At 73.3% G+C, this 55,565-nt stretch carries 51 protein-coding genes and 1 pseudogene (2 of these 52 only partly in view); 24 read left to right on the forward strand and 28 right to left on the reverse strand.

Annotation, left to right across the window (positions count from 1 at the left end; genetic code table 11):
- On the forward strand, positions 1–307 hold the end of the coding sequence (gene sigJ, locus ACGH7X_RS35830) for an RNA polymerase sigma factor SigJ (protein WP_399897578.1). Its footprint begins 614 nt before the window's first position; only the last 307 of its 921 coding nucleotides appear in the window; the start codon falls outside the window, past its left edge; its stop codon occupies positions 305–307.
- 56 nt (positions 308–363) lie between these two features.
- A complete protein-coding gene (locus ACGH7X_RS35835; RefSeq protein ID WP_399893661.1) occupies positions 364–1,215 on the forward strand; it encodes a pentapeptide repeat-containing protein in 852 nt (283 codons plus the stop codon).
- Here the strand turns inward: ACGH7X_RS35835 and ACGH7X_RS35840 are convergent.
- Positions 1,177–2,736 (reverse strand): cytochrome P450, encoded by a 1,560-nt coding sequence (locus ACGH7X_RS35840; protein WP_399893663.1) that lies wholly within the window; start codon positions 2,734–2,736, stop codon positions 1,177–1,179. The two genes, ACGH7X_RS35835 and ACGH7X_RS35840, sit on opposite strands and share 39 nt — an antisense overlap.
- A 122-nt stretch (positions 2,737–2,858) precedes the next feature.
- On the opposite strand from ACGH7X_RS35840, the gene ACGH7X_RS35845 reads away from it, so the two are divergent.
- Both ACGH7X_RS35845 and ACGH7X_RS35850 read left to right on the forward strand, forming a co-directional pair.
- Entirely contained in the window at positions 2,859–3,467 is a 609-nt protein-coding gene (locus ACGH7X_RS35845; protein ID WP_399893666.1) for a TetR/AcrR family transcriptional regulator, read from the forward strand.
- Between the two features lie 107 nt (positions 3,468–3,574).
- Entirely contained in the window at positions 3,575–4,300 is a 726-nt protein-coding gene (locus tag ACGH7X_RS35850; protein ID WP_399893668.1) for a DUF2470 domain-containing protein, read from the forward strand.
- Here the strand turns inward: ACGH7X_RS35850 and ACGH7X_RS35855 are convergent.
- From ACGH7X_RS35855 to ACGH7X_RS35870, 4 genes are all read right to left on the reverse strand, one after another.
- Positions 4,268–5,488 (reverse strand): lactonase family protein, encoded by a 1,221-nt coding sequence (locus tag ACGH7X_RS35855; protein WP_399893671.1) that lies wholly within the window; start codon positions 5,486–5,488, stop codon positions 4,268–4,270. The genes ACGH7X_RS35850 and ACGH7X_RS35855 overlap by 33 nt on opposite strands.
- 208 nt (positions 5,489–5,696) lie before the next feature.
- Positions 5,697–6,758, reverse strand: a complete 1,062-nt coding sequence (locus ACGH7X_RS35860; protein WP_399893674.1) for a hypothetical protein — start codon at positions 6,756–6,758, stop codon at positions 5,697–5,699.
- 32 nt (positions 6,759–6,790) lie between these two features.
- Positions 6,791–8,047 carry an aromatic acid exporter family protein gene (locus ACGH7X_RS35865; protein WP_399893677.1) on the reverse strand — a complete coding sequence of 419 codons (1,257 nt, stop codon included), beginning with the start codon at positions 8,045–8,047 and terminating at the stop codon, positions 6,791–6,793.
- A 105-nt stretch (positions 8,048–8,152) separates the two neighbouring features.
- A complete protein-coding gene (locus tag ACGH7X_RS35870; protein WP_399893680.1) occupies positions 8,153–8,647 on the reverse strand; it encodes an FBP domain-containing protein in 495 nt (164 codons plus the stop codon).
- A gap of 226 nt (positions 8,648–8,873) precedes the next feature.
- Between ACGH7X_RS35870 and ACGH7X_RS35875 the strand changes: the two genes are divergently transcribed.
- Together ACGH7X_RS35875 and ACGH7X_RS35880 are read left to right on the forward strand one after the other, a co-directional pair.
- Positions 8,874–10,163 carry an ROK family protein gene (locus tag ACGH7X_RS35875; RefSeq protein ID WP_399893683.1) on the forward strand — a complete coding sequence of 430 codons (1,290 nt, stop codon included), beginning with the start codon at positions 8,874–8,876 and terminating at the stop codon, positions 10,161–10,163.
- Positions 10,164–10,235: 72 nt separating this feature from the next.
- Positions 10,236–10,577, forward strand: coding sequence for a hypothetical protein (locus ACGH7X_RS35880; RefSeq protein ID WP_399893685.1), 342 nt, complete (start codon positions 10,236–10,238; stop codon positions 10,575–10,577).
- Between the two features lie 43 nt (positions 10,578–10,620).
- Here the strand turns inward: ACGH7X_RS35880 and ACGH7X_RS35885 are convergent, their stop codons facing one another.
- The 4 genes from ACGH7X_RS35885 to ACGH7X_RS35900 all read right to left on the reverse strand — a co-directional run bounded on the left by ACGH7X_RS35885 (position 10,621) and on the right by ACGH7X_RS35900 (position 14,943).
- Complete coding sequence (locus ACGH7X_RS35885; protein ID WP_399893688.1) at positions 10,621–11,652, reverse strand: SDR family oxidoreductase; 1,032 nt, start codon at positions 11,650–11,652, stop codon at positions 10,621–10,623.
- A gap of 296 nt (positions 11,653–11,948) precedes the next feature.
- Positions 11,949–13,148, reverse strand: a complete 1,200-nt coding sequence (locus ACGH7X_RS35890; RefSeq protein ID WP_399893690.1) for an aromatic acid exporter family protein — start codon at positions 13,146–13,148, stop codon at positions 11,949–11,951.
- Positions 13,149–13,209: 61 nt separating this feature from the next.
- Positions 13,210–13,866 (reverse strand): HAD family hydrolase, encoded by a 657-nt coding sequence (locus ACGH7X_RS35895; protein WP_399893693.1) that lies wholly within the window; start codon positions 13,864–13,866, stop codon positions 13,210–13,212.
- A gap of 45 nt (positions 13,867–13,911) precedes the next feature.
- Positions 13,912–14,943: a PHP domain-containing protein gene (locus ACGH7X_RS35900; protein ID WP_399893696.1), complete on the reverse strand. Its 1,032-nt coding sequence runs from the start codon at positions 14,941–14,943 to the stop codon at positions 13,912–13,914.
- A gap of 118 nt (positions 14,944–15,061) precedes the next feature.
- Here ACGH7X_RS35900 and ACGH7X_RS35905 point away from each other — a divergent pair, with 118 nt between their 5' ends.
- Positions 15,062–15,298 (forward strand): hypothetical protein, encoded by a 237-nt coding sequence (locus ACGH7X_RS35905; RefSeq protein ID WP_399893699.1) that lies wholly within the window; start codon positions 15,062–15,064, stop codon positions 15,296–15,298.
- A gap of 51 nt (positions 15,299–15,349) precedes the next feature.
- On the opposite strand, the gene ACGH7X_RS35910 is transcribed toward ACGH7X_RS35905, so the two are convergent.
- On the reverse strand, positions 15,350–16,600 hold the full coding sequence (locus tag ACGH7X_RS35910; RefSeq protein WP_399893701.1) for a ricin-type beta-trefoil lectin domain protein: 1,251 nt from the start codon (positions 16,598–16,600) through the stop codon (positions 15,350–15,352).
- Positions 16,601–16,727: 127 nt separating this feature from the next.
- Positions 16,728–17,276, reverse strand: a complete 549-nt coding sequence (locus ACGH7X_RS35915; RefSeq protein ID WP_399893704.1) for a VanZ family protein — start codon at positions 17,274–17,276, stop codon at positions 16,728–16,730.
- 181 nt (positions 17,277–17,457) lie between these two features.
- On the opposite strand from ACGH7X_RS35915, the pseudogene ACGH7X_RS35920 reads away from it, so the two are divergent.
- Positions 17,458–18,138: pseudogene (locus ACGH7X_RS35920) on the forward strand (NADH-quinone oxidoreductase subunit D); the annotation flags it as partial.
- A 27-nt stretch (positions 18,139–18,165) separates the two neighbouring features.
- Here ACGH7X_RS35920 and ACGH7X_RS35925 read toward each other — a convergent pair.
- Both ACGH7X_RS35925 and otr(A) read right to left on the reverse strand, forming a co-directional pair.
- A complete protein-coding gene (locus tag ACGH7X_RS35925) occupies positions 18,166–18,849 on the reverse strand; it encodes a DUF4230 domain-containing protein (protein WP_399893707.1) in 684 nt (227 codons plus the stop codon).
- 109 nt (positions 18,850–18,958) lie between these two features.
- Entirely contained in the window at positions 18,959–20,827 is a 1,869-nt protein-coding gene (otr(A), locus tag ACGH7X_RS35930) for a tetracycline resistance ribosomal protection protein Otr(A) (RefSeq protein ID WP_399893710.1), read from the reverse strand.
- Between the two features lie 210 nt (positions 20,828–21,037).
- Between otr(A) and ACGH7X_RS35935 the strand changes: the two genes are divergently transcribed.
- A complete protein-coding gene (locus tag ACGH7X_RS35935) occupies positions 21,038–21,991 on the forward strand; it encodes a ribose-phosphate diphosphokinase (protein ID WP_399893712.1) in 954 nt (317 codons plus the stop codon).
- Here ACGH7X_RS35935 and ACGH7X_RS35940 read toward each other — a convergent pair.
- Both ACGH7X_RS35940 and ACGH7X_RS35945 read right to left on the reverse strand, forming a co-directional pair.
- Positions 21,957–22,343 (reverse strand): anti-sigma factor antagonist, encoded by a 387-nt coding sequence (locus tag ACGH7X_RS35940; protein ID WP_399893715.1) that lies wholly within the window; start codon positions 22,341–22,343, stop codon positions 21,957–21,959. The two genes, ACGH7X_RS35935 and ACGH7X_RS35940, sit on opposite strands and share 35 nt — an antisense overlap.
- Positions 22,344–22,496: 153 nt before the next feature.
- Positions 22,497–23,438, reverse strand: a complete 942-nt coding sequence (locus ACGH7X_RS35945; protein WP_399893718.1) for an NADP-dependent oxidoreductase — start codon at positions 23,436–23,438, stop codon at positions 22,497–22,499.
- A gap of 394 nt (positions 23,439–23,832) precedes the next feature.
- Here ACGH7X_RS35945 and ACGH7X_RS35950 point away from each other — a divergent pair, with 394 nt between their 5' ends.
- From ACGH7X_RS35950 to ACGH7X_RS35970, 5 genes are read left to right on the forward strand one after another with little or no spacing between them, the layout of a single operon-like run.
- Positions 23,833–25,650, forward strand: coding sequence for an ATP-binding protein (locus ACGH7X_RS35950; RefSeq protein ID WP_399893720.1), 1,818 nt, complete (start codon positions 23,833–23,835; stop codon positions 25,648–25,650).
- Positions 25,651–25,655: 5 nt separating this feature from the next.
- Complete coding sequence (locus ACGH7X_RS35955) at positions 25,656–26,066, forward strand: roadblock/LC7 domain-containing protein (protein ID WP_019327713.1); 411 nt, start codon at positions 25,656–25,658, stop codon at positions 26,064–26,066.
- The gene (locus ACGH7X_RS35960; RefSeq protein ID WP_399893723.1) at positions 26,063–26,434 is read left to right on the forward strand and encodes a DUF742 domain-containing protein; all 372 of its coding nucleotides are present in this window, start codon (positions 26,063–26,065) and stop codon (positions 26,432–26,434) included. Before ACGH7X_RS35955 ends, ACGH7X_RS35960 begins: the two co-directional genes overlap by 4 nt.
- On the forward strand, positions 26,415–27,020 hold the full coding sequence (locus ACGH7X_RS35965; RefSeq protein ID WP_399893726.1) for a GTP-binding protein: 606 nt from the start codon (positions 26,415–26,417) through the stop codon (positions 27,018–27,020). The genes ACGH7X_RS35960 and ACGH7X_RS35965 overlap by 20 nt, the downstream gene beginning before the upstream one ends.
- Positions 27,017–28,264: a cytochrome P450 gene (locus ACGH7X_RS35970; protein WP_399893729.1), complete on the forward strand. Its 1,248-nt coding sequence runs from the start codon at positions 27,017–27,019 to the stop codon at positions 28,262–28,264. The genes ACGH7X_RS35965 and ACGH7X_RS35970 overlap by 4 nt, the downstream gene beginning before the upstream one ends.
- Positions 28,265–28,354: 90 nt before the next feature.
- Here ACGH7X_RS35970 and ACGH7X_RS35975 read toward each other — a convergent pair whose 3' ends face one another.
- Entirely contained in the window at positions 28,355–29,386 is a 1,032-nt protein-coding gene (locus ACGH7X_RS35975) for a 7-epi-alpha-eudesmol synthase (RefSeq protein WP_399893732.1), read from the reverse strand.
- 276 nt (positions 29,387–29,662) lie between these two features.
- On the opposite strand from ACGH7X_RS35975, the gene ACGH7X_RS35980 reads away from it, so the two are divergent.
- Complete coding sequence (locus ACGH7X_RS35980; protein ID WP_399893734.1) at positions 29,663–30,058, forward strand: VOC family protein; 396 nt, start codon at positions 29,663–29,665, stop codon at positions 30,056–30,058.
- Between the two features lie 50 nt (positions 30,059–30,108).
- On the opposite strand, the gene ACGH7X_RS35985 is transcribed toward ACGH7X_RS35980, so the two are convergent.
- Both ACGH7X_RS35985 and ACGH7X_RS35990 read right to left on the reverse strand, forming a co-directional pair.
- Entirely contained in the window at positions 30,109–30,414 is a 306-nt protein-coding gene (locus ACGH7X_RS35985; protein ID WP_399893737.1) for a DUF4235 domain-containing protein, read from the reverse strand.
- A gap of 111 nt (positions 30,415–30,525) precedes the next feature.
- The gene (locus tag ACGH7X_RS35990) at positions 30,526–31,551 is read right to left on the reverse strand and encodes a glutathione S-transferase family protein (protein WP_399893740.1); all 1,026 of its coding nucleotides are present in this window, start codon (positions 31,549–31,551) and stop codon (positions 30,526–30,528) included.
- 201 nt (positions 31,552–31,752) lie between these two features.
- On the opposite strand from ACGH7X_RS35990, the gene ACGH7X_RS35995 reads away from it, so the two are divergent.
- Positions 31,753–32,673: a cation diffusion facilitator family transporter gene (locus ACGH7X_RS35995; protein WP_399897581.1), complete on the forward strand. Its 921-nt coding sequence runs from the start codon at positions 31,753–31,755 to the stop codon at positions 32,671–32,673.
- A 108-nt stretch (positions 32,674–32,781) separates the two neighbouring features.
- Here the strand turns inward: ACGH7X_RS35995 and ACGH7X_RS36000 are convergent, their stop codons facing one another.
- A complete protein-coding gene (locus tag ACGH7X_RS36000) occupies positions 32,782–33,231 on the reverse strand; it encodes a nitroreductase family deazaflavin-dependent oxidoreductase (RefSeq protein WP_399893743.1) in 450 nt (149 codons plus the stop codon).
- A 381-nt stretch (positions 33,232–33,612) separates the two neighbouring features.
- On the opposite strand from ACGH7X_RS36000, the gene ACGH7X_RS36005 reads away from it, so the two are divergent.
- The 4 genes from ACGH7X_RS36005 (at position 33,613) to ACGH7X_RS36020 (ending at position 36,694) form a co-directional block, all read left to right on the forward strand.
- Positions 33,613–34,833: a cytochrome P450 gene (locus tag ACGH7X_RS36005; RefSeq protein ID WP_399893745.1), complete on the forward strand. Its 1,221-nt coding sequence runs from the start codon at positions 33,613–33,615 to the stop codon at positions 34,831–34,833.
- A 13-nt stretch (positions 34,834–34,846) separates the two neighbouring features.
- Positions 34,847–35,047 carry a ferredoxin gene (locus tag ACGH7X_RS36010; RefSeq protein ID WP_381376092.1) on the forward strand — a complete coding sequence of 67 codons (201 nt, stop codon included), beginning with the start codon at positions 34,847–34,849 and terminating at the stop codon, positions 35,045–35,047.
- Positions 35,048–35,098: 51 nt separating this feature from the next.
- The gene (locus ACGH7X_RS36015) at positions 35,099–35,647 is read left to right on the forward strand and encodes a flavoprotein (protein ID WP_399893748.1); all 549 of its coding nucleotides are present in this window, start codon (positions 35,099–35,101) and stop codon (positions 35,645–35,647) included.
- Positions 35,648–35,725: 78 nt separating this feature from the next.
- Positions 35,726–36,694: an aldo/keto reductase gene (locus ACGH7X_RS36020; protein WP_399893751.1), complete on the forward strand. Its 969-nt coding sequence runs from the start codon at positions 35,726–35,728 to the stop codon at positions 36,692–36,694.
- Positions 36,695–36,710: 16 nt separating this feature from the next.
- Here the strand turns inward: ACGH7X_RS36020 and ACGH7X_RS36025 are convergent, their stop codons facing one another.
- Positions 36,711–37,367, reverse strand: a complete 657-nt coding sequence (locus ACGH7X_RS36025; protein WP_399893754.1) for a DUF4232 domain-containing protein — start codon at positions 37,365–37,367, stop codon at positions 36,711–36,713.
- Positions 37,368–37,502: 135 nt separating this feature from the next.
- Entirely contained in the window at positions 37,503–39,884 is a 2,382-nt protein-coding gene (locus ACGH7X_RS36030) for a SpoIIE family protein phosphatase (protein WP_399893757.1), read from the reverse strand.
- 254 nt (positions 39,885–40,138) lie between these two features.
- Between ACGH7X_RS36030 and ACGH7X_RS36035 the strand changes: the two genes are divergently transcribed.
- From ACGH7X_RS36035 to ACGH7X_RS36045, 3 genes are all read left to right on the forward strand, one after another.
- Positions 40,139–43,222, forward strand: a complete 3,084-nt coding sequence (locus ACGH7X_RS36035; protein WP_399893760.1) for a glycoside hydrolase family 2 TIM barrel-domain containing protein — start codon at positions 40,139–40,141, stop codon at positions 43,220–43,222.
- 200 nt (positions 43,223–43,422) lie between these two features.
- Entirely contained in the window at positions 43,423–45,666 is a 2,244-nt protein-coding gene (locus ACGH7X_RS36040) for a cellulase (RefSeq protein WP_399893763.1), read from the forward strand.
- Between the two features lie 333 nt (positions 45,667–45,999).
- A complete protein-coding gene (locus ACGH7X_RS36045) occupies positions 46,000–47,604 on the forward strand; it encodes a ricin-type beta-trefoil lectin domain protein (RefSeq protein ID WP_399893766.1) in 1,605 nt (534 codons plus the stop codon).
- 60 nt (positions 47,605–47,664) lie between these two features.
- Here the strand turns inward: ACGH7X_RS36045 and ACGH7X_RS36050 are convergent, their stop codons facing one another.
- Positions 47,665–48,834 (reverse strand): lactate 2-monooxygenase, encoded by a 1,170-nt coding sequence (locus ACGH7X_RS36050; protein ID WP_399893769.1) that lies wholly within the window; start codon positions 48,832–48,834, stop codon positions 47,665–47,667.
- Between the two features lie 360 nt (positions 48,835–49,194).
- Here ACGH7X_RS36050 and ACGH7X_RS36055 point away from each other — a divergent pair, with 360 nt between their 5' ends.
- Entirely contained in the window at positions 49,195–49,629 is a 435-nt protein-coding gene (locus ACGH7X_RS36055) for a protease inhibitor (protein WP_399893772.1), read from the forward strand.
- 153 nt (positions 49,630–49,782) lie between these two features.
- Here ACGH7X_RS36055 and ACGH7X_RS36060 read toward each other — a convergent pair whose 3' ends face one another.
- The 6 genes from ACGH7X_RS36060 to ACGH7X_RS36085 form a co-directional block, all read right to left on the reverse strand.
- The gene (locus tag ACGH7X_RS36060) at positions 49,783–49,956 is read right to left on the reverse strand and encodes a CDGSH iron-sulfur domain-containing protein (protein WP_399897584.1); all 174 of its coding nucleotides are present in this window, start codon (positions 49,954–49,956) and stop codon (positions 49,783–49,785) included.
- A gap of 91 nt (positions 49,957–50,047) precedes the next feature.
- Entirely contained in the window at positions 50,048–50,692 is a 645-nt protein-coding gene (locus tag ACGH7X_RS36065) for a HemK2/MTQ2 family protein methyltransferase (protein WP_399893774.1), read from the reverse strand.
- 30 nt (positions 50,693–50,722) lie between these two features.
- The gene (locus tag ACGH7X_RS36070; RefSeq protein ID WP_399897587.1) at positions 50,723–51,760 is read right to left on the reverse strand and encodes an iron-containing redox enzyme family protein; all 1,038 of its coding nucleotides are present in this window, start codon (positions 51,758–51,760) and stop codon (positions 50,723–50,725) included.
- 55 nt (positions 51,761–51,815) lie between these two features.
- Entirely contained in the window at positions 51,816–51,995 is a 180-nt protein-coding gene (locus tag ACGH7X_RS36075; protein WP_399893777.1) for a hypothetical protein, read from the reverse strand.
- A 32-nt stretch (positions 51,996–52,027) separates the two neighbouring features.
- On the reverse strand, positions 52,028–53,038 hold the full coding sequence (locus ACGH7X_RS36080; protein ID WP_399893780.1) for a Ppx/GppA family phosphatase: 1,011 nt from the start codon (positions 53,036–53,038) through the stop codon (positions 52,028–52,030).
- A gap of 103 nt (positions 53,039–53,141) precedes the next feature.
- Positions 53,142–55,565, reverse strand: partial view of an NHLP bacteriocin export ABC transporter permease/ATPase subunit gene (locus tag ACGH7X_RS36085; protein ID WP_399893783.1) — the 3' portion only. It continues 399 nt past the right edge of the window; the window shows 2,424 of its 2,823 coding nt (coding positions 400–2,823); the start codon falls outside the window, past its right edge — the gene reads right to left on this strand; its stop codon occupies positions 53,142–53,144.

The following is a 55,565-nucleotide window of genomic DNA, read 5'->3' on the forward strand; positions in this document are numbered from 1 at the left end:
GGTGTCCGTCCTCCACCCGGACGTGGTGCTACGGGCCGACGCCGGTGTGCTGGCCCGGGGCGCGGCCGCGTCGAAGGTGGTGCGGGGCGCGCGGACGGTCGCCACCGGGGCGTTCCACTTCCGTCACCTCGCCGGGCTCGCCCGCGTCGTCCTGGTCAACGGAGCGGTCGGCACCGTCGCCGTGTCCGGGACAGGCGTGCAGTCCGTCACCTACGTCACCGTCGCCGACGGACTCATCACCGGCCTGTACATCCTGTCCGACCCAGAGCGCCTGGCCGACCTGGACCTTTCCGCACTGGAGGCCTGACCGGGGCCGGTGGCCGTCGGCGCCGGGGCACCCCGGCGGACCGTATCCTCGTCGGCATGCGAGAACACACGGCGGACCCGGCTGCGGATCCGGCAGACCCGGCGGAACTGCGTGCCGACTGCGAGCGGTGCTTCGGCCTGTGCTGCGCGGCCCTGCCCTTCGCCCGCTCGGCGGACTTCGCGATCGACAAGGACGCCGGAACGCCCTGCCCGAACCTCCGCACCGACCACCGCTGCGGCATCCACGCGAGGCTGCGGGAGAGCGGCTTCAGCGGCTGCACGGTCTACGACTGCTTCGGCGCCGGGCAGCGGGTCTCGCAGGTGACCTTCGGCGGCCAGGACTGGCGCACCGGCCCGCCCGAGCGGGCCCGCCGGATGTTCGACGTCTTCCCGGTGGTCCGCCAACTGCACGAGCTGCTCTGGTACCTGACCGAGGCGCTGACCCTGCCCGCGGCCCGCCCGGTCCACGCCGATCTGCGCCGCGCCCTCGCCGACACCGAGCGCCTCACCGCCGGTACCCCCGACGAGCTGTCCGCCCTGGACGTGCCCGGGCACCGGCAGCGGGTCAACGTGCTCCTGCTGCGCACCAGCGAACTCGTGCGGTCCGGCACCCGCGGCCGCAAGAAGAACCGCCGGGGCGCCGACCTGATGGGCGCCCGTCTGAGGGGCGCCGACCTGGCGGGCGCCGATCTGCGCGGGGCCTACCTCATCGCCGCCGACCTCAACGGCGCGGACCTGCGCGGCGCCGACCTGATCGGCGCGGACCTGCGGGACGCCGACCTCACGGACGCCGACCTGACCGGCGCCTTCTTCCTGACCCAGCCGCAGCTCACCGCCGCCCGGGGCAGCGCCGGAACCAGGCTGCCGGAGTCAGTCACGCGCCCGGTGCACTGGACAGCCGGGTCCTGAGGGGACGTCCCCGGTGACCGGGGCCTGCTCGGGCACCTTTCGGGGCGGGCCGGAGGCGGTCCGCCGGTCCAGACGCAGACGCAGACCCTCCGGCATCAGCGTCAGCCGCTCGGTCACCCGCAGCCGGTAGTCCGGGTCGGGCCGCAGCTCGTAGCGGCGCAGCAGCAGTCCCAGGACCAGCGTCGCCTCGTGCAGTGCGAACTGCCGTCCGATGCACGCCCGGGCCCCCGTCCCGAACGGCTTGTAGGTGTGCGGGGCGCGCGACCGTACGGCCTTCGCGTCGAACCGGTCCGGGTCGAACCGTTCGGCGTCCGGCCCCCACACCTCGGGGTCGCGGTGCAGCATCCCCGTCAGCACCAGCGCCCAGGCACCGCGTCGCATCGGATACGTGCCGCCGAGCACCGTGTCCCGGCGGGCCTCCCGGGCGAAGGCGGGCGCGGTCGGCCACAGCCGCAGCGACTCGTCCAGCACCCGGCGCAGGTAGCGCAGTTTGGCCACCTGCTCGTAACCGGGCGCGTCGGTGTCGCCCCAGACGCGGTCCACCTCGGCCCGGGCCCGGGCGGCGACCTCGGGGTGCCGGGACAGGTAGTGCAGGGCGAAGGAGAGCGCGCCCGAGGTGGTCTCGTGGCCGGCCACCAGGAAGGTGATGACCTGGCGGCGGACGTTCTGAGGCGACAGCCGTTCACCGGTCTCGGGGTGGGCCGTCTCCAGCATCCGGTCGAGCAGGTCGCCGTCGCCGCCCCTGCCGCCCCCGCCGCCGGCCGCCCGGCGTTCGCGGACGAGGTCGTCGACCGTGCGGTTGAGGAACGCGATGTCGGCGGCGTTGCGCCGGTTCGCGCCGCGCAGCAGCCAGGGGGCGAGCGGTGCGGGCACCGTGTTCAGCCGCTGCGCGTAGGTGAGCGTGCCCACCATCGCGGTGACGAAGGGATGGGGGCGTGCGCGTTCGAAGGACCCGAAGTCGTGCCCGAAACCGGTGCGCGCGATGGTCTCCAGCGTCAGCTTGGTCATGTCGCCCGGCACGTCCACCGCCCGCCCCGACGCCCGGGCCCGGTCCCAGTGCTCGGTGAGCCGCGCGGCCACGTCCAGCATCATCACGTGGTACCCGGCCATGGCCTCGCGGCTGAAACCGGGCGCCAGCACGTCGTGCCCGAGCTGCCAGTTGGGCTCGTGGTTGTACGCCGTGAACAGCCCGTCCCCGGCCACCGGCCGCAGGTTGGCCACGCCCAGGCCCACGTGCTTGGCGAAGCGCGTCTCGTCCGCCAGGTCGGCGGCGAGGGAGGCACCCCACACGAACACGAACTCCTTGCCGAAGGCCCGCCGCCGGAAGACCGGGCCCAGCTGCCGGGCGTACCGCAGCGAGTCCTGCATCGGGGTGCGCCTGCTCGCCCCGACCACGTCCCCGAGCAGGGGGAGCCGGTACGGCGGGCGGGGTATGCGGTGCAGTTCGGGCCAGCCCAGCTCGGCGCTGCGAAAGCCCCTGGGCAGTCCGTCCGGTGCCAATGTCTTCGTCGTCTCCGCCATGACGCGATCTCCCTTGACGCAGCGGCGTGTTGCACGAGCCGGGGCCAGCGTGTTGTACATGGATTCAATAACGCGGCCCAGTCTCGTCCCGTTGTTGAACCGACGTCAAGTAAGGTGCGGGCATGGCCGCGAAACAGGGGGAGCGCACCCGCCGCAGGCTCAGCACCGGGGAGCGTCGGGAGCAGTTGCTCTCGGTGGGGGCGCGGCTGTTCTCGGAGAGCCCCTACGACGAGGTGTGGATCGAGCAGGTCGCCGAGATCGCCGGGGTCTCCCGAGGGCTGCTGTACCACTACTTCCCGAACAAGCGGGACTTCTTCGCGGCGGTCGTCGAGCGCGAGAGCGAGCGCATGCTGCGCATGACGGCGGCCGTGCCGGGGGTGCCGGTCCGCGAGCAGCTCACCGCGGGCCTCGACGCGTACCTGGAGTACGTCCGGGCCCACGCGCACGGCTACCGCGCCTTCCACCGCGCCGACGCGACCGGGGACCAGGCCGTGCGCCGGGTCTACCGGCGGGCGCTCGCCGCGCAGGAGCGGCAGATCCTCGCGGCGCTGGCCGCCGACCCGGAGTTCGGCCCGGCCTTCGAGGAGCGCGGCGACGTACGGCTGGCGGTGCGCGGCTGGCTGGCGTTCACCACCGCGGTCTGCCTGGAGTGGCTGCGGGACCCGGAACCCGCCCGCGCACAGGTGCGTGACCTGTGCGCGCGGGCGCTGTTGGGTGCCATCGCGCCCTGAGCCCGCGATGCGGGAGCGCGGTGGGATCGCGCGTCGTGGTTGGCGCGCTCTCCGATCTCCGATAGGTTAGGTGAGCCTTACCTAATGACTGCTGAACGGAGGTTGGGATGGGTGACAGCCACACCTGGACGGCCGCGCCCGCCGCGGCGGAGCAGGCCCGTTCCGTGCTCGCCGCCGCCTGGTCCTGCGCGGTGACCGCGGAGGGCGGCCGCGAGGAGTTCGTCGGCGCGCACACCGTGGCCGACGACGGCCGCGTGCTCCTGCACGTGCCCGAGGACAGCGCCCTGCTCGCGGCCGCCGTCTGCGCGCCCCGCGGGGAGCCGTCCGCCGTGCTGGAGTTCGCAGACGTGGCGCCCGTCCCGGTACGGGGGCGGATCAGGGCCCGGCTCTGGCTCGCCGGCTGGTTCGCCGTGCAGGACGGGCACCTGGCCTTCCGGCCCACCCGCGTGGTGCTGCGGCGGCCGTCCGGTGCCGTGGTGGTCGACGTCGACGACTTCACCGCCGCCGCGCCCGATCCGCTGGCCCTGGCGGAGGCCCGGCTGCTGACCCATCTCGCCGACTGCCACGGCGACGCCGTCCAGCGGCTGACCCGGCTCGTCGAACCCGACGGCCTGCACGGCGCGGTCCGGGTGCGGCCGCTCGCCGTCGACCGGCACGGACTGACCCTGCGCATCGAGCGCCTGAGGGACCACGGCGACGTACGGCTGCCCTTCCACGCCCCGGCCGACGACATCGCACAGCTCACGGAACGGGTGCACGTGCTGCTGTCCCAGGCGAGCGCCGCGTCCTGCCCCCGGGCCCTACAGCGGCAGCGCACAGACGGCGACGGGTGAGGGGAACGGCTCTCCCGCGGGCCGCAGTTCGCCACCGTCGGCCACGTGGAACACGCTGACGGTGCCGGACCTCTGGTTCGCCGCGAACAACAGCCCGCCGTCGGGGGAGAAGGCGATCTGCCGAGGGAAGTCCCCGCCCACCGGCACCGTGCCGAGCGGCCGGAGCCGGGCCCCCTCGGCCTCCACCGCATAGCGCGTGAGGCTGTTGTGCCCCCGGTTGGCGAGGAAGGCGTACGAGCCGTCGGACGTGACCAGGATCTGCGCCGGGTGGTTGGTGCCGGAACCGGTGCCGGTGGACTGCGCCTCGCCGATGCTCAGGCGTCCCGTGTCCGGGTCGTAGGCGCAGACCGCGACGGTGTTGTCGACCTCGTTGGCGAGATAGGCGTGGCGTCCGCCCGGGTGGAAGGTGAGGTGGCGCGGCCCGGCACCCGCCCGGGTCCGTGCCCGCGCGACCTCCTCGAGGGTGCCCGCGCCCTCGTCCAGGCGGTAGGTGTAGACGGTGTCCGTGCCGAGGTCCACGGCGAGGACGTGGTTCCCGTCCGGGCCGGTGACGATCTGGTGGGCGTGCGGACCCCGCTGCCCCGGTCCTGGCGGGGGAGTGGAGTGCGTGACCAGGCCGGTGCGCTCGCCGAGCGCGCCCGAGGCGTCGATCGGGTGCACGGCGACGCTGCCCGAGCCGTAGTTGGCGCTCAGCAGCCAGCGCCCGCCCGGATGCACGGACAGGTGACAGGGCGCCTCTCCGCCGGTGCTCCGGCTGCCCAGGACCCTGCGGTCGGACAGCCGGACGGCGCTCACCGCGCCGTCCTCGCGCTCGTTCACCGCGTACAGGACGCGGCCGTCGGGGTGCACCGCCAGGTAGGAGGGATCGTCCACCTCGGCGAGGACGCCCCGGCCGGTGACCCGGCCCGTCCCGGGGTCGTAGTCGGCGAGCCCGATGCCCTTGCCGCCGCCCTCGACGGAGGTGTAGGTGCCGGTCAGGAGCGGGCGCGGCCCGGCGGACTCCCGTTGCCTGCCCGACGCGCCCGCGCTCGCCCCGGGCGCGGTGGGCGTCGTGGACGGCGCCGGTGAGGACGCCACGGGGTCCGACGGAGCACCGCACGCAGCCGCCGCGGGGAGCGCAGCCGCCGCGGCGGCCGTCCGCGCGAGCAGCCCGACGAACCGCCGCCTGTTCCAGCCGTCACCGCTCATGTCCGCGCTCCCCTGCCCGTTCCGCCCCTGCCCGATCCGCAACTGCCCGTCCGCCCCTGCCCGTTCCGTCCCCTGGCGGGCGCCGTCCGTCGCCTGTCGCCGTCCTGTACGGGTTCGCCCGGTGCGACCTTGAGGGGTGCCGCCCGTTTCCGTCGTCGCGGCTCGTGTCCGCGCCTCCGGTCCCGTCCTCCACCAGCCCCCCCGTCCCCTACCAGTCGCCGTCCTGGACCGGCTCGCCCGGCGCGTCCTTGAGCGGCTTGACCTGCGGGGGCGTGGGCGCCTGCCACGGCTCGTGGTCGTCCCCGATCCAGTCGCCGACCGGCTTGACGTCCTGGAGCGGCCCCGTGGGGGCGAGATCGTGGGCGTCCTGGTCGTAGTAGTCGTACCAGGGCAGGCCGGCCCGGGTGTACGCGGCCCGGTCCACGGGGGAGGGCGGCGGCGCCTCGCCGGTGATGCGCTGCCACTCGGGAGGCGTCACCAGGTGCACGAAGACCCGGCCGGCCGGAGCCTCGGCCCAGTCCGTCAGCGGCCGTTGGTCGCGGTACACCTCCTGGCGCATGGAGCCTCCGACGCCGAGCCCCATGGCCGGTGCGGAGCGGGGCCGGGCCGCGCCTCCGTAGGCCGGGGCCGCACCCGGGGCGGCGGGGGCCGACGCCGGCATCGGGGCACCGAAGGCTCCGCCCGACCGGGCCCGCCTGCGCGTCGCCTCGGCACGGCGCCGCTCCTCCTCCTTCTCCTCCCGCCAGCGGGCCAGCTCCGTGTCGTTGAGGGGGCGGGCCTGCAGCTGGACGCCGCCCCAGACCTCCTCGCCGGTGACCTGGCCCTCGACGGTCGCCCCCATGCCGAGTGGCACCGCCACGAACTGACGGACCGTGCCCGTCCCGGAGTTGATGCCGTCCAGCCAGGGCTGGCGGGGCAGAACCACGTAGTTCTGCGGATCGCGGGACAGCCGGTCGCTCCAGGGCCTGCCCGAGACCGCGCACACCTTGCCCACCCCGACCTGGAGGGCGGCGGGCTCCCTCGTGCCGGCGAAGCTCAGCCACATGGCCTCACGCAGGTACACCGGCAGCATCACGCCGCCGCGCGCCCGCCACGCCTCGGGCACGGTGTCGGCGTAGTCCGAGACCCGGCGGACCGGGAACTCGCCGAGCCCGGGCGGCAGCGGATGGGTGCCCGTCTCGGGCAGTCGCATGGTGCGGATGAAGCGCACCGCCGCACCACCCGGCAGCAACAGCCGGTTCCCGTCGATCCGCACGCTGGTGTCGGTCATCCGAACGCCCCCTCATCCCTGTGGACTCTTCCTCAATGGGAACGCCGCGCGGCGCGGCCGCGGTTCCGTTTCCGCCACAGCGCCCGCACCCGGTCCCACAGCCGGGTCAGCCGCGGCATGCGCTCGCGCTGCTCGCGCGTGTGGTGGTCCAGCTCCTCCAGGAGCCGGCGGGAGCGGTGCTCGGTGTCCATCTCGTCGATGATCCGGTTGACCTCGGCCAGCACCGCGCCCCGCAACTGCCACTGCCGTTCGTCGCGCCTGACCTCCTCCAGAAGCAGGACGGCCAGCCGGTCGCGGGTGGCCGCGGCCTGCCGCAGCTCGGTGGACAGCCGCTCCTCCGCGGACTCGGCGTCGTCACTGGCGCTGGTGGTGACCAGCACCGAGAAGCTCACCACGGCGTCGGCGATCTCCGACAGCAGCTGCTGGATGGTCGCCCCCGTCTCCGGCGGGAACAGGGGCTCGGGCTCACGCTCCTTGGCGAGGTCGGTGAAGGTGCGCGCCAGGACCCGCATGACCACCGTGCAGATCTCCAGGGTGTCCAGACCCGTACGCAGCACCACCCGGTGGAGCAGCCCCTCGCGCACCCGGGGGTTGAACCGCAGGCTGTCCTCGGCCTGGCGGAGGTCCTCGTCCACCTCGCCGATGTCGTGGTCGAGCCGGCGGGCCTCGTGCAGCCGGGCCGCCGCCTCGTGGAACGGCGTGCTGTCGGCGGCCTCCTCACCCATGCGCAGCATGAGCTGGCGCACCTGCCGGGCCAGCCCCACGATCGACTCGCCCGCCTGCTCCACCCACACCGGAGGGGCGAGGATCAGGTTGAAGACCAGCCCGACGATCGCCCCGATCAGGGTTTCCACCACCCGGGCCCACGCCAGGCTGCCGTGCGAGGTCACGCCGAGCACCAGCATCGCGCTGATGGCCACCTCGGCGGTGAACTCGTGCGCCCGCACCAGATGCCCGACACCCAGCGCCGCCACGATCAGCAGGGCCAGGCTCCACCAGCTCAGCCCGACCAGCTGGCTGAAGGCGATGGCGACCAGCACACCGGCCACCACGGCGTTCACCCTGCGGATGCTCATCTTGAGCGTGGCGTACAGGGTGACCTGGACCACCAGCAGCGCGGTCAGGGGAGCGGTGAGCGGCGCCGCCGACTTGTCGGGGGTCAGCCGCACCGCGATGACGTAGGCGATCGAGGCCGCGGCGGCCGAGCGCAGGGCCTGCACGACCATGGGGTCCCGAAGCCACTTCACCCGCCGCAGAGTCGACCCCACGGCCTCACGCACATCCCGCATCCTCGGGCTGTTCCCTTCCGCAGGCGCCTCGAACGTGTCCGATCAGGACGGTAGCCGGACGCGGACGGCCGGGCCCCTCTCACGCGCCGTGCGCCGCCGGACGGGTCAGGCCCTCACCTTGGCGACGAAGGCGGACAGATTGCCCAGTGCCCGGGCGACCTGCTCCTCCAGCGTGAGGCTCTCCTCGAAGCGGGCGCCGCTCTGCGACACCTTCTTGCCCCGCAGGTACAGGGAACACGCGAGGTCGGTGCACATGTACAGGCCGACCGAGTTGCCCTCGCGGCCGGCCGCGCCCGCCTTGCGCGCCGTCATCAGCGACACACCGCCCCGGGGATGGGTGGTCAGGCACAGCGCGCACATGCTGCGCTGGAAGTAGCCGCTCCGGGCCGGCTGGAACCGCAGGGCCACACCGGTGAGGCCCCCGTCGTGGTCGGTGACCAGATAGCTGCGGTCGGGCGCCCCGGGGTCCCGCCAGCCGAGGAAGTCGAGATCGCCCCAGGGACGCTCGTCGAGATCGCGGGGGACGGCCAGGCGCTTGGTCTCGCCCTTCGAGCAGTTGATGAAGGAGGTGCGGATGTCCTGTTCGACGAGTGCTCTCATGGGAGCCTCCCCTTTGTATGTCGATTCGTATGTCGAATGCGTATGTCGACGTGGCAAGAACCTAGGGGTTCTAGGTTTCCACCTAGCGTAGATAGCCGACAGGGGAAGAGGCCAGCGCATTTTCGGCGGGCGCGAGTTCATAGCATGAATTAAGGGCAAAGGGAAGTCGCGTGCGGCAGTCCGGCAGAGGTATGTTGCAGACCGGGCACGGTACGGGAGGAGCCACATGGCGGGGCGGAACGGGCGCACGGTGCGCGACCTCAGGAGGGCCAACCGTACGGCCGTGCTGCAACGGCTCTACTTCGACGGACCGCTCAGCCGCTTCGAGCTGGGCCCGGCGACCGGCCTCAGCTCCGGTTCCGTCAGCAACGTGGTCGCCGACCTGGTCGCCGACGGACTGGTCGAGGAGGCCGGCAGCGTCGACTCCGACGGCGGTCGGCCCCGCACGCTGCTGCGCGTGGCCCCCGCCAGCGGCCACATGATCGGCGTGGACGTCGGCGAGACCCGGGTGCGGGTCGAGCTGTTCGACCTGACGCTCACGGAACTCGCCCGCGCCGAACACCCGCTGGCCGAGCAGCGGTACGACGTGGACGTCATCGTCGGCCACATCCGCGACGGCATCGCCGAGGTGCTGGCCACGGCCGGACTCCCGCCCGAGCGGCTGCTCGGCGCCGGGATCGGCGTCCCCGGCATCGTCGAGCACACCGCCGACCGCGGTGCCGTGGTGCACGGCCAGACCATCGGCTGGGACGCGGTCCCGCTGGAGGCCCTGCTCCGGGCCGGGTCGCCGTTGCCCGACACCGTGCCTCATCTCATCGACAACGGCGCCAAGACCCTCGGCCAGGCCGAGATGTGGTTCGGCGCCGGACGCGGCGCGCGCAACGCGGTCGTGGTCCTCTTCGGCTCCGGCGTCGGCGCCAGCCTCGTCACCCCCGAGGTCGAGCAGGGCCGGGCGGTCGAATGGGGCCACCTGACGGTACGGGTCAGGGGCCGCCGCTGCCGCTGCGGAGCGCTCGGCTGCCTGGAGGCGTACGCGGGCGCCGAGTCACTGCTGGCCCGCTGGCGCGAGGAGGGCGGCCGCGTGCCGGAGGGCACCGACGAGGAGACCGCCCTCACCACGATGCTCGCCGCCGCCTACCCGGCCGAGGGCGGGACGGCCGATCCGGTCGCGCTCGCCGTCCTGGAGGAGACCGCCGAGTACCTGGGCGCCGGCCTGTCCGACCTGATCAACCTCTTCCAGCCCGAGCGCATCCTCATCGGCGGCTGGGCCGGCCTCCAGCTCGGCACCCGCTTCCTGCCGGCCGTACGCCGCCACGCCGTGTCGTACGCGCTGCGCCACCCCGCCCAGAAGGTGACGGTCGACCTGGGTCGGCTCGGCCCCGACGCCGTCACCGTCGGCGCCGCGATCCTGCCCCTGGCCGACTTCTTCGCGCGCGGCGGCCGGCGCCCCGAGCCGGCGCCCGAGTACCCGGTCCCCGCCTGGCGCACCGCGCTCGAGGAGCGGGCCCCGCACTGAGGTTTCGCCGGTCACCGCGGCGGTACCCGATGCCGCTCGGGCGACCGGCAGGACCACGGGAAGGAGCGCGCCGTGACCCATCACCGCCACGAGGGACCGGGTGAGAACGGTGATCCCGTCCCGCGCGACATGCCCGATCAGCAGGCCGGCATCGACGACGACCCGTGGGAGGCCGCCGCGCCCACCCGCGAGCAGCTCGAACACCGTCAGGGCGACGAGAGCGACCGGCGCGAGGGCGAGGGCGAGGAGCACACGGAGGCCGACGACGAGGCCGGCGGCGAGAGGGCGGAGCAGCCGGACGGGTCCGCCACCGACGTGCCCGACACGGACGAGGCGGGGACGGGCCGGCAGGGCGCCCCGCACTCGGGCAACGTGAACCCCGAGCACCCGGTGCCCGACGAGTCGTCCGGCTGACGACGTCAAGGAGGCATGGGCGTGGGGCGGGCAGTCCCCGCGCTCAGCCGACCTTGCGCCCCCGCATGGGCTCCGTGTCCGCCCCCGCGCCCTGCCGGAGGCCCCGCAGGAACTCCTCCAGCACCTCGGTGGCCGTACGCGTCGGGCGCCAGCCCAGCTCCACCCGTGCCCGGGTGCAGTCCATGAGCGGCAGTCGCAGCACCGCGTCGAACAGGTGCGGGGAGGCAGGCAGCAGCCGCAGCCCCCACGCGGCGGCGACCGCCGAGCGGGCCGCGGTCCGGGGCAGCCGCACCGGACGCGCCCCCATCAGCTCACCCAGCAGCTCGGCGTCCACCGGCGGCTCGGCGGCGAGGTTGAAGGGGCCCCGGGCGTCCTCGGAACGCACCGCCAGCCGGTACGCGTGGGCCGCGTCGTCGGTGTGCAGGGCCTGGACCCGCAGGCCGGGGACGTCCGGCAGGAAGGGGAGGAGCTCCGGACGGGCCGCCGGACCCGGCAGGAACCGTCCGCCGAAGATCCGGCGCTGCTCGCTGGCCGACTCCCGCTTGAAGAGGAAGGCCGGCCGCATCCGCACCACCCGGATCCCCGGGTGGTCGCGTTCGAAAGTGTCCAGGGCCCGTTCCAGATAGGCCTTCTCCCGGCAGTACGCGGCGTCCGGCCAGCCGTGCGTCGGCCACGACTCGTCCACCGCGTGGTCCTTGGGTCCCGGCGAGTACGCGCCGACCGACGAGGCGTGCACCAGCGCCGGCACCCCGGCCGCGGCCACCGCCTCGAAGACCCGGATGGAGCCCAGTACGTTCGTACGCCAGGTCGTCGCCGGGTCGTGCGTCGGCTGGAACGCCCAGGCCAGATGGATCACGGCGTCGGCGCCCGCGAAGTGGGCGCTCAGGTCGGTGCGGTCCGAGGCCAGGTCGACCGCGGCCCACTCCGTCTTCGGGGGCGACCACCCGGGAATCCGCCGGGCCAGTCCCCGCACTGAGCCCACCTGCGGGTCCTCGGAGAGAAGGCGCACCACACTGGTCCCCACGTTGCCGGTGGCGCCCGTGACGACGATCCTGCTGCCCGTTGCGCTGCTCACCCTGTGCTCCTCTCGGCGGCTCGGCCGTGCGGACAGCACCGGGTACCCACCGCTCGGGGGAGGCACGCAAGGAGAAGCCCCGACCGCGACGGGGGAATCACGGCCGGGGCGGCTTGGGGTGGATACGGATGGCGGTCGCCTCTCGGCGGGGGGCTCCACAGGGCTTCAGCCGAACGATCTTCCCTGTGGGCTATAGGTGAGGCCCGGGGACACTGTTCCATCCGCACCCACGTTCTGTTCAACGGAGAAGCCCCCGCCGGTGTTCCACCCTCTGTCGCGTTTTGGGGTGATGTGGGTCACTGCTCCGTGGGCTCGCCCCGCTCGGGCACGATCTCGGCCCACAGGTTCTCCGCCTGGAGCAGCAGGGTGCCGAGAACCGCCGTCCGCGCGGCTCCCCGCCCTGCGTGTTCCCGCAGCCCGAGCTGCAACCGCCGGTGCAGCTCCTCCATCGTCACCTCGGTCGCCCGCTCCGGGCTCGCCTTCGCGGCCTCGCCCACCAGCCGGCTCGCCTCGACGTGGCAGGCGTCGCCGATCTGCCGCAGCAGGCGCGCGTACAGGTCGAGGGCCGGGCCATCGGGCGAAACGGGCGTCCGGTGCTCGTCGGCAGCCACCGCCAGCGTCCGGGTCAACGCGGTGATGTTCCCGGTGACCCGGCTCCACCGCTGGTCCTCGTCCTCGGGCGGTACCACGGTGGGCCCGCGGTGCAGCCGGCGCAGCGGGCCGGAGGTCAGACGCAGGCTCTCCCTGCTCCAGGACCGGGCCGAGTACAGCGCGTCCAGCCGCCGCTGGAGCCGGGCGGCGTCGCTCGACCAGCCGGCCGCGCTCTGCGCGTCCCACTCGGTCCCTCGCAGGTCGTCGGCCACGGAGTGCAGGAGGTCGCCCGCCTCCCGGGCCAGCGCGGCGAGGTTCTCCCGGATGTCGCGCAGATGGACCGGCGGCAGCACGAAGGCGTTGACCGCGACGCCGATGAACGCGCCGAGCGCTGCCTGCCCCACCCGGTGGCCGACCGCGGAGGCCGACACCGCCGTGCCGGAGGCCAGGACGAACACCGCGGTGGTGGCCGTGTAGATGCCCTGTTGGCCGAAGCGGGACCAGTTCGCCATCAGCATCAGCACCGGCAGGGACAGTGCCAGCGCCCCCGTGGTGTCATCCGTGATCGCCTGCGCCACCGACGCCACCAGGGCCCCGGCGCAGATCGCCGCGAACTGCTGCCCGGCCTGCCGCACCGAGCTGTACACGGTGGCCTGGACGAGGACCAGCGCCACCCAGGGCGCCATCAACGCCAGCGGATCGCCCAGCCACACGCCCGCCACGGCCCAGGCGATCAGCGCCGCGCCCGCCGCCTTCAGCGACTGCACGACCAGGTCGCGTTCCCGTCCGGGCCCCCGCCAGGCGGCGCGGACGGCCCGTCCGACGGCGCACATCTCCCACCACACCGCGGCCACGGGCCGCCGTCCCCGGAGTGCTTCCCGGAGCCTGTGTGTCGCAGCGGTCATGCGGTGCCGGGCGTCCGCGTGACCGGCGGACCCGTCTCGAAGCGGGGTACGAACCGGCGGCTCATGCGAACGGGCTCCGTTCGAGGCAGGCCAGCAGGTCGGCCGGGTCGGCGTAGACCGCCGCCGCGCCCGCCTCCTCCAGGTCGGCACGCGGCAGACCGCCGCACAGCACGCCCACGCAGCGCACCCCGGCCCGGCTGCCCGCCCGCATGTCCCACACGGTGTCGCCGACGAAGACGGCCCGCCCGGCCGGCACCCCGGCAAGTTCCAGGGCGTGCTCGACCGGCTCCGGTGCCGGCTTGCCCGCGTCCACGTCGTCGGCGCTCGCGGTGGCGGCGATCGCGTCGTCCGCGTCGATCGCCCGCCGCAGCGCACCCAGCTCCGGGCCGCCCGCCGAGGTGGCGAGGACCACCTTCCAGCCGTCGCCGGCCAGGCGGCGCAGCAGCTCCCCGGCGTCCGGCAGCGCCGGCAGACGGTCGAAGTACTGTCCGTACAGTGCCTTGTGCGCGGCGCTCAGCTCCGCGTCCTGGTTCCGGTCCCGGTCCTCGCCCAGCAGGTGCCCGACGAGGTCGCCGGAGGCGAGCCCCACGGCCCGGTGGACGGCGTGCATCGGCACCCGGTGCCCGGCCTGCCTGAAGGCCTCCCACCAGGTCGTCACATGCAGGTGATTGGTGTCGACGAGGGTCCCGTCGACGTCGAACACGGCCGCCCGTTCCATGCACTGTTCCTTTCCTGGTCCGAGGCTCGGCGGACGGGTACCACGTCAGCGGCCCGCCACTCCGGACGGAGTACGGCCCTGACGGGTCCAGGCCAGCAGCTCGTCCAGGGTCCAAGTGGTGACCACGCGCTCCGGGGGCACCCCGCACTCCTCGGCCCGCGCGCACCCGTGGATCTGCCAGTCCAGCTGGCCGGGCGCGTGCGCGTCGGTGTCGACGGAGAACAGCACACCCGCCGCCACCGCCCGGCGCAGCAGCCGCCGCGGTGGGTCGAGCCGCTCCGGGCGGCTGTTGATCTCCACGGCGGTGCCGGACTCGGCGCAGGCGGCGAACACCTCGTCCGCGTCGAACTCCGACTCCGGCCGCCCCCGCCCGGTCAGCAGCCGCCCGGTGCAGTGCCCCAGGACGTCCGCGTGCGGATCACGGACGGCGGCCACCATGCGGCGGGTCATCGAGCGCGCGTCCATCCGCAGCTTGGAGTGCACCGACACGACCACCACGTCGAGCCGCTCCAGCAGCTCCGGGTCCTGGTCGAGCGAGCCGTCGTCGAGGATGTCGCACTCGATCCCGGTCAGCAGCCGGAACGGCGCCCAGGTGGCGTTCAGTTCCGCCACCACGTCCAGCTGCTCGCGCAGCCGCTCGGGGGAGAGACCGCGGGCCACCGTCAGCCGCGGCGAGTGGTCGGTCAGCGCCGCCCACTCGTGCCCGAGCGCCGCCGCGGTCCGGCCCATCTCCTCGATCGGGCTGCCGCCGTCGGACCAGTCCGAATGCAGGTGGCAGTCGCCGCGCAGCTGCTCCCGCAGCCGCTCACCGCCCCGGGCGAGCGGGGTGTCCGCCTCGCCCTCCAGCCTCTCCAGATAGCCCGGCACCTCTCCGGCCAGCGCCTCGCGCGCCACCTGCGCCGTCTTGGGCCCGACACCCTTGAGCGACTCCAGCGAACCGGCCCGTTCCCGCAGCTCGGCGGCCGAAAGACCGCCGAGCACCCCGGCCGCGGTGCGGAAGGCGCGGACGCGGTACGTCGGCGCCTGGGCCCGCTCCAGGAGGAACGCGATCCGCTCCAGCGCTTCGACGGGGTCCATGGGCACCTCCTCCTTCGGCACCTCCAGGGTTCCCCAGCGCCGTGCGGACCGCACCACGGGCCGAGCGGTGCGAGCGGTGACGTGCCGGGTGCCGCGGGTGACGGCCTACCCTCTAGGCATGACCGAAATCGACAGCCCGCACATCGGCAGTCCGCGGATCCTCGTGCTCCGGGTGCAGCCGGGCACGCCCCCGTTCCGGATCGTGGAGATCGACGGCCAGGTGGTCGGCGAGGCCAAGGCCGTCACCGACGTGCTGGAGGCCGCCGCGGCCTTCGGCATCACGGTCCACGACCTGGACGACCCGGACGTCGTCCGCTGGGTGGGCGGGGACAAGTTCACCTGGACGCTGCACTAGGACCAGGAGGGGCACCGGGCCGGCCGGCGGCCGGTGCCCCGCCCGGGTGGCTCAGCCGACCGTCCACTTCTGGTTGGCGGCGCCCGTGCAGGTCCAGATCTGCAGCCGGGTGCCGTTGGCCGAGTTGTTTCCGGTGACGTCGAGGCACTTGTCGGCCTGGGGATTGACGATGTCGCGCGCGGCGGTGACGACCCATCGCTGGGCGGCGCTGCCGTTGCAGTCCCACAGCTGGACGACCGTGCCGTCCGCCGTGCCGCCGGCGTTGACGTCCAGGCACTTGCCGAGCGCGCGGACGGTGCCGTCGGAGCCCACCGTCCACTGCTGGGCGGCGGTGCCGTTGCAGTCGTAGAGCTGTACGGGGGTGCCGTTGGCGGTGTTCGCCGCGGCGACGTCCACGCACTTGCCGGCCAGGCCCCGGATCGCGCCGCCGCCCGACGAGTCGCCCGTCGTCACCGAGACGTGGTCCACGACGAGGGTCTGCGGGAAGACCGTGGAGCCGTCCGGGTCGCCGGGCCAGTAGCCGCCGACCGCCAGGTTCAGGATCAGGAAGTACGGCTTGTTGAACACCCACTGCCTGCCGCCCAGGTCGGCCGGGGTGCGCCGCTGGTAGACGTTGCCGTCCACCGACCAGGTGATCGAGTCGGGTGCCCAGTCGACGGCGAAGGTGTGGAAGGCGTCCGCGAAGGCCTGACCGCCCGGCAGGCTGTAGCCGGCGCCGATGCCGCCCGAGCCGGAGTACCCGGGACCGTGGATGGTGCCGTGCACGGTGGAGGGTTCGAAGCCGACGTTCTCCATGATGTCGATCTCGCCGGAGTCCGGCCAGTTCACCGGGGTGCCGAGCATCCAGAACGCCGGCCACATGCCCTGCCCGCGCGGCACCTTCATCCGCGCCTCGACGTGTCCGTACTGCGCGGTGAACTTCCCCGAGGTGTTGAGCCGGGCCGAGGTGTACTGGCAGGTGCCGTACCAGCACTGGTAGTTGGCCGGGTTCTCCCTGCGGGCCGTGATGACCAGGTGGCCCTGGCCGTCCAGGGCCGCGTTCTTGTTGCCGGAGGTGTAGTACTGCCGTTCGTGGTTGTTGACGTTGTCACCGGTCTCGATCTGCCACTTCGAGGAGTCGACGGCCGCACCGGCCGGGCCGTCGAAGGTGTCGGAGAACGTCACGGCGGCGGCCGAGGCGTCGGCGACCCGGGCGGTGGTGTCGGGTTCCGCCTGGGCGGGTCCGGTCACGAGGGACGCGGCCAGACCGGCGGACAGGGTGGCGGCGAGGAGACATCTGCGGAGCAGGCGTGGGCGGGCCACGGCTCTCCCTTCCGTACGGTGCTCCGCTGGGGAGCACCGACCGAGGTGGGGGTGGGGGTGTCGCCTCTTTATTCAAGTAGTGAGATAAGGGGCGGTCAATACCTTGGTACGGACCAGCTGCCGGCACTCACGCACGCGCCCTGCGCGCGTGCACCGCACGGCTCATCCGCCGGCCCAGAAGCAGGTAACCGAGCAGCGCGCCCGTGGTGTTGAGGATGACGTCGTCGATGTCGAAGGCCCGCCCGGTGACCAGGGCGCCCTGCGCGAACTCCACCAGCAGCATCACGACGGCCGTCAGCAGCAGCACCCGCAGCAGCCCGCGGGTACGCGGCGCGACGACCGGGACCAGTACGCCGAACGGCACCCCCAGCAGGATGTTCCCGCCGATCTGCTTGACGGCGTCACGCAACGCGGGCTGGTCCAGATAGGCCTTCAGCGAGCGGCCGGGATGCATGTTGGTGTGGGTGAGCGCCTCCGACGCGGGGGAGGGGTGCAGGGTCAGCCGCGCCAGCACCACCGCGAACGCCACCATGAAGACGAACGCGCAGCACGTCGCCAGCAGCCGCAACGGCAGGGCGAGCGGGCGCCGTTCGCGCCGGTCGTCGTTCTCCGTCCTCGCCTTCGCGGCGCGGGGGCGTGACAGGAAACTGCGCGGCCCTGAGGCGGCACGAGCCATTTCGGTCCTCCAGTCGTCAACTTCCCCGCGTGGTAGCGCGGTTACCCGCCGAACCGCCGAGGATGCCCCGGCGGTCCACGCAACCGTCCCTCCCCGCCCCCGGTTTTCGCCCGACCGTCCGGGGCACTCCGGCCACGGAGCCACCGCGCGCCGCCGTCGGCCACCACCCGCGCGGTGCTTGGAGCACGTCCTGCACGGCCGCGCGCGCCCTCTGCGCGGCGTCGCCGTGATGGTCGTCGTCGGCGCGCTGGGCCTGGCGGGGCTGCCGCCGTTCGGCACGGGGCTCGGCAAGTCCGTCGCCGAGGAGGCGGTGGGCGGCCCGCTCACCGTGCTCTACGTCCTGGCGAGCGCGGTGACCGCGGCGGCCGTGCTGCGCGTCGCGGCACGGGTGTTCCTGGGCCTCGGGCCGACGCCGAGGGACGCCGACGGTCAGGGCGTGGCCGACCCGTACGAGACGACCGGTTCGGGGGAGGAGCCCGAGACCCGGCAGCGGCTCGGCCGCGTTCCCGACACCATGACGGCCGTCCCGGCCCTCCTGCTCGCCGGGGCCCTCGCCGCCGGCGCGGTGCCCGGCTTCGGCGACGCGGTGGCCCACGCCATGAGCGGGGCCACCACCACCGGGCTCGTCCACACCTCGGTGCGCTGGACACTCCTGGGCGTCGGCCTGGGGCTGCTGTCGACCGTCCTGGCCGTGGCGCTGGCCGCGATCGCCGTCACCCGCCCGAGGCCGCCAGCCGCGCCGGGCTGGGCGGCTGCTCTGCGGCGGCTCCAGTCCGGGCACGTCGGCGACTACGTGGCATGGCTGCTGGTGGGCACCACCGTGCTGGGTGTGCTGGCCCTGCCGTCGGTCCTGCCGGGCTGAGCGCGGCGGTGCCCCACGGGCGGGACTTCACGTCCCGTACGTCACCCGCACCTCCTCGAAGCCGAGGGAATTCAGCAGCCCCCGGAGCATCGCCGTGGTGTTGCTCTCGGCCCGGACCTTCAGCTCGCTGTCCTTCGCCGCGTCGCCGATGTGCCGGGCCGCGAGCTTCTGCACGGCCTGCTCGCCGTTCGGGTTGTCCGAGAACAGGTCGCCGAGGCGGTCGAGCAGCCCGCGCTGCTTGGAGACCGCGTAGGAGCGGTCGGGATCGAGGGCCGGCTCGCCGAGCGCCGCGTGCGGCAGCCGCAGTGTGGCCGAGGTCCGCTCGCCGTCGACCCTCACGTCGTCCTCGCCCAGCTTCCCGAGGTCGACGAAGGCGTCGACCGTGCCCGCCCCGACGTACAGGGTGCGGGTGCCGCGGATCGTGTCGGGCAGGAACTTCGCGTCCTTCTCCAGGTCCACGACGACCTGGAAGTTGCCGGAGGCGGCCTCGTAACGGCTGATGTCCTGGATCGACTTGAGCAGCGCGGGCCCCGAACGGTCCTGGGTCTCGGAGCCGAACAGGTCCTTGAGACCCGGCAGGACGCTCAGCCGGAGCCCCGCGAACAGCACGACGAGCACCAGCACCACCGCGGTCAGCGCCTTCGCCCAGCCCGGCATGCGCCTCGCGGGCTTCTCGACGGGACTCGTGGGCCTCTTGACGGGAGTCGTCATGGCGACGGCCCTCCTTCCTACTGACCCGGATGCCCGCCATCTCCCGTGCCAGACGCAGCAGTTGTCGGCCGGTCACGGGGGACGAGGGCATGCGGGGGCGCACGGCGGCTCAGTGCCCCGGCTTCAGCGGACGGTCCGCGGACGGGCGCGAGGACCACACCGCCTCCCCGCGCGTGAGCCCCGGCAGCCGGAGCTCGGCCTCCCGCACCCGCCGGGCCGGCAGCTCGCCGGTGACGATCCAGGCCGGGTCGCCGCCCGTCGTACCGGTGAAGTCCGCGCCCAGCGAGGCCAGCAGAGCCGTCACGGCCGCCAGTGTGTCCGCCGGGACCTCCGCCTCGAAGGCCTGGTACGGCTCGTACAGCACGGTCCCGGCCCGGGCGAGGGCACGGCGCAGCACGATCCGGGTCAGCCCGCGGAAGTCGGCGGCCGTGCTCAGCGGCGAGCTGAAGCCGGAGCGGATGAGCGTGACGCGGTAGTCGGTGACCGCGGCACCGGCCGGACCGGTCAGCAGCGTGGCGTGCACCGTCTCCTCGATCGCCTGGTGGAAGGCGCGGGGCAGCGCGCCGAGTTCCGTCTCGTACGCGAAGACCCCGCCCGAGCCGCGCGGGCCCGGCTCCACGCGCAGCCCGATCGTCGCCCAGTACCGGGTGTGGTCGAGCCACGGCATCTCCTCCGCGGCCTCGCCGGTGCCGTCCGGGCGCTCCAGGAACCGGACGCGGCCCGGCTCGAACTCCGCCTCGATACCGAAGTCCTCGGCCAGCGTCGCCGCGAGGACCTCCATCTGGACCTCGCCGTACAGGAGCAGGGTGGTGGCGCCGGACGCCGCCGGGCGGGCGTGCAGCAGCGGATCCTGGTCGGCCAGCGCCAGCAGGGCGGAGCGCAGCGGCGCCGCCTGCTCCGGGCGCACCGCCCGGACCAGGGTCTGCAGGGTCGGCGGCGCGAACTGCGGCGCCCGGTCGCTCAGGCCGCCGAGCCGGTCGCCGACGCGCAGGCCGCCGGGGACGGCGAGCGCGGCGATGTTCCCGGCCGTGAGCGTGGCGTCGCCGCCGACGACGTCGAGGCGCGTCACCCGGCCGCAGACCTCGGTGGTCCGCCCGTCGGACTCGCGCCGCAGGAACGTCAGCCGCCGCCGCGGGCGCACCTCACCGTCGTACAGCCGCAGGTACGCCGTGCGCTCACCGGCGGGCCCGGGGCGGACGGCGAAGACCGTGCCGCGCGGTGCCTCGGCGCCGGCCGTGGCGGGCGCCGCGGCCGGGACCAGCCGTACCAGGCCCTCCACCAGCTCCGCGACGCCCTGGCCGCCGAGGGCGGAGCCGTGGAACAGCGGGTGGAAGGAGCCGTCGGCGGTCCGGGCGGCGAGGGCGGCGCCCAGCTCCGCCGCGGTCGGCTCGGGGCCGTCCACCAGCGCGGCCAGGATGTCCGGGTCGACCTCGGCCAGGGCCTCGGCGGTCCGCCCGTCCGGCGGACGGCGGGTGACCCGGGCGTGCGCGGTACCGGCGCCCGTCACCTCGGTCAGCGGTGCGACGTGCGGCGTCAGCAGGCGCCGCACGTCGCCGAGCAGGCCGTCGGTGCGGGCTCCCGCCCGGTCGATCTTGTTGACGAACACGAGCGTGGGCAGCCGCAGCCGCCGAAGAGTGCGCATGAGGACGCGGGTCCGCGCCTGCACGCCCTCCACGGCGGACAGCAGCAGCACCGCGCCGTCGAGCACCTCCAGGGCGCGCTCGACCTCCGCGACGAAGTCGGAGTGCCCCGGGGTGTCGATCAGGTTGACCCGGGTGTCGCCGACGGTGAAGGCGGCGACGGCGGAGCGGATGGTGATGCCGCGGCGGCGCTCGATGCCGCCGTCGTCGGTACGGGTGTCGCCGGCGTCGACGCTGCCGAGCCGGTCGACGGCGCCGTGGTCGAACAGGAGCCGTTCGGTGAGGCTGGTCTTACCGGCGTCGACGTGGGCCAGAATGCCGATGTTCAGGGTGTGCATGCGTGGACGAGTCCTCGAGAACCGTGGGCCGGAAGGGGCACTGGGTGATTCCGAGGAGTCGGCGCATGCGAGGATCCTGACGTGAGGGGACCCGGGTGAGACCCGAGGGGGGCGGACGGCGCCATCATGGCGCGCGACCCCGGGAGCGGCGCAACAGGATTTCCGTAGGCTGGGGATCCCGGCCGGACAGGATCACGCGAGGAGCGGTCCGTGCGAGACATCGCCGTGTTCAGCGGTAGTGCCCACCCCGAGCTGGCCGAGGAGGTCTGCGCCCAGCTGGGCGTGCCGCTCAGCCCCACCCGGGTGAGCCGGTTCGCCAACGACTGCCTGGAGGTCCAGCTGATGGCCAACTGCCGGGAGCGGGACGTCTTCCTCGTCCAGCCCCTGGTCAAGCCGGTCCAGGAGCACCTCGTCGAGCTGCTGATGATGTGCGACGCGGCCCGCGGGGCGTCGGCCGGCCGCATCACCGTCGTCATGCCGCACTACTCCTACGCCCGCTCCGACAAGAAGGACGCCCCGCGCATCTCGCTGGGCGGGCGCCTGGTCGCCGACCTGCTGGTGGCGGCGGGCGCGAGCCGGGTCCTCGCCATGACCCTGCACTCGCCCCAGGTGCACGGCTTCTTCTCCGTCCCGGTCGACCACCTGCACGCGCTGCGTGAACTGGCCGCGCACTTCCGGCAGTACGACCTCTCCCGCACCACGGTCGTCTCACCCGACCTGGGCAACGCCAAGGAGGCCGCGGCGTTCGCCCGGATGCTCGGCGCCCAGGTGGCGGCCGGGGCGAAACAGCGGTACGCCGACGACCGGGTCAGCATCAGCGCCGTGATCGGGGACGTCGCCGGGCGCGACGTCATCGTCCTCGACGACGAGATCGCCAAGGGCAGCACGGTGCTGGAACTCCTGGACCGGCTGCGGGAGGCGGGCCCGCGCAGCATCCGCCTCGCCTGTACGCACGGGTTGTTCGCGGCCGGTGCGCTGGGGCGGCTGAGCGAGCAGCCGGACGTCCTGGAGATCGTGTGCACCAACACCGTGCCGGTGCCGGCCGACGACCACACGGACAAGCTGCGGATCCTGTCCATCGCCCCCGCGCTCGCCGAGGCCGTACGCCGCATCCACAACGGCGAGTCGGTCAGCGCCCTGTTCGACGCCCGGCCGGCCGGCTGACGCCGAGGGCCTCGTCCAGGGTCGGCAGCGGCGGCAGCAGCCGGGCCAGGCCGGTGATCCGCAGCATGCGCAGGGTCAGCGGGTGGGCGCACACCAGGTGCACCTGCCCGCCCTGGTCCAGCACCCGGCTGCGGGCCCGGTACAGCAGCCGCAGCCCGGAGCAGTCGAAGAACTCGATCCCACCGAGGTCCAGCACGATCCGGGCGCCGGGCCGCTCCGTCTCCCGGTCCAGGTGCGGGACGATCTCCGCGGCCGAGGCGATGTCGATCTCGCCCCGGAACTCCAGCACCGTGTGGCCCCGATGACGGCGCACCCGCAGATGCCGGGTGGACGACGCGGATTCCTGCCGCACGAACCTTGCCTCCAGCCTGTTCCGGCCTGCTTCCGGGGGCTCAACTACCCAGTCCGCTCGAAAAGTTACCCCGAACGAGCGAGTTTGAGCATGTTCGATTGACATATGTCATCGAAATCTCAGAGCCGGGGCCCACGGGCCCGCCGCGGCCGGTCAGTCGACCACGAGGACGAGCTTGCCCGTGGTGCGGCCCCGCTCGCCGAGCTCGTGTGCCCGCGCCGCCTCGGCCAGCGGGAACGTCCGCTCGACCGAGGCCCGCAGCTTCCCCGCCTCCACCAGGCCGGCGATCTCCTCCATGCCGGCCCGGTCGGCGTCGACCAGCATCCGCACCGCCCGTACGCCGAGCCGGTCGGCCTCCTCGTAGAACTCGTCCGACCCGACCGGCAGGATCGACACCACCACCCCGCCCGGGCGCAGCACGCGCAGGGACCGCAGGGACGTGTCGCCGCCGATCGTGTCCAGGACGACGTCGACGTCCTTCACGGCCTCGGCGAAGTCCGTCTCCCGGTAGTCCACGGTCTCGTCCGCCCCGAGGGAGCGCAGGAACTCGTGCTTGCCCGCGCTGGCCGTGCCGATCACATGGGCACCTCGCGCCTTGGCGATCTGCACCGCCACATGGCCCACACCGCCGGCCGCCGCGTGGATCAGCACCCGCTGCCCCGGCCGTACGTCCGCCCGCTCCACCAGGGCCTGCCACGCCGTCAGCGAGACCAGGGGAAGCGCACCCGCCTGCACGTGGTCGACGCCGGCCGGCTTGTGGGTGAAGGTGCGGGCCGGCGCGGTGACGTACTCCGCGTGGGAGCCGTGGCCGAAGGGGTAGGACAACATGCCGAAGACCTCGTCCCCGGGCCGGAAGGCGGCGACGCCGATCCCCACCGCCTCCACCGTGCCCGACACGTCCCAGCCCAGCACGAAGGGCGGCTCGCCGAGGAAGCCCCCGTTGGCCCGGTGCTTCCAGTCGGTCGGGTTCACCCCGGCGGCACGCACCCGCACCAGCACCTCGTTCGGGCGCGGCTCGGGGCGCTCGGGCCGCACCTCCTTCAGGACCTCGGGACCGCCGAGGACGTCCTGGCCGATGGCGCGCATGGTGTTCATCGAGACCTCGCAACTCGGGGAGGGGGCGGGAGGCACGGTCTGCAACCGCCGACGAGATGGTGCCATTCCCCGGGCCGCCCCGCACCCGGGGCGAGGCACTCGGGGGACGGCCTCAACTTGCCCGGGAGGCAAGGAGATTCGCGAACCCCGGAACGCTCGTGGGGTCGTGACGGAATCCTCACTTCCGCCGGGCTGGGAAATTGATCTTTTAGGCTTCCCAACCGATAAGCTCCCCAACGGCGCTGCGAGTTGACGCGATCGCGACGGGTCGACTCACAGTGCGTGTCATGAGTGCGCCCTCCCCCCTGGCACACCCCTGCCTTGCGCACTCCTGCCTTGCACACCCTGCTTGCAGACTCCCCCCTGTTCGATCGTCTTGCTTCGAAGGATGCAGATGGAACTCGCCACTCCGCCACCGGCGGCGCGGGCCCCTGTCGCCTGGTACAGCTGGTGGCTGATGCCACTGGGCCTGGGAGGCGGGACGGTGGCCGCCACGTTCATGAGCTCGGAGCGAATAACCGTGGCCGTCGCCGGTGCGGCGGCCACCGCGGCCGGGACCGTGTGCGTGCGCCTCCTCCTGCGCACCCGCGCCCAGCTGGGCCGGGCCGAGAACGCCCACAGCTCCGCGCGCGCCGAGAACTCCCAGCAGTGGCAGCAGCACGTGGCCGGCCTGGAACGCAAGTTCTCCGCCGAGCGCGCCGCCCTGGACGCACAGCTCACCGAGCAGGCCCAGACCTACGAGGCACAGCTGACGGAACACTCCCGGGCCTACGAGGACCGGCTCGCCGAGCAGGCCACGGCCTACGAGAGCCGCCTCGCCGAGCGGACCGGGGCCTGGCAGGAGCAGCTGGGCCACCAGCTGGCCGCGGTGTCCCGGCTCGCCGACGAGCAGCTGCCCGACGCGATGCGCAGACTGCGCGCCGGCGACGCCATCGACGACATCCTGCCGACCGTCGAGCAGTGCGCGAAGGTCGGCGCCGACCTCCAGGCCGAGCTGCGCAAGGTCCTCAGGACCGCGCTGATCGGCGTCGAGGCCCAGTTCGACCGCTCGACCTCCGCGGAACAGGCCGTCATCAGCGTCGGCAACCGCATCCACGTCCTGACCAGCAAACTCCGCGGCCGCCTGCACGAGCTGCAGGGCGAGCACGGACGGCTGCCGGCCGTCGCCCGGGGCCTGATGGAGCTGGACCAGGCCATCGGCCCCGCCGACTGCCTCGCCGCCAGCATCGGCGTGCTCGGCGGCTCCGACCGCCCCGGCCGGCAGTGGCAGGAACCGCAGCGGCTGCTGAGCGTGATGCGCGGCGGCATCGGCCGGATCAAGGACTTCCACCGCGTCCAGCTGCGCCATCTGCCCGAACTCGGCGTCGACGGCGGCCTGGTGGACCATCTCACGCTGATCTTCGCCCACCTGCTGGACAACGCCGCCCGCTACTCGCCACCCACCGAGCCGGTCGTCGTCTCCGGCAAGGAGGTCCCCAACGGCGTCGGCATCGAGATCCAGGACTCCGGCAAGGGGCTGAGCGAGGAGAAGAAGCGCGAGGCCGAACACGCCCTCGCGGGCACCTCACCGGGCGTGGGACTCGGCGGCATCTCGGAGGACGCCAACATCGGCCTGCGCGTCGTCGGCGCCCTCGCCCGCCGCTACGGCATCCGCGTCACCTTCGCCGACTCGCCGTGGCTGGGCACCTCCGTCGTGGTCGTCGTGCCCCACAAGTACTTCAGCCCGCTGCCCGCGGCCCCCACGGCGGCGGCGCCGGAAACCCCGCCCGCCTCCTCGGAGACCCCGCTCGACGCCGCCGCTCCCTCGGCCGTCGCCGCCGCGGACCCCGGGCCGGTCGCCGTCGCGGCCCGCACGGGTGACGACGGCGTGGAGACCACCCCCGGCGGCCTGCCCCGCCGTCGCAGCAGGCGCGCCGAACCGTCCGCCGGGCAGGCCCCGGCCCCCGCCACCGCCGGGCACGCCGAGCGGCCCGGCCCGGCCGAACGGGCCTCCGTGGCCGCCGTACCGCCGGACGCGTCCTTCGCCGGTCTCGCCGCCTTCGCCACCGCCGGACGCGATCCCGGTGCCGGGACCGCTCCGGTGACCGGCGCGGCGACGGGCGCCGTGACGGGCGCCGTGACGGGGGTCTCCCCGCCGCCGGAGGCCGCCGGAACCCGTGAAACGACCACCGGTGGCGCGTCCACCGAGCACCGCACTGAAGAGAGCGACTAGTCCCCATGACGCACCAGGGAACCGACGTGAGCTGGGCGCTCCGCGACCTTGTGGAGTCCATCCAGGAGATCCGCTTCGCCCTCGTGGCCTCCAGCGACGGCAAGGCCATCACCTCCTACGGCGCCGAAGACCCGGACGACGTGGACCGCTTCGCCGCCGTGGTGGCCGGACTGCAGGCGCTGGCCCAGCCGGTCGCCGAGCAGTTCCCGCAGCACGCGGGGCAACTGCGGCTGGCGATGATCGAAGTGGACGGCGGGCACCTCTTCGTCGTCCGCGCGGGCCTGGAGACCTACCTCGGCGTCCTCGCCCGCGAGGGCCTCGACCAGGGCCTGCTCGGCCATCAGATGCGCGATCTGGCCCGCCGGATGGGTGAGCTCCTCGGCACCACTCCGCGCCAGGAGGAGCACTCTGGATGAGTGCTCCCCGCCGACCGACCGATCCGTCCGGTCTCGAGCGCTACTACGTCCTCACCGGAGGGCGCAGCGGGCCGGGCGGTTCGGCGTCGACCCTCGACGTGGCGACCCTCGTCGTCTCCCGCGCCGTTCCCTTACCGGGCATGCAGCACGAGCACGAGGAGATCCTCCGGCGCTGCCGCGACCCGCTGTCGGTGGCCGAACTCGGCGCCCACCTTCACCTGCCCTTCAACATTCTCGCGGTGCTGCTGTCCGACCTGCTCCAGGCGGGCCGCGTAGAAGCCCGTGATCCCATCCCGGCGCACGACGCCGGTCGCGGGCCCGACCTCGCGCTCCTTGAGGAGGTACTCAGTGGACTTGAAAGGCTTTGACCGACCGGGGTCACCGACGGCCGGGGACACCCGCTCGGTGAAGGTGATGATCGCCGGCGGCTTCGGCACGGGCAAGACCACCATGGTCCGCTCCGTCAGCGACATCAAACCGCTCACCACCGAGGAGACCCTCACCCAGGCCAGCGCCGACGTCGACCACCTCATCGGTGTGGCCGACAAGACGCAGACCACCGTCAGCCTGGACTTCGGCAAGATCAGCCTCAACGACACGCTGATGCTGTACCTGTTCGGCACACCGGGCCAGGAGCGGTTCTGGTTCCTGTGGAACGGCCTGTTCAAGGGGGCGCTCGGGGCGGTCGTGCTGGTGGACACCCGGCGGCTGGCCTCCAGTTTCCGCGCGATCGAGGAGATGGAGCGGCAGAAGGTCCCCTTCGTCATCGCGCTCAACGTCTTCCCCGACTCCCGCCACTACCCGGTCGAGGAGATCCGCGACGCCCTGGACATCCCGCCCCACACGCCGGTCGTCACCTTCGACGCCCGCGACCGCACCGCCAGCCGCGACGTGCTGGTCACCCTGATACGACATCTGAAGGACCGCTCGGCCGCCGCCCTGGAGCCCCGATGAACGACGACCAGACCCCGACCGCCCCCACGGGCGGTGGCTGCCCCGTCGCCCACGGCGAGGGCGTCACCCGCCTCTACGGCGGCGAGGCGGCCACCGACCCGCACGACATCTACGCGCGGCTGCGGGGGGAGCACGGCAGCGTCGCGCCGGTTTTGCTGGAGGGTGACGTCCCCGCCTGGCTGGTGCTCGGCTACCGGGAGAACCGGCGGGTGCTGGACAACCCCCTGCAGTTCAGCCGGGACTCGCGGATCTGGCGCGACTTCCTGGACGGCCGCGTCGAGGCGACCTCCCCGCTGATGCAGATGCTCGGCTGGCGCCCCGACTGCGTCTCGCAGGACGGCGAACCGCACCGGCGGCTGCGCGGCGCCGTCACCGACAACCTGTACGCCGTCGCGGGCCGCGGCATCCGCCGTCACATCACGCACTTCGCCAACAAGCAGATCGACGCGTTCGCCGACGCGGGCCGCGCCGACCTGGTGGCCGACTTCGCCGAGTACCTGCCCATGCTGGTCCTCACCCGCGTCTTCGGCCTCGCCGAACGGGAGGGGCGCACCCTCGCCGAGTCGAGCAACCAGGTGATCAAGGGCGGCGCGGACGCCCTCACGCACAACGAGCGCATCATGGGCATCCTCGGCGAACTCGCCGCGCGCAAGCGCGAGGAGCCCGGATCCGACTTCACCTCCGGCCTGATCGAGCACCACTCCGGCCTCGACGAGGACGAGATCGTCAACCATCTGCGCCTGGTGCTGATCACCGCCCACACCACGACCAGCAATCTCCTGGCCCGCGCGCTCCAGCTCCTGCTCACCGACGCCTCCTGGCTCTCCGGCCTGGTGAGCGGGCAGCTCAACCTGTCCACGCTCGTGGAGGAGGTGATGTGGAACTCCCCGCCGCTCGCCGTGCTGCCGGGCCGGTTCGCCACCGCCGACCTGGAACTGGGCGGCTGCCCGGTCAAGGAGGGCGACCTGCTCGTGCTGGGCCTCGCGGCCGGCAACCACGACCCGGAGGTCCGCCCCGACACCGGCGTCTCGGTCCAGGGCAACGCCTCGCACCTCGCCTTCAGCGCGGGACCCCACGAGTGCCCGGGGCAGAACATCGGCCAGGCCATCATCGAGACGGCCGTCGACGTCCTGCTGCACCGCCTGCCCGGCCTGCGCCTGGCCGTGCCCTCGGCCGACCTCACCTCCACGGCCTCCACCTGGGAGTCACGGCTGGACAGCCTGCCGGTGGAGTTCGCGGCATAGCGCCACGCGCGGTCGCGGCGCCACCGACGGCGTACGCCGTCAGCACCGCGCCGCCCGGCCGGAGGGTCCCGGCCGGGCGGCGCGCCCGTCTCACACGCTCAGCAGGTCGTCCACCGAGCCGCGTCCGGCCAGTTCCGCCGTGGCCACCGGGCCCTCTTTGGCCGCCGCGTACCGGCCCGTGGTCAGCGCCCACTCGTAGTTGCCGTTGATCCAGTGCTGGATGGCCTCCACGCCCATCCGCACCCGCGTCCGCCCGTCGGCGTCCAGATCCAGTTCGTCGCACATCAGCGGCACCCGGGCCTCGAGGGCGACGTACTCCTCGAGGCAGGCGGTCGTCATGCGGTACGCCTCCTCGGCCGCCTCCTGCCAGGAGCAGCCCCGCTCCCGGTGCAGGACGGCGATGAGGTTGTGGCCGTCACCGCGGCGCCGCTCGCGCTCGAAGGAGTGGATGTCGTTCATGAAGCCGATGGTGTCCGCGGCCAGGTCCCGCATCCGCTCCATCAGGGGGTGCGCCATCGCCGCGGCCGGCACCTCGAAGCCGCGGCTGCGCTCGCCCGCGTCGATGCTGTGGTGGATGCCGACCGTACGGCGCCGGAAGACGGCGTAGTCGTCGAGCGTGAGCGTGCCCGCCCGGCCGTGGGCCGCCAGGTCGACCTCCTCGCAGTGCGCCACCAGGAAGCGGCCCCAGGAGGCGGCGAACCGCGAGGTCCAGGTCAGGGACATGCCATCCGAGAGGTGGCCCCAGACCTCCGCCCAGGCCAGCGTGATGGGGCACTCCACCCGCGGCGGCGTGCCCGCGGGACGCAGCGGTGTGGCGATGAGCTCCCGCGCCACCTCCGCTATGCGCTCCGCGCGGTCGGGCCGCCCGGCGTCGAACTGGTCGTCGAAGAGGAAGGCCAGGGAGAACCAGTTCATCAGGACGACCATGTCGTCCGCCGACGCGTGGGGGTAGGTGCGGGCCGCCGCCTCGGCGAGGTCCCAGGACCGGTACTCCTCGAAACCGGCCCGGCTGCGCACCAGCCCCCGCTCGCGCACCCACTCCAGATGGCGGTCACGGGCGTAGTCGAGATGCGGGCTGACGGGGGTGTCGAAGGGGAGGTCGAAGCGGACGTCCTGAGACATGTGTTTCCTTTCGGGAGACGGAGCGCAGAGTCCCCCCGGCCCTGCGAGCGGACGGTCGCAGGACCGTCCGCACACTCGAACTGGCCTTCACGGAGCGAAAGTTGAACCGAGAAGCGCTTCGAGGCTGCCCCGACCCTAAATGATCTACACGGGGTCCGGTGGTGATCTTCGCAACTACCTCGCGGCACCCACCGACTGATTCGGCCGCGCCGGGATATCCGCAAGGTACAGGGCACGGGGCACGACGCCCCGCGCCCGGAATCCTTCGGAGGAGACATGGCACTGGTCAACGCGGGCGTCGTGGTGCTCGACTGCGCCGAACCCGAGAGGCTCGCCGAGTTCTACAAGGGGCTGCTGGGCGCTGAGGACACCGACGTGAGCGCCAACCGGATCGAGATCGAGGGCCCTCGCGGCTTCCGCATGGCCTTCCGACGGGACACGGGCGCCACCCCGCCGAGCTGGCCGCGCCCGGAGAACTCCCTCCAGGCCCACCTGGACTTCGTGGTGACGGACCTGGACGAGACGGAGCGGGCGATCGTGGGACTCGGCGGACGCCCGGTGGAGGCGAAGGACCCGGCCGGCCCGCACGAGGAACGCGGCTTCTCCGACCCGGCCGGTCACTCCTTCACCCTGCGCCTCGCCCTCGCGCCGACGGCACCCAAGCAGGGCTAGCCGGCCTGCCGGGTGCCGTCGGGGCGGGGAGGGGACGGACGTCGGTGCGGTCAGTCCCGGCCGGCCGTGTCGCCGACCGGCCACACACCGGTCCTGCGCTCGATGGCCTTGGCGCCCGTGCGGTCCACGGCGCTGCGCACCGCGGCGAAGATGGCGCCCTGGATCGCGGCGGCCAGCAGGATCTCGCCCCAGCCGCGGTCCGGGTCCAGGGCGTCGGGCGCGTCGTCCTCGTGCCGGATCATCTTCCAGGTCTTCTGGAACGTCATCCCGGCCAGCGTGCCGCCGAGCCAGCCGAGCGCGAAGCCGACGGGCTTGTAGGCGAGAGGGAGCTTCTGCTTCTTCTTCTTCTTCGCCATGCTGGTCTCCTTGCGTCGTGTGCGCTGATTGCGTGTGAGGGTTCGCGGTCGGTGGGCCGGTCGGCCGGTCGGTCGTCTGGTCGTCTGGTGGTTTGGTCGTCTGGTCCCGGGTCAGGGCCTGCCCCGCACCGGTACCTCCTCGTCGGCCCGGACGGGCCCCGGCGGGGTGCCGTCGCCGAACGGCCGGCCGCCCAGCTCCTGCCGGTGGTGGGGGGTGAGCCAGCCGGTCAGGTCCGGGCCCAGAGGCACGACGGCGGTCGGGTTGATGCCGGTGTGCACCTGGTAGTAGTGGCGCTTGATGTGGTCGAAGTCGACGGTGTCGCCGAACCCGGGGGTCTGGAACAGATCGCGGACGTACCCCCACAGCACCGGGTTCTCCGTCAGCTTCCAGCGGTTGCACTTGAAGTGGCCGTGGTAGACGGCGTCGAAGCGGACCAGCGTCGTGAACAGCCGGATGTCGGCCTCAGTGATCGTGTCACCGACCAGGTAGCGCTGCCGCTCCAGCCGGGGCGCCAGCTGCTCCAGTCGCCGGAACACGCCCGCGCACGCGGCCTCGTACTCCTCCTGGCCCGTCGCGAAGCCCGCCCGGTACACGCCGTTGTTGACGTCCTCGTAGACCCCCGCCATCATCTCGTCGATCTCGTCGCGCAGCGCGTGCGGATACAGATCGGGCGCCCCCGGGCGGTGCAGGGAGGCCCACTCGGTCGCGAGGTCGAGCGTGATGCGCTGGTAGTCGTTGGTGACGAGGGCGCCGCTGGGCACGTCGACGACGGCGGGCACGCTCACCCCGCCCGGGTAGCCGCTCTCCCGCCGGTCGTAGGCCTCGCTGAGGTAGCGGATGCCGAGGACCGGGTCGCGGCCGTCCGGGTCCAGCGTGAACCGCCAGCTGCGGTCGTCCTGGATCGGGTCGGCGATCGCCAGGGACAGGGCGTCCTCCAGACCGAGCAGCCGCCGTGAGACCAGCGCCCGGCTCGCCCAGGGACAGGCGCGGCTCACCACCAGCCGGTAGCGGCCGGACTCCACCGGCCAGCCGTCCCGGCCGTCCGCCGTGATCCGGTCCGCGAAGTGACTCCGGGACCTCTTGAACGCCTTCCTTCCGTAGCCGCTGTTGCCGGGCGTCGCGTCGTCACCAGTCATGGGCCCGCCTTCCCGTCGTCCGTGTCTCTTCGCATCGGTGCCCTCGTAGAGGCGTTCCCCGTTTTCGGCCGTCGGCACTGGTGGCCACCCGCAAGGCGGGGTGTGACTCGCCCGGGCAGGGGCAGTCGGGCCCTCGTGAGTGGGACAGTCGCGCAGGAGAAACCGGGGGGCCCGAGGGCCGACCGCAGAACACGCGTCACCGTGCTGGTCGCCCTGGCGGCCAACGTGGTGATCGCCGTCGCCAAGGCGGTCGGCGGATTCATCGCGGGATCGCCCGCGCTGCTGTCGGAGGCGGCACACTCGGTCGCGGACAGCATGAACGAGATCTTCCTGCTGACCGCACTGCGCCGCAGCCGCCGCCCCGCCGACCGGAGGCACCCCTTCGGCTACGGCAAGGAACGCTTCTTCTGGTCGCTCCTCGCGGCCGTCGGCATCTTCGTCATGGGCGGCTGCTTCTCCTTCTTCCAGGGCGCCGAGGCCCTGCGTACCGGCGCCGAGGCGAAACCGTCCGGCTACGTGGCCGGACTGATCGTGCTCGCGGTCGCCCTGCTGGCCGAGGGCGGCTCCCTGCTGCGGGCGCTGCACCAGGTGCGGGGCCAGGGCGGAGTCGCCAGCGGGCTGCGGGACCCGGCCCTGCGCACGGTCGTCGCCGAGGACGGCACCGCGGTGCTCGGCGTGACCCTCGCCATGACCGGCATGGCGCTGCACATGGTCACCGGGCAGGTGGTGTGGGAGGCCTGCGCCTCGCTCGCGATCGGCGCGCTGCTCGTCTACGTGGCCTACCGGCTGGGCCGGGAGGCCCGCGACCAGCTGATCGGCGAGGCCGCCGACCCCGAGGCCAGCGGCCGGATCCGTGCGCTGCTGCGGGCCCAGCCGGAGATCGACAGCGTCGAGGCGCTGTTCACCATGAAGACCGGCCTCGACTCCACCCTGGTGGCCGCCCGCGTCGATCTGGTGCCGGGCCTGGACAGCGAGCGGGTGGAGGAGGTCGCCGTACGCATCAAGAGGTCGATCGCGCGCACCGTCCCCGAGGCGCGGCAGGTCTTCCTCGACGTCACGGACCGGCCCGCGCGCGAGGCGGCGGAAAGCCCCGCCGCGACGGGGGAACGCGGCGGGGCCTGAACGACGTGTTCCCGGCAGGTGCCGGTCCATGCGCGCCCGTCCGGGAAACTTCCGCGCCCGTCCGGGAAACCTCCGCGCGCCCGTCCGGGAAACTACCGCGCGCCCGGTTCAGCTTCCGTCGGCCGGCTCCAGGACGAAGACGGGGATCTCCCGGTCCGTCTTCTTCTGGTAGTCGGCGTAGGGCGGATACGCCGCGACCGCACGCTCCCACCACTCGGCCTTCTCCGCGCCGGTGACCTCACGGGCCGTCATGTCCCGCTTCACCGGGCCGTCCTGGAGTTCGACCTGCGGATCGGCCTTCACGTTGAAGTACCAGACGGGGTGCTTGGGAGCCCCGCCCAGGGAGGCGACCGCGGCATAGCGGCCCGCGTGCTCGACGCGCATCAGCGGTGTCTTGCGCAGCTTGCCGCTCCGCGCGCCCCGGCTGGTCAGCAGGATCACGGGCAGGCCCGTGTCCGCGTGAGCGGTCCCCTCGGTGCCGCCCGAGCTCTCGTACAGCTCGACCTGCTCCCGCACCCACTGCGCCGGGCTGGGTTCGTACTCACCCTCAAGAGGCATGTGTGCATCCGTCCCATCGTCACTTCGCAGGGCCGGCCGGCCCGGTGTGCACCACCGGCCCACTCGGAACCATCCTTACCGCATCCTGCCCCTCGATCGACGGTGGCCGCGCGGGAATCCGGACGGACCGGCTCCGCCAGACGCCCGCCACACCGTGCCGCTCGGCCAGATCCGGCGGGCGGCCGGGGGTGCCGGACGGCCCGATCACGCCACTTCCCCCGCGCACCCCGGCCGCAGGGGACGGCCGCGCGGCCCCTGACGCGGTGTTCCCCGGCCACTCTGCCCCCGCCACCGATCTGGCCGAACTTGACGTCGTCCCATAGATGCCCGAGGCATCTAATGAAGATCGGCTCGACGCACTCTTCGTCTGCGAGGTCTTCCATGACGGACACCGACACGACGACGCACAGGGACGCGGCGCACTCCGTCGCCTTCCCGCAGGACCGGACCTGCCCCTACCAGCCGCCCGCCGCCTACGACCCGCTGCGCGCCGCCCGGCCGCTGACCCGGATCACCCTCTTCGACGGCCGCCCGGCCTGGCTGGTGACCGGACACACCGCCGCCCGCCGGCTGCTGGCCGACCCACGCCTGTCGACCGACCGCACCCGCGACGGCTTCCCCGCCACCTCGGCGCGACTGGCCGCCGTACGCGGACGCAGGACCGCGCTGCTCGGCGTCGACGACCCCGAACACCGCGCCCAGCGCAAGATGGTGCTCCCGGAGTTCACCCTCAAGCGCGCCGCCGCGCTGCGCCCGCGCATCCAGCGGATCGTCGACGAACGGCTCGACGCGATGATCGCGCAGGGCCCGCCCGCCGATCTGGTGCCGGCCTTCGCGCTGCCCGTGCCCTCGATGGTGATCTGCGCGCTGCTCGGGGTGCCCTACGCCGACCACGACTTCTTCGAGGAGCAGTCCCGTCGGCTGCTGCGCGGCCCGCTGCCCGCCGACACCAGGGACGCCCGCGACCGACTGGAGGCGTATCTGGGGGAGTTGGTCGACCGCAAGCGCGAGGCACCCGGTGACGGCCTGCTGGACGACCTGGTGAGGCAACAGCTGAGCGAGGGCGCGATCGACCGGGAACAGCTGATCGCGTTCGCGGTGATCCTGCTGGTCGCGGGCCACGAGACCACCGCCAACATGATCTCGCTGGGCACCTTCACGCTCCTGACCAACCCGCCGCGGCTGGCCGAACTGCGCGAGGACCCCTCGCTGCTGCCCGGCGCCGTCGAGGAGCTGATGCGCGTCCTGTCCATCGTGGACGGGCTGCTGCGGCTGGCCACCGAGGACATCGAGGTGGACGGACAGACCATCCGGGCCGGCGACGGGGTCCTCTTCTCGACCTCCGTCATCAACCGCGACGAGACCCTCTACCCCGAACCCGACGCCCTCGACTGGCACCGCCCGGCCCGCCACCACGTCTCCTTCGGCTTCGGCATCCACCAGTGCCTGGGCCAGAACCTCGCCCGCGCCGAACTGGAGATCGCCCTGCACACCCTCTTCGAGCGGCTGCCCGCGCTGCGCCTGGCCGCCCCGCCGGACGAGATCCCCTTCAAACCCGGCGACACGATCCAGGGGATGCTGGAACTCCCCGTGGCCTGGTAGGAGGGTTCCCGACATGCGTATCGGCATCGACAAGGACACCTGCATCGGCGCGGGCCAGTGCGCCCTGACCGCTCCCGAGGTGTTCACCCAGGACGACGACGGCTACAGCACGCTCCGGCCCGGCAGGGAGGACGGCGGCGGCAGCGCACTGGTACGGGAGGCGGCCCGGGCGTGCCCCGTGGGCGCCATCACCGTGTCGGAGCGGGTGGGCTGACACCGGGCCTGCGGCGGCAGCCGCCCGAGGCCCGCCCAGTAGGGTTCCCGGGTGAGCGAACAGGCCGGAACCGGCGACGCCGGGAAACCCTTCCTCTACGTCGTCGTCTGCGCCGCCGGCGTGGCCCGTGACGTCGGCAGGCTGATCACCGCGGCGCGGGAACGCGACTGGGAGGTCGGCGTCTTCGCCACTCCGGTGGCCATGGACGGCTTCTTCGACACGGGGGCCGTCGAGACGCTGACCGGCCGCCCCATACGGTCGGCCTGGCGCCGTCCCGGCGATCCGCGGCCCTTTCCCGCGCCGGACGCCGTGGTGGTCGCGCCCGCCACCTTCAACACGGTCAACAAGTGGGCCGCAGGCCTGGCCGACACCCTCGCCGTGGCCACCCTGTGCGAGGCGTGCGGCCTCGGCGTCTCCGTCGCCGTCCTGCCGTGCGTCTCCGACGCGCTGGCCTCCCACCCCGCCTACCGGGAGAGCCTGGACCGGCTGCGCGGGATGGGCGTGCGCTTCGGCGACCCGTACGCGGGCGACGCGGGGGAGGGCGGCGGCCGCCCGGAGTTCGGCTGGGAGCGCGCCCTGGACCTGCTCGAACGGCGCTGACCCCGGCCGGAGTCCCGGCCCGCGCGCAGACGTACGCTCGCCCTGGTAGTGATGATCCCGAAGACAGGAGCAGCAACGATGCAGTACGTGAAGCTCGGTTCGACGGGCCTGGACGTGTCGCGGATCTGCCTGGGCTGCATGACCTACGGCGTTCCCGACCGCGGCGCGCACGAGTGGACCCTCGACGAGGAGGCCTCGCGCCCGCTGATCCGGCAGGCGCTCGAGGCCGGCATCACCTTCTTCGACACGGCCAACGTCTACTCCGACGGCACCAGCGAGGAGATCGTCGGCAAGGCGCTCGGCGACTTCGCCCGCCGGGACGACCTCGTGCTCGCGACCAAGGTGCACGGCCGGATGCGGCCCGGCCCCAACGGCGGCGGACTGTCCCGCAAGGCGATCATGACCGAGATCGAGCACAGCCTCCGGCGCCTGGGCACCGACTACGTCGACCTCTACCAGATCCACCGCTACGACCCGCACACGCCGGTCGAGGAGACGATGGAGGCCCTGCACGACCTGGTGAAGGCGGGCAAGGTCCGCTACATCGGCGCCAGTTCGATGTACGCCTGGCAGTTCTCCAAGATGCAGTACACCGCCGAGCGGCACGGCTGGACGAAGTTCGTGTCGATGCAGAACCACTACAACCTCGTCTACCGCGAGGAGGAGCGCGAGATGCTGCCCCTCTGCGCGGACCAGGGCGTCGGCGTGCTGCCCTGGAGCCCGCTCGCCCGCGGCCGCCTCACCCGCGACTGGGACACCGCCACCGAGCGCAGCGCCACCGACGGCTTCGGCAGCACCCTCTACCGGGACGGCGACCGTGCCGTGGTCGAGGCCGTCACCCGCATCGCCGGCGACCGCGGCGTCCCGCGCGCCCAGGTGGCCCTCGCTTGGCTGCTGCACCAGGACGGCGTGACCGCTCCGATCATCGGCGCGTCGAAGCCGGGGCACCTCGAGGACGCCGTGGCGGCGGTCGAACTCACGCTCACCGAGAAGGAGATCGAGGAGCTGGAGCGGCCCTACGCGCCGCATCCGATCGCAGGGCACTGATCCTCGACTCGACGCGTCACGGGCCGGTGCCCGCCTCCAGGGCGGTGACGGACACCGAGGACGCGTTGCCGCTCACCGGGACCTCGCCGGCCGTCCACTTCACCTCGAGGGGCTCCCGCTCGTCGGGCGGGGTGACGAGCAGCGCCGCCGGAGTGGCCGTGCGGGCGCCGCTGATCTGCGGACTGGAGAACGACAGCCCGGCCCACGCGCTCCTGCCGGGCGTCAGCGTCACCGTCTCCGGGGAGGCGGGCGTGCGCTCGGGGTCCGGACCCAGCTGCCCGCCGGACGCGTCCACGAAGGCGGCGCCCGGGTAGCCGTACAGCGTGCAGGTGCGCTCGGAGGTGTTGGTCAGCACGACGGGGAAGTTGCGCTGGCCGGCCCCCGGGTCCACCCGGCCGACGGCGGCCCGCAGCTCGGAGGTGTGGCAGCGGCCGTCGGTGCGGGCCGAGGCGGAGGCCGATCCGGCGGTGTCGCTCGGCGCGGCGCCGACCGCGGGCGCGGTGTCGGTGCCGCTCCCGCTGCCGGTGTCCGGACCGGTCGTGCGGGCGGCCTCGGTGGGTCGCGGGGTGCTCGACGTGGCGTTCTCGTTGCCGCAGGCGGTCAACAGGCCCAGGAGCGCCACCGCGCTCGCGAGCAGGGCCGTCCGGCGCATCGGCTGGGACGTGTTCGCCATCGCTGTCCACACTCCCGTCAGGTCTCGCGTACGGCCCCGGTCCGAGGCGGCGCCGTACGTCCTGTGCTGTCGAGTGTCCCGTCGCACCGCCCGGGAAACGGCCGTCCGGCGAACGGCCACCGGTGCACGAGGGGTTCACTCCTCGTCGTCGACCAGCCCCAGCTCGGCCCAGATCGTCTTGCCCTCGGTCGTGTGCCTGCTGCCCCAGCGCTGGGTGAGCTGGGCGACCAGCAGCAGTCCGCGGCCGCCCTCGTCCCAGGTCTTGGCCCGGCGCAGGTGCGGCGCGGTGTGGCTGGTGTCGGAGACCTCGCAGATCAGTGTGGCCGTGTCGTGGATCAGCCGGAGCCGGATGGGCGGGGAGCCGTACCGGATGGCGTTGGTGACCAGCTCGCTCACGACCAGCTCGGCGGTGAAGGACGCCTCCAGCAGGCCCCAGGTGTCCAGCTGGTCCAGGACCTGCTTGCGTACCGGGGCGACCAGTGACGGGTCGGCGGGGATGTCCCAGGTGGCGACCTGTCCGGCGGGCAGGCCGCGGGTACGGGCCAGCAGCAGGGCCACGTCGTCGGCGGCGCTGCCCGAGGGGAGGAGGGTGCGCAGTACGCGGTCGCAGGCGGTGTCCAGGGAGTCGGCGGGGGCGGCCAGGGCCTCGCGCAGCCGTGCCTGGCCCTCGTCGGTGTCCCGTTCCCGGCTCTCGACCAGGCCGTCGGTGTAGAGCGCCAGCACGCTGCCCTCGCGCAGCTCCAGCTCGGCCGACTCGAACGGCAGCCCGCCCACGCCCAGCGGCGGCCCGGAGGGCAGCTCGACCAGCCCGGGCGGCTCGTCCGGCGGGATCAGGACGGGCGCCGGATGACCCGCCCGGGCCAGGGAGCAGCGTCGCGAGACCGGGTCGTACACCACGTACAGACAGGTCGCGCCGACCTCGCCCGCCCGGTCGTCGCCGGACTCCTCGGACAGCCGGACGACCAGGTCGTCGAGGTGGGTGAGCAGCTCCTCGGGCGTCAGGTCGATGTCGGCGAGGGTGCGGACGGCGGTGCGCAGCCGGCCCATGGTGGCCGAGGCAGGGATGCCGTGGCCGACGACGTCCCCGACGACCATGGCGACCCGCATCCCGGACAGCGGGATGACGTCGAACCAGTCGCCGCCGACGCCCGAGCGGGCCGCCGGAAGGTAGCGCGAGGCCGCCTCGACCGCGGCGGTGGGCGGCAGCCACCGGGGCAGCAGGCTGCGCTGCAGAGTCAGCGTGGCCTCCCGCTCCCGGCTGTAGCGGCGGGCGTTGTCGATGCAGACGGCGGCGCGGGCACTGACCTCCTCGGCCAGCAGCACGTCGTCGTGCATGAACGGGTCGGGACGCCGGAAACGGGTGAAGACCGCGACGCCGAGGGTGGTGCCGCGGGCCTGGAGCGGCACCGACATCGTGGAGTGAATGCCGTACTCCTTCACCCGCCGCAGACGGACCGGGTCCCACTCCATCCAGCGCTCCAGGTCGCCGAAGGCCTCCGCGGCCACGATCGCCTGACCCGAGAGCAGGCACTCCGCCTGGGGGGAGCCGGCCGGGTAGACGTCCAGCTGTCCGGTCCCGGCCACCGCCTGCGGGCAGTCGGCGGTGACCGACCGGTGGGCCGTCCGGCGCAGGCCGACCGGCGGTTCGACCACGGTGGCGGGCTCACCGCCGTGCTCCCGCGGGTCCAGCAGGTCGACGCTGACGAAGTCGGCGAGCGCGGGAACGCACACGTCCGCCAGTTCCTGGGCCGTACGGGTGACGTCCAGTGTGCTGCCGATGCGCACGCTGGCCTCGTTCACCAGTTGCAGCCGTTCCCGGGCGCGGTGCTGCTCGGTGAAGTCGTGGGCGCTCACGCACACGCCGCACACCTGGCCGCCGGGGTCGGTGAGCGGCGCGATTCGGGCGTTCCACGCGTGGGCGCGGCTCTCGCCGACGGCCCTGAGCCGGGTCTGCATGTCGTGCCGGAGGCCGGAGGCCAGCACCCGCCGCATCTGCCGTTCCAGCTCCACGTTCTGCGGCCGGGCGCTGAGGTCGGTGGCCCGCAGACCGCGGACGCGGTCGGACGGGAGCCCCACCAGCCGCGCCATCGCGTCGTTGATCCCGCGCAGCAGCAGTCGGTCGTCGAAGATCATCATGGCGCAGGGGGACTGGGTGAGGGCCGCTCTGATCAGCGGGTCGTCCTCCGGTTCGGGACCGGCCTCCAGCGGGGTGACGGCGAGCCACGCGCCCGGCCTGCCGTCCGGCGCCGGTCTGCGGTGCGCGAGCACCCACGCCGACACGGTGCCCCCGTCGCGGTGCCGCAGTGCCAGGGTGCCGCTCCACTGTTCGTCCTCGCGCCCGGGAGGGGTGCCGTCCCGGCTGTCGGCGAGCAGGTCGGCGGCGGGGCGCCCCACGACCTCGGCGGCCGGGTGGCCGAGCAGCAGGCGGGCGCCCTCGTTCCACTCCCGCAGGGTGCCGGAGTCGTCGACGACGACGCGGGCCGTGGCGGCATCGTCGAACGGGTTGACCGGACTCATCGTCGCCACTCCATTGCGCACTCACAGTGAACAGCGCGTCACCTTGTTCCCAGCGTAGTGGCTTCGGGCCCGGTGCGGACCCGAACCCACGCGGCCCACGGATCCCGGCCGCCGCGCGGGCACCGGGCGGTCCGGGCCGCCCAAGACAGAAAGAGCTTTCCGTGCCCTTGACGGGCGCGTATGGCGCGACGTCAGAATCTGTTTGTTCACGATCACTTGTGAGTACTTCTGAGTTCCGATGAGGGAGATCCGTCATGACGGTCACGCGCAGATCGGTTCTGATCGCCTCCGCCGCCACGCCCGCGGCCGGGCTGGTGCTCGCCACCCCCTCGTGGGCCGCGGACGCGACCGGCGGCGCCGCGGGCCGCAGCACCGTCGCCCTGCGCGACGGCTGGCGCTTTCGGCTGGTCGACGCCGACGGAGCGGCCGAGGACGCCACGGACGCCGCCGACCCCGGGTACGACGACTCGGCGTGGCGCGAGGTCGCCGTCCCGCACGACTGGAGCATCGAACAGGCGCCCACCACCGAGCACGGCACCACCAGCGGCACCGGCTTCCTGCCGGGCGGCCTCGGTTGGTACCGCCTCGCCTTCACCCTGCCGCCCGCGCTCGCCGGGAAGCGGATCTCGGTCGAGTTCGACGGCGTGTACATGGACGCCCGCGTCCACTGCAACGGCCGGGAGGCCGGCCGCCACCCCTACGGCTACACCGGCTTCGCCCTCGACCTCACCGACCTGGTGCACACCGACGGCCGCACCCAGAACGTCCTCGCCGTGCAGGTGCGCAACCAGTTGCCGAGCAGCCGCTGGTACTCCGGCAGCGGCATCTACCGCGAGGCCCGCCTCGTCGTCACCGAACCGGTGCACGTACGGCGCTGGGGCACGTACGTCACCACGCCGCGGGTGAGCGCGAAGAGCGCCGTCGTCCGGGTGGAGACCTCGGTCGTGAACGCCTCGGGGACCCCGCGCGAGGTCGAGATCCGGTCGACGGTCGAGGACGCCGACGGACGCACGGTGGCCCGCGCCGCCTCCACGGCCCACGTCGCCGACGAGGCGGACGAGACCCACGAACTCACCGTCGCGCACCCCCGCCCGTGGGACTTCGCGACCCCGCACCGCTACACCCTGCACACCGAACTGCGCGTCGCCGGAAAGACCGTCGACACCTACCGCACCCCGTTCGGCATCCGCACCTTCCACGTCGACCCCGACGAGGGCTTCCACCTCAACGGCGCGCACGCCAAGATCAAGGGCGTCGACCTGCACCACGACCTCGGCGCGCTCGGCGCCGCCGTCAGCCTCGACGCGATCCGCCGCCAGATGACCATCATGAAGTCGATGGGCGTCAACGCCTTCCGCACCTCCCACAACCCGCCCTCGCCCGAGATGATCGAGGTCTGCGAGGAGATGGGCATCATCATGCTGGTGGAGGCCTTCGACTGCTGGCGCACCGGCAAGAACCGCTACGACTACGGCCGGTTCTTCGACGAGTGGTGCGAGAAGGACGCCACCGAGATGGTGCTCGCGGCCCGCAACTCGCCCGCCGTCGTCATGTGGTCCATCGGCAACGAGGTCCCCGACTCCACCTCCACCGCCGGACTCGCCATGGCCGACCGGATCATCGACGCGATCCGGGCCGCCGACGACACCCGCCCGCTGGTCATCGGCTCCGACAAATACCGCCGGATGCCCACCAAGGGCTCCGCGGCCGACCTGATGCTGGCCAAGCTGGACGGACTCGGACTCAACTACAACACCGCCAAGTCGGTGGACGACCTGCACGCGGCCTACCCGCACCTGTTCCTCTTCGAGTCGGAGTCGTCCTCCGAGACCTCCACGCGCGGCACCTACCAGGAGCCGGAACACCTCAACACCGGCGAGAACCACACCCCGGGGCGGCGGGCCACCTCGTCCTACGACAACAACCTCGCCTCGTGGACGATGAGCGGCGAGTACGGCCACAAGAAGGACCGGGACCGCAAGTGGTTCGCCGGCCAGTTCCTGTGGTCCGGCATCGACTACATCGGAGAGCCGACCCCGTACGACGTCTTCCCGGTCAAGGCGTCCTTCTTCGGCGCGGTCGACACGGCCGGCTTCCCGAAGGACATGTACCACCTGTTCCGCAGCCAGTGGACCGACGAGCCGATGGTCCACCTGCTGCCGACGACGTGGAACCACCGCGAGGGCGACACCGTCGAGGTCTGGGCGTACGCCAACGTCGACACCGTCGAGCTGTACCTGAACGGCAAGTCCCACGGCACCCGCCGATTCGACACGAAGAAGACCGTCGACGGCCGGACCTACCTGGAGACCACCGAGGCCACCGGCGACGACAAGACCTTCACCGACGGCCCCTACCCGGGCAGTTACACCAGTGCCAACGGCAGTGCGGGCAAGCTCCATCTGACCTGGAGGGTGCCCTTCGAGGCGGGCGAGCTGAAGGCCGTCGCCCGGCGGGGCGGCAGGGTGGTGGCCACCGACGTCCTGCGCACCGCCGGAACGCCGCACGCCGTACGTCTCACCCCGGACCGCGAGAGCGTCGCCGCCGACGGCCGCTCCCTGGTCTTCGTCACCGCCGAGGTGGTCGACCGGCACGGCGTGGTGGTGCCCGGCGCCGAGCACCTGATCTCCTTCGACGTCGCCGGCGGCTCGCTGGCCGGACTCGACAACGGCCGCCAGGAGAGCGCCGAGCGCTATCAGGCCAGTACCCGCACCGCCTTCCACGGCAAGGCGCTCGCCGTCGTCCGGTCCGGCACCCGGCCGGGGACGGTGCGGGTGAGCGCCCGCGCGGACGGGCTGCGCACCGACACGGCCACGGTGCACGCGCGGCGGGCCTCGGACCGGGCGACCACACCGGCCCCGGAGTTTGGCCCCGAGCACCCGGCGCCCGTGAACCACCCGCACGCCGACGCCAGTTACTCCGGCCGGCCCGACACCCTCCCCGCCGCCGTGCTCGACGGCGACCCGGCCACCGGCTGGTCCAACGGTTTCCAGAAGGCGGCCACCGCCCTGCTGCCCGCCTTCGACGGGGCGCGCGCCGAGGACTGGATCTCGGTCGACCACGGGCGCCGGCGCACCTACGACCGGATCGAGGTCTCCTTCACCGTGGACGCCGCGCACAGCCTGCCCTCGACGGTCGAAGTCGCCGTCTGGGACGGCCGGGCCTGGCGCGCGGCCCGAGGGGCGCGGACCGACTGGGCGACCGCCTCCGACGCGCCCACCGTGATCACCTTCGACGCGGTGCGCGGTTCCCGCGTCCGCCTCACGCTGCCCAGCCGTCACCCCGGTGAGGCGCGGGGAGCGATCCGCGTCAGCCGTCTGGAGGCACCCGCCGCCTGAGGCCTCGCGGGGCGGTCCGGACGGGATCCGGACGGGGTCCGGGCGGGGTCCGGACGCGATCCGGGCGGGAACCGGTCGGGAAAACCGGTCCCGTCCGGACCGTTGACGGCATGTCATGTCTGCCACAAGCATGGCCTGCGACCGCATTTGGGAGCGCTCCCATTCCAGGGCGAGCGCCACCTCCCCCGAGGAGCCCGGACGTGAAAAGACGCAGAACCGCGCTCGTCTCCCTGACGGCCCTGCTGGCGGCGGCCGTCACCGCGCTGCCCGCCGCCCCGGCCGGCGCCGAGGAGACCGAGCAGGTCAGGAACGGCACCTTCGACAACGGCACCGACTCCTGGTGGACCAGCAGCAACGTCACCGCGGACGCCTCCGACGGGCGGCTGTGCGCCGACGCGCCCGGCGGCACCACCAACCGGTGGGACGCGGCCGTCGGCCAGAACGACATCACCCTGGTCGCGGGGGAGTCGTACAAGTTCTCCTTCACCGCCACCGGTACGCCCGCCGGCCACGTGGTCCGCGCGATCGTGGGCCTGTCGGTGTCGCCGTACGACACCTACTACGAGGTCAGCCCGCAGCTGAGCGTCTCCGGCGACACGTACTCCTACACCTTCACCTCGCCCGTCGACACCGCCCAGGGCCAGGTCGGCTTCCAGCTCGGCGGCACGCCCGACGCCTGGCGGTTCTGTGTGGACGACGTGTCCCTGCTGGGCGGCGTGGCACCCGAGCCGTACGTGCCGGACACCGGACCGCGGGTCCGTGTCAACCAGGTCGCCTACCTGCCGGACGGCCCGAAGAACGCCACGCTCGTCACCGACGCGACCTCGCGCCTGCCGTGGCAGCTGAAGAACGACGCCGGCCGGGTCGTCGCCCACGGCCGCAGCGTGCCGCGCGGCGTGGACGCCTCCTCCGGGCAGAACGTCCACTCGATCGACTTCGGCCGCTACAAGAAGCGCGGCGAGGGCTACACCCTGGTCGCCGACGGCGAGACCAGCCGCCCGTTCGACATCGGCACGGCCGCCTACGAGCGGCTGCGCACCGACTCCGCGAAGTACTACTACACCCAGCGCAGCGGCACCGCCATCAGCGGCGACCTGCGCCCCGGCTACGCCCGCCCCGCCGGGCACGTGGGCACGGCACCCAACCAGGGCGACACCGAGGTGCCCTGCCAACCCGGCGTGTGCGACTACACCCTGGACGTCTCCGGCGGCTGGTACGACGCCGGCGACCACGGCAAGTACGTCGTCAACGGCGGCATCTCCACCTGGGAGCTGCTGAGCACCTACGAGCGCTCGCTGCACGCGCGCACGGGGGAGCCGGCCAAGCTCGGTGACGGCACGCTCGAGATCCCCGAGAGCGGCAACAAGGTGCCCGACATCCTCGACGAGGCCCGCTGGGAGCTGGACTTCCTGCTGAAGATGCAGGTGCCCCAGGGACAGCCGCTGGCCGGCATGGCCCACCACAAGATCCACGACGAGCAGTGGACCGGGCTGCCGCTGCTGCCGAGCGACGACCCGCAAAAGCGCGAACTGCACCCGCCGACCACCGCGGCGACCCTGAACCTGGCGGCGACGGCCGCGCAGGCCGCCCGCCTGTACCGCCCCTACGACCGTGAGTTCGCCGCGAAGGCACTGGACGCGGCCCGCACCGCCTGGGCGGCGGCCCTCGCCCACCCGGACCTGCTCGCCGACGAGAGCGACGGCGTCGGTGGCGGCGCCTACCCCGACGCCCAGGTCGAGGACGAGTTCTACTGGGCCGCGGCCGAGCTGTACCTGACGACGGGGGAGCGGGACTTCAAGGACCACGTGCTGAACTCCCCGGTCCACACCGCCGACATCTTCGGCCCGATCGGCTTCGACTGGGCGCGCACCGCGGCCGCCGCCCGCCTCGACCTGGCGACCGTGCCGAACCGGCTCCCCGGCCGGGACAAGGTCCGCCGTTCCGTCGTCCGGGGCGCCGACGGCTACCTGGCCACGCTGAAGGCGCACCCGTACGGCATGCCCTACGCGCCCGACAACAACCTGTACGACTGGGGCTCCAGCCACCAGGTCCTCAACAACGCCGTCGTCCTCGCCACCGCCTACGACATCACCGGGGGTTCCAAATACCGTGACGGCGCCGTCCAGAGCATGGACTACATCCTCGGCCGCAACGCGCTGAACATGTCGTACGTCACCGGCTACGGCGAGGTCAACGCGCACAACCAGCACAGCCGCTGGTACGCCCACCAGCTCGACCCCGCGCTGCCGGCGCCGCCCGACGGCACCCTGTCCGGCGGCCCGAACTCGAGCATTCAGGACCCCTACGCGCAGAGCAAACTCCAGGGCTGCGTCGGTCAGTTCTGCTTCATCGACGACATCCAGTCCTGGTCGACCAACGAGCACACCATCAACTGGAACGCCGCGCTGGCCAGGATGGCCTCCTTCGTGGCGGACCAGGGCTGACCCCCGAGCCCCCGAGCCCTCGAGCGCCGCGCCGGCCGCCGGAGAAATCCGAAAGCCGGCGCGGCCCCATGGGAGGCAATGGAATCTGACCTTCTTTCAAAGGCGGCCGATGTTGCTCGGTCGCCTTGTTGACCATGAGTGGTTTGTGCGAGAGTGAAGCACCCGTGCGGGGGGTAAAGGCCGGGTCTCGCACGCGCTTTGACGGGCCGGGTCCGATTTCGCCATGGCGAATTCACGCCCCCCGTGCCCTGCCCAAGAGGTACACACCAATCCGTGGGTCCTTTTCGGCATCGGAACTTCTGAGTCACCTGCGCGTGGGAAGGAACCACCTCAGTGCCCACCCCCCACCCCCCTCGACCCGCGTACCCGCCCCCCGGCGGGGCCCCCGGGGAGTCCGACGAGTTGCTGGCCGCGCGGCTCCGGGACGGCCCGGAGAGCGAGGCCGCCCAGGTCGCCGCCCTGCTGATGGCCCGCCACTGGCAGCCCGCGCACGACTACGCGACCATCTGCCTCGCCACGTCGGCGCAGGTCACCGCCATGGTCACCGCAGCCGCCTGGCACCGGGTGCTGGCCCGCCTCGCCCAGGGCGAACAGGCCACCGCCCTGCGGCCGCGCCTGCTGGTGGCCGTCCGCGACACGGTCCGGCAGTGGTCGGCCGACGACTCGATATCCGACGTTCTGCCGCAGTTGCTCAAACCCGCCGGCGGACGTGGTATGCGGGCGGCGAAGTCCCTGACTCCGGAAAACCGGACGTTGGCCGCCCGGGCATTCGCGTCTCTTCCCGGACCGGCCCGTTGTTTGCTATGGCACACGGAGGTGGAGGGCGAGTCCATAAGTGTCCCGGCCGGTCTGCTCGGCATGGATACCGACACCGCGTCGGCCACCCTCGAACAAGCGCGGGAGAAATTCCGCGAGGGTTGTCTCCACGCCCATAGGCAGCTCGCGCCGAGTCAGGACTGCCGCTTCCACAGCCGGCTGCTCGACGTCCCGATTCGCCGCGGCGGCGCCCTGCTGCCGGATGTCCGCAAGCACCTGGCGGACTGCCGTCACTGCCGGCACGCTGCCGATCAACTCGGGCACTTCGAGCGTGAGTTGGGCACGCTGATCGCCGAAGCCGTGCTCGGCTGGGGCGCCCGGCGCTATCTCGACTCCCGTCCGGCGCGCGTGACGCTGGGCGCGCTGGCCAAGGGCGCCGCCCGGCACCGGAACGGACGCCCCGGACTGCTGGCCCGGATTCCGGTGCCCGTGCGCCTGCCCGGCCGCCCGCGCTCGGGCCGGTCGGTGCTCCGACAGCTAGGCGCCGCCTCGGCCGGAGTGCTGGCCGTCGTGCTGGTGGTGAGCGTGTGGTCCTACGACGGCGGCGGCGCCGATCCGGCCGCCTCCACCAGCGCCGTCGACGGCGACGGCGAGACGTCCGCGACGAGCCGTCCGAAACCGTCCGGCGCGGCCGGATTGCCCACGTCGGCCGACCGGACGCGGCTGCGCAACGTCGCCGCGAACCTGTGCCTCGACGTCCGGGGCGAACCGAAGGCGGGGGCGGGCGCCCGGCTGGCGGCGTGCTCCGAGGCGTGGACCCAGCAGTGGACCTACGAGGACGACGGACTGCTGCGCAGTGTCGCCGACCCCGGGCTGTGTCTGGACTCGCGGGCGGACGCCGGAGTCGTCGTTCTCGGTACCTGCGCCGACGAGGGCACCGAGCGGGGCGACGACGTGCGTTACGACCTGACCGGCGAGGGGGTACTGGTGCCGCGCGGACAGCGGCAGCTCGTGCTCGCCACCACCACCGGCGCGCCGGACGCCGACCTCGTCGTGAAGGTGCGTGACGGGTCCGAGGCCCAGCGCTGGCGGACCGACCCGGTGCCGACGGCGGAGGGCTCCCTGTCGATCGCCCGCACCGACACCCCGGGCGCGCGGGCGGTGGAGCTGTCGGGCGGCTGAGGGAACCGGCGCGCCGTCGGCGGCGGCCTCATCGGCGCGGGACGGCGCACCACCGGACCCTCACACCGGGTCCTCGACGAGGTCCTCGGGTCCCGGCGTCGCCGGTGAGGCGTGGCCGGACAGGGCCAGGGTGAGGTCGAGTTCGGCGAGCAGGCAGCGGATCACGTGCTCGACGCCCGCCTGTCCGTCCAGGCCCAGCCCATAGACGTAGGGACGGCCCAGGAGCACCGCCCGCGCGCCGAGCGCGAGGGCCTTGAAGACGTCGTCGCCGGTGCGGACGCCGCTGTCGAACAGCACGGTGAGCCGGTCGCCGACCGCCGCCACCACCCGCTCCAGCGCGTCGGCCGCCGCGACGGAACCGGCCACCTGACGGCCGCCGTGGTTGGAGACGACCACGCCGTCCATCCCGGCGTCGGCGGCGAGCTTGGCGTCGTCCGGGTGCAGGACGCCCTTGAGGACGATCGGGCCGTCCCAGTTCTCCCGCAGGAACGCCAGATCCGGCCAGGACTTGCCGGGATCGGAGAACATGCCGACGAAGTGCATCACCGCCGCGTTCGGGTCCTCGTGCACCGGCTTGGCCAGACCGGCTCGGAACGCCGGGTCCGAGAAGTAGTTCGCGGTGCCCACCCCGTGCAGGAAGGGCAGGCACGCCTGGTCGAGATCGCGCGGGCGCCAGGACAGCAGCGGCGTGTCCAGCGTGACGAACAGCGCGCTGTACCCGGCGGACCCGGCGCGGTGCAGGAAGCTGCGCGCCACCTCGCGGTCCTTGGGCCAGTACAGCTGGAACCAGCGCTCGGCGTCGCCCATCGCCTCGGCGACCTGCTCCATCGGCGTGCTGGAGGCGGAGGAGAGGATGTACGGCACCCCCTGCGCGGCGGCGGCCCGTGCGGCGGCCGGCTCCGCGTCCGGGTGCATGATCGACAGCACCCCCACCGGCGCCAGCGCCAGCGGGGCGGGCAGCGGACGGCCGAGCACCTCGACCGAGAGGTCGCGTTCGTGCACGTCCCGCAGCATGCGCGGGACGATCCGGCGCCGGTTTAGAGCCGCCCGGTTGGCGCGGGCGGTGCTGCCGTCACCGGCGCTGCCCGCGACGTACCCGACGGGTCCGGGGCCCAGCCGATGCGCGGTCAGCTCCTCCAGCCGGGTCAGGTCGGTGGGCAGCCGCGGCACCGCGCCCGTCATGCCGTTCAGATAGATCTCGTACTGGAAGTCCGCCCAGTGCTTCGGCATCCCACGTCCGCCTCTCGTCGTCGAGCTCGCGCCGCCAGCACCATACTCGCCGGTATGCCGTGGTCGGCCGCCAGGGGGGACGGGCCTGTTTCAGGGGTGTTTCAGGCCTATTGGCGAACGTGTGGATCACGCCATCCGGCCAGTTCGGGTCTCAATAATCGATCAAGAACCGTCCCGTTCCGGACTTGGAACGTTCGAATTTCGTGACTTCACGCCACTGATTCAATACGCAATGTTACCGAATCCCGTGGGGTCGAGATGAGTTTCGACGGCGGACTCGGCAGACTCGCGCTCGCCGTTCCGGCACCAACCGAGCCGGGCCGGCGTCAACACCCTCGAAAGAGCGGAAGGATGCACACAATGCGGAACACCGCGCGCTGGGCAGCGACTCTGGGCCTGACGGCCACCGCCGTCTGCGGGCCCCTCGCCGGGGCCTCCCTCGCCTCCCCGGCCACCGCCCCCGCGTCGCTCTACGCCCCCTCGGCCCTGGTGCTGACCGTGGGGCACGGAGAGAGCGCTGCCACCGCCGCACCCCTGCGCGCGGTCACCCTGACCTGCGCCCCCACGGCCTCGGGAACCCACCCCGCAGCCGACGCGGCCTGCGCCGAACTGCGCGGCGCGGGCGGCGACCTCGACGCCCTGACCGCCGAGGACGGGGTGATGTGCACCCGGGAGTACGCCCCCGTCGTCGTCACCGTCGACGGCGTCTGGCAGGGCCGGCGCCTCTCCTACGAACGCACCTTCGCCAACGAGTGCGTGAAGAACGCGGGCAGCGCGAGCGTCTTCACGTTCTGAGGGACCGGGACCGTTCGGCCCGGGCGGTGTGACCGGCGGCTCGCTACTGGGGAGTGCGAGCGCCGCCGCACGGGTCCCGCGGTCCCGCACCGGGGACGGCGGACGGAGTGGGGCCGTCCGCCGTCCTCCTGGACCAGGGGCGGCCGGCGGGGGTCAGTCCCTCGCGTCCTGCCCGTCACCGGCTCCGGACGACCTGGCGCGGTGGCTGGTGTCGCACCAGGGGTAGCGCCTGCTGCGCCGGCACGTGCACAGCGCGACCCGGAAGCGGTCGCAGGACACCGTCGTCCCGTCCTCCAGTTCCACCTCCACCGGCCCCTCCACCAGCATCGGGCCCCGGCGCTGGACCTTGATCCGGCGCGGGGCGTCGCTCGGGCGGGAGGCGCCGGTCGGGCGGGAGGCGTCGGACGGGCCGGGGGAGTCAGACGGGGAGTTCGGCACGGACGACCACCAGTTCCTCCTCGTACTCGGCCAGGGACAGCAGCCCGCGCTGCCGCAGCCAGTGCTCCCGGCCGCGCACCACGGGACCGAACGCGATCCGCCGCCGCCGCGTCACCGCGGCCTTCAGACCCGCCTCGCGCAGCAGCCCGACGGTCCGCCCGGGGTCGCTGAGCGCCGACTGCACGAGCAGCAGCACCCCGCCGGGGCGCAGCAGAACGGGCGCCTCCCGGCAGATCCGGTCCAGGACCATGCGACCGTCGTGGCCCGCGTCCCAGGCCCGTGCCGCACCACGCGGACGTCGGGCGCCGGCCGGCGCCGGGACATACGGCGGGTTGGCCAGCACCAGGTCGAACGACTCACCGCGTACGGGCGTGAAGAGGTTCCCGTGCCGGACGCGGATCCGCAGCCCGGCCCGGGCGGCGTTGAGCCGCGCGGCGCACACGGCGCGCCACGACACGTCCACCGCGGTCACCCGGCCGCCCCGCAGCGCCGCCGCCAGGGCGAGGGCGCCCGTGCCGGTGCCCACGTCGAGCACGGCCGCCCCCGGGGGCAGCGACTCGTCGGACAGCGCCCCGGCCAGCAGGGCGGTGTCCTCCTGAGGGGCGTAGACGCCCGGTAGCACCATGAAATTCACGGAACCCACGTACCCCGGCCGTCACGAAATATGAGAAATTTCGGAATCGGCGCGGAGAGCCGGGGCGACCGGCAGCGGTACGCGCAGGGACGACCGTCCCGCCCGCCAGTCGGCGAGCAGCCGGGCGCCGAAGCGGTCCTCGAGATGCCCGGTGGCGTCGATGCCGAAGGCGACGTCCGCCGCGAGCCACGGTTCCTGCTCCAGCAGGCCGTCGATCACCTCGTGCCGCACGATCTGCTCGTGCACCGCGTCGGCCTCGACGTGCTCGTCGTAGAAGTGTTCGGCGGCCGGCCCGGCACCGGTGCGGCGCATCGCCTCGGCGAGCCGCCGGGAACCGGGCGACGAGGTGATCTCCACCGCCGCGAAATGCCCCACCAGGGCGCCGCGCAGCGCCCGGTGCAGGCCGAACAGGGACATCATGTTCACCGTCGCCAGACACTCGGCGGAGGCCGCGTCCAGATGGCTCCCGTAGGTCGTGTCCAGGCCCAGATCCGCCATCAGGTCGGCGAACAGCCGGGCGTGCACCCGCTCGGCACGGCCGCCGCCGTACTCGTCGAACTCGACCGCGGCCATCGCCGCCTTCGCGCGTCCCCACAGCCGCGGCAGCACCCAGGCGTGCGGGTCGGCCTCCTTGAGGTGGTACAGGGAGCGCTGGGCCGCGTACTCCCGCAGCTGCCACAACTCACCCTCGTCCCGCAGGAAGTGGCTGACGCCCTCGCCGTGGACGGGTTCGACGAGCAGCGCCCCGACCGCGTCCTCAACGCTCTCGTGCACCCGGGTGTCGGCCCGCAGCGCCGACAGGAAGCGGTCCTCCAGCGCCGCCCGGGTGCGCAGCAGTTCCGGGTCCCACTCGAGGCCGGGGGACACGCCCGCGAAACCCCGGTAGTGCAGCTCGTAGCACTGGTACAGGGCGAGCTGCAGGTCGTCGCCGTACACCGGGGCGGCGGCGACCGCCTCCGGGCCGGGCAGTGGGCCCGTCCCCAGCAGGTGGGCGCCGACGGCCGCGGCAAGCGGGCCCCGGGCCGTCGGCAACTGTGGTCCTTCGCGGTCGTACTCCATGCGCCGCGAGTACCCGGACGCCGCCGCGGCACCCGCGGTGCCGCGGTACGGGGCGTCACTCTCCCTCGACATCCTTTTGGGCGCCGGTGTTCGGCGAGGTGGCGTCCCCCGCCTCGCCCCGGTGCTCGCCCTCCTCGGACTCCGCGTCGCGGGGCTTTGCCTCCTCGATCTCGCGCAGCACCTCCTCGACGGCGGTCTCGGGCCGCTGGTGGTCGCGGTCGCCTTTGTGGGACACGAACGTCTCCTTCCAGTCGTTCGGGTTCCCGGTCAGTTCGACGTGGCCGCCAGGCGCAGGGGCACCGGAGCCGGGGCCACGGCCTCCTCGCTGCGGCGGACGACCTCGGCCCACCAGGACGGGCCGTCCTCTATGTGGCGCAGCAGGATGCCCTCACGGATCGCCCAGGGACACAGCGCGACCGATTCGAGTCCGGTCAGCTTCATCGCGGTGTGCCCGACGACGGCGCCGGCCAGGCTCTGTGCCGCGCGCGGTGCGGAGATCCCGGGCAGCCGGGCCCGCTCGGCGGCGGACAGGGCGGCCAGCCGGCCGACCGCGTCCCCCAGGTCCGAGCAGAGCATCCGCCGCTCCATGAAGGGCCCGTGCCGGCCGGGCGGGGCACCGCACAGCCGCCCCAGCTGCTGGAAGGTCCGTGAGGTGGCCACGGCCGTGCGCGGCCCCTCCCAGCGGATCCGCGCCGCGACGTCCCGCAGCTGATGGCGGACCTTGCGGCGCAACGCCCGCAGCTGGTCCGGCGGCGCCGGGGCCTCGCCGCCCGCCAGGAACTCGTGGGTCAGCCGGGCCGCCCCCAGCGGCAGCGAGGCCACGAAGCCCGGCAGCCGGCCGCGCCCGAACGCCACCTCCAGCGAGCCGCCGCCGATGTCGAGCAGGGCGAGCGGTCCCGCCCGCCAGCCCATCCAGCGCCGGGCCCCCAGGAACGTCAGCTCCGCCTCCACCTCGCCCGGCAGGGTGCACAGCGGCACCCCGGTGCGGGCGTGGACGGTGCGCAGCACCTCCCGGCGGTTCGGCGCGGCACGCACCACGGCGGTGGCGAACGCCAGCGGCCCCGACGCCCCCCACCGGTCCGCGGTCCTGCTCGCGTCGGCGACCGCCGCCACGAGCCGCTCCACGGCCTCCTCGGGGACCGGGCCCCCGGGCTTGACCTGCTCCGACAGCCGCAGCCGCCACTTCGCGGTGTGCACCGGCAGCGGGACCCCGCCCTCCGCGTCCGCCACCATGAGCCGGACCGTGTTCGACCCCACATCCACCACGCTGATACGCATGAAGGCGCAGGTACCCATTTACGCGCCGGTCCAACGGCATCCGGGGCGCCACGGCCGGAAACCGGGCGGACCCGGCCGGGCACGCCCGCCGCCCCGGTACCCGTCAGGCGAGCTGCCGCCGCACCAGCTCGTGCAGCCGGCCGCCGGTGTCCGCCAGCAGCGCGGCGGGCGGACCCTGCTGGGCGACCCTGCCGTCCTCCATCACGATCACGCGGTCGGCGTCGAGCACCGTGGACAGGCGGTGCGCGATCACGATCCGGGTGGCGTTCAGCGCCTTGGTGGACTCGATCACGGTGCGCTGCGTCTCGTTGTCCAGGGCGCTGGTCGCCTCGTCGAAGAAGAGGACGCGCGGCCGGCGGATCAGCGCCTGCGCGATCATCAGCCGCTGCCGCTGGCCCCCGGAGACCGCCCCGCTGCCCGACACGATGGTGTGCAGGCCCATCGGCATCCGCTTGATGTCCTCCGCGAGCCCCGCCATCTCGGCCGCCGCCATCGCCTCCTCCGGCGTGTACGGCTCGGTGCCGCAGATGACGTCCATGATCGAGCCGGTGAAGGGCTGCGCGTGCTGAAGCACCACCCCGCACTGCCGGCGCACCGCCGACTGGTCCAGCGCGGCCAGGTCCTGGCCGTCGTACAGGACACTGCCCGACAGCGGCCGGTCGAAGCCGATCAGCAGCCGCAGCAGGGTCGACTTGCCGCAGCCGCTGGGCCCGACGACCGCCACGAACTCGCCCGGCCGCACCTCGAAGGACACGTCGTCCAGGACCAGCGGCCCGTCGTCGGTGTACCGGAACGACAGCCGGCGCGCCTCGATCGCCCCCGACAGCGGCCCCGGCCGGGTGCTGGCCGTGCGCACCTCGGGCGTGGCGTCCAGCACCGGCCTGATCTCCTCGAACAGCGGCAGCGCCGCCACCCCCGACACGAACGCGCCGGTCAGCTGGGTGACCGAGGTCAGCAGCATCGTCACCGCCGCGTTGAAGGTGAGGAACTCCGCCGCCGACATCGAGCCCCGCGCCGGACCGGCGAGGAGCATGAACATCAGCAGCGTGCACAGCGGCAGGTACACCGCGCCGAGCACCGAGTTCAGGTTCTTGACGTGCCCCGCCCGCTGCTGGAGCTCACGGCTGCGCGCGAACTGACCCGCCCAGGCCGCGTACGCGTAGTTCTCGGCGGCCGCGACCCGCAGCTTGGGCAGCCCGCGCAGGGTCTGGAAGGCCTGGTTGTTCAGCTTGTTGGTGAGCTTGACCAGCCGCCGCTGCCAGCGCACCTGCCACAGCCCGAGCCCCAGGAAGACACCGGCGACGACCACCAGCATGCCGATCGCCGCGAGTGCCATCGGCACGCTGTACCAGAGCAGCAGCCCCAGGTTCATCGCCCCGACGGTCACCGACTGCGCCACGGTCGGGCCGACCCCCGCCAGCAGTCTGCGGATCGCGCTGATGCCCATGGCCGCGCTCGCCAGCTCGCCGGTGGAACGCTCGGTGAAGAACTTCGTCGGCAGCCGCAGCAGCCGGTCCCACACGGCCGGTTGCAGGGTCGCCTCGATCCGCCCCTCGAGACGCAGGATGGTGAGGTTCTGCAGCAGCATGAAGGCCGCGGCGACGACGCTGCTCAGCATCACCGCGAGGCACACCTGCGCGATCAGCCCGGTCTGCGCCTTCGGCACGAACTCGCCGAGCACCCTGCCCGTCGCGATCGGCACCAGCGCGCCGATCGCCACCGTCACCAGACCGGCGAGCAGCAGCCCGGTCAGATCCCCGCGCGTGCCCGACAGACAGAACCGCAGCAGCCTGAGCGGACTGAGCCGCCGCTCGGGCAGCGGCCGGTAGAACATCACCGCGCGCGGCTCGAACTCCGCGGCGTTCGCCTTCTCCACCGGCGTCTCACGACCGGTCGCCGGATGCACGGCCACATAGCCGCCACGCCGCCACAGCAGTGCCACCGGCGCCCCCGACAGCGTCCGGTGCCCGACCAGCGGTCCGACGTCGTCGCGCCACCAGCGGTCCTCCAGCCGCACGGACCGGGTGCGCACGCGCGAGGCGAGGGCGATGCGCTCCACCGGGTCGAGCCGGTCGCTCTCGGTCCCGTTGCGGGCGGGCTCGGCGAGCGGGATCCCGGCGGCGCGGGCGACCAGCCGGCACGCCGCGTACGTGGCGTCGGCGTCGGCGGCCGTGGTGCGCTGCGCCGACCGCTTGCCGATGGAGGCCAGCAGCGTCCGGTCGGCCTGGGCGCGCACCGCCTCACCGGCCTTGATGCCGGCCGCGGTACGCGTCTCGTGGGTGCGCTCGAGTTGCTCGATCCAGCGGTCCAGGGTGGTCAGCAGCCGGTACTGCTGGTCGACCATGCTCTGCCACAGGGCCGGGTCCATCAGCAGATCGGCGGCCGCCTCCTGGCCGTACACCGCCCCGTACTGCACGCTGCCCGGCGGCACCTGCATCCAGAACACGTCGTCGTCGGTGGGCGCCGCGGCCCGCTCCGAGGCCATCGGTGCCTGGAAGAGGACGGTCAGGCCGCGACCCACGCCGAG

It is taken from the genome of Streptomyces sp. BBFR51 (assembly GCF_044591655.1).
In the GTDB taxonomy this organism is placed as follows: Bacteria; Actinomycetota; Actinomycetes; order Streptomycetales; family Streptomycetaceae; genus Streptomyces.

What these genes read in the sequence shown, in the direction of transcription:
- ACGH7X_RS35835 (WP_399893661.1), top strand. Translation starts at nt 364, where the DNA reads ATGCGAGAACACACGGCGGACCCGGCTGCGGATCCGGCAGACCCGGCG.
- ACGH7X_RS35840 (WP_399893663.1), bottom strand. Translation starts at nt 2,736, where the DNA reads ATGGCGGAGACGACGAAGACATTGGCACCGGACGGACTGCCCAGGGGC.
- ACGH7X_RS35845 (WP_399893666.1), top strand. Translation starts at nt 2,859, where the DNA reads ATGGCCGCGAAACAGGGGGAGCGCACCCGCCGCAGGCTCAGCACCGGG.
- ACGH7X_RS35850 (WP_399893668.1), top strand. Translation starts at nt 3,575, where the DNA reads ATGGGTGACAGCCACACCTGGACGGCCGCGCCCGCCGCGGCGGAGCAG.
- ACGH7X_RS35855 (WP_399893671.1), bottom strand. Translation starts at nt 5,488, where the DNA reads ATGAGCGGTGACGGCTGGAACAGGCGGCGGTTCGTCGGGCTGCTCGCG.
- ACGH7X_RS35860 (WP_399893674.1), bottom strand. Translation starts at nt 6,758, where the DNA reads ATGACCGACACCAGCGTGCGGATCGACGGGAACCGGCTGTTGCTGCCG.
- ACGH7X_RS35865 (WP_399893677.1), bottom strand. Translation starts at nt 8,047, where the DNA reads ATGCGGGATGTGCGTGAGGCCGTGGGGTCGACTCTGCGGCGGGTGAAG.
- ACGH7X_RS35870 (WP_399893680.1), bottom strand. Translation starts at nt 8,647, where the DNA reads ATGAGAGCACTCGTCGAACAGGACATCCGCACCTCCTTCATCAACTGC.
- ACGH7X_RS35875 (WP_399893683.1), top strand. Translation starts at nt 8,874, where the DNA reads ATGGCGGGGCGGAACGGGCGCACGGTGCGCGACCTCAGGAGGGCCAAC.
- ACGH7X_RS35890 (WP_399893690.1), bottom strand. Translation starts at nt 13,148, where the DNA reads ATGACCGCTGCGACACACAGGCTCCGGGAAGCACTCCGGGGACGGCGG.
- ACGH7X_RS35895 (WP_399893693.1), bottom strand. Translation starts at nt 13,866, where the DNA reads ATGGAACGGGCGGCCGTGTTCGACGTCGACGGGACCCTCGTCGACACC.
- ACGH7X_RS35900 (WP_399893696.1), bottom strand. Translation starts at nt 14,943, where the DNA reads ATGGACCCCGTCGAAGCGCTGGAGCGGATCGCGTTCCTCCTGGAGCGG.
- ACGH7X_RS35905 (WP_399893699.1), top strand. Translation starts at nt 15,062, where the DNA reads ATGACCGAAATCGACAGCCCGCACATCGGCAGTCCGCGGATCCTCGTG.
- ACGH7X_RS35915 (WP_399893704.1), bottom strand. Translation starts at nt 17,276, where the DNA reads ATGGCTCGTGCCGCCTCAGGGCCGCGCAGTTTCCTGTCACGCCCCCGC.
- ACGH7X_RS35925 (WP_399893707.1), bottom strand. Translation starts at nt 18,849, where the DNA reads ATGACGACTCCCGTCAAGAGGCCCACGAGTCCCGTCGAGAAGCCCGCG.
- ACGH7X_RS35945 (WP_399893718.1), bottom strand. Translation starts at nt 23,438, where the DNA reads ATGAACACCATGCGCGCCATCGGCCAGGACGTCCTCGGCGGTCCCGAG.
- ACGH7X_RS35950 (WP_399893720.1), top strand. Translation starts at nt 23,833, where the DNA reads ATGGAACTCGCCACTCCGCCACCGGCGGCGCGGGCCCCTGTCGCCTGG.
- ACGH7X_RS35955 (WP_019327713.1), top strand. Translation starts at nt 25,656, where the DNA reads ATGACGCACCAGGGAACCGACGTGAGCTGGGCGCTCCGCGACCTTGTG.
- ACGH7X_RS35960 (WP_399893723.1), top strand. Translation starts at nt 26,063, where the DNA reads ATGAGTGCTCCCCGCCGACCGACCGATCCGTCCGGTCTCGAGCGCTAC.
- ACGH7X_RS35970 (WP_399893729.1), top strand. Translation starts at nt 27,017, where the DNA reads ATGAACGACGACCAGACCCCGACCGCCCCCACGGGCGGTGGCTGCCCC.
- ACGH7X_RS35975 (WP_399893732.1), bottom strand. Translation starts at nt 29,386, where the DNA reads ATGTCTCAGGACGTCCGCTTCGACCTCCCCTTCGACACCCCCGTCAGC.
- ACGH7X_RS35980 (WP_399893734.1), top strand. Translation starts at nt 29,663, where the DNA reads ATGGCACTGGTCAACGCGGGCGTCGTGGTGCTCGACTGCGCCGAACCC.
- ACGH7X_RS35985 (WP_399893737.1), bottom strand. Translation starts at nt 30,414, where the DNA reads ATGGCGAAGAAGAAGAAGAAGCAGAAGCTCCCTCTCGCCTACAAGCCC.
- ACGH7X_RS35990 (WP_399893740.1), bottom strand. Translation starts at nt 31,551, where the DNA reads ATGACTGGTGACGACGCGACGCCCGGCAACAGCGGCTACGGAAGGAAG.
- ACGH7X_RS36000 (WP_399893743.1), bottom strand. Translation starts at nt 33,231, where the DNA reads ATGCCTCTTGAGGGTGAGTACGAACCCAGCCCGGCGCAGTGGGTGCGG.
- ACGH7X_RS36005 (WP_399893745.1), top strand. Translation starts at nt 33,613, where the DNA reads ATGACGGACACCGACACGACGACGCACAGGGACGCGGCGCACTCCGTC.
- ACGH7X_RS36010 (WP_381376092.1), top strand. Translation starts at nt 34,847, where the DNA reads ATGCGTATCGGCATCGACAAGGACACCTGCATCGGCGCGGGCCAGTGC.
- ACGH7X_RS36020 (WP_399893751.1), top strand. Translation starts at nt 35,726, where the DNA reads ATGCAGTACGTGAAGCTCGGTTCGACGGGCCTGGACGTGTCGCGGATC.
- ACGH7X_RS36025 (WP_399893754.1), bottom strand. Translation starts at nt 37,367, where the DNA reads ATGGCGAACACGTCCCAGCCGATGCGCCGGACGGCCCTGCTCGCGAGC.
- ACGH7X_RS36030 (WP_399893757.1), bottom strand. Translation starts at nt 39,884, where the DNA reads ATGAGTCCGGTCAACCCGTTCGACGATGCCGCCACGGCCCGCGTCGTC.
- ACGH7X_RS36035 (WP_399893760.1), top strand. Translation starts at nt 40,139, where the DNA reads ATGACGGTCACGCGCAGATCGGTTCTGATCGCCTCCGCCGCCACGCCC.
- ACGH7X_RS36050 (WP_399893769.1), bottom strand. Translation starts at nt 48,834, where the DNA reads ATGCCGAAGCACTGGGCGGACTTCCAGTACGAGATCTATCTGAACGGC.
- ACGH7X_RS36055 (WP_399893772.1), top strand. Translation starts at nt 49,195, where the DNA reads ATGCGGAACACCGCGCGCTGGGCAGCGACTCTGGGCCTGACGGCCACC.
- ACGH7X_RS36060 (WP_399897584.1), bottom strand. Translation starts at nt 49,956, where the DNA reads ATGCTGGTGGAGGGGCCGGTGGAGGTGGAACTGGAGGACGGGACGACG.
- ACGH7X_RS36065 (WP_399893774.1), bottom strand. Translation starts at nt 50,692, where the DNA reads ATGGTGCTACCGGGCGTCTACGCCCCTCAGGAGGACACCGCCCTGCTG.
- ACGH7X_RS36070 (WP_399897587.1), bottom strand. Translation starts at nt 51,760, where the DNA reads ATGGAGTACGACCGCGAAGGACCACAGTTGCCGACGGCCCGGGGCCCG.
- ACGH7X_RS36080 (WP_399893780.1), bottom strand. Translation starts at nt 53,038, where the DNA reads ATGCGTATCAGCGTGGTGGATGTGGGGTCGAACACGGTCCGGCTCATG.